Below are 57671 nucleotides of genomic sequence, written 5' to 3' on the forward strand. Positions count from 1 at the left end.
GGGATGGTTCTGTCGGTGATGTTCACCGCACCGCCCTGGCGCTGTCGGCCCTGCGCCTGCGGGGATGGTTCGGAGCAGTACGCCTCGGTCATGGGCAGCGCGCCGTCGGCCCCGCGCCTGCGGGGATGGTTCGTCGCCCCCTGGGACGTCCATGGGGACGCGCCGGTCGGCCCCGCGCCTGCGGGGATGGTTCCAGATTGGCCACGCTCTTGCCCGTCCAGCTATCGTCGGCCCCGCGCCTGCGGGGATGGTTCCTGTTCCCCTACCCCGACACCACCCCGGAGACCGTCGGCCCCGCGCCTGCGGGGATGGTTCCCTGCCGCGTCGCGTGGCGGCCCGGAACTGGCGGTCGGCCCCGCGCCTGCGGGGATGGTTCCTGGTAGGCGACGCCGTCCTTCTCCCCTTGCGAGTCGGCCCCGCGCCTGCGGGGATGGTTCCCGTTCGTCTTGGCCGCCGGCGGCCCACCATGTGTCGGCCCCGCGCCTGCGGGGATGGTTCCGTGCTGCGGGTCTGCGTCGACACCAAGACCGGGTCGGCCCCGCGCCTGCGGGGATGGTTCTGGCGTCCAGGAGCCGCCGCATGTACCGGCCCCGTCGGCCCCGCGCCTGCGGAGATGGTTCATCACCACCGCATCGCAAGCAGGAGACGGTCTCAGTCGGCCCCGCGCCTGCGGGGATGGTTCCCCATCGGGGCGGGGGCTCTAGCCGGCCCCCGCGTCGGCCCCGCGCCTGCGGGGATGGTTCTTCGACGTCAACGGCGGCGCGCAGATGTGGGAAGTCGGCCCCGCGCCTGCGGGGATGGTTCCGGAACGGGGTCACTCATCGTGAGGCCGCGGGCGTCGGCCCCGCGCCTGCGGGGATGGTTCCCGCAAGGAGCTGTACGGCCCGAAGGCGTCGATGTCGGCCCCGCGCCTGCGGGGATGGTTCTCGATCAGCGACGCCCACCCCTGGCAAGACCAGGTCGGCCCCGCGCCTGCGGGGATGGTTCGGCCGGCGCGTCATTGGCGCTTGCAGTCGAGGGGTCGGCCCCGCGCCTGCGGGGATGGTTCGAGGAGGGCACGACGTGGCGAGCGGTAACGGGCGTCGGCCCCGCGCCTGCGGGGATGGTTCCGTCATCGAGATCCCCGAGTTGGGGTGGTCGATGTCGGCCCCGCGCCTGCGGGAATGGTTCTGGTCGGTGTACTCGAAGACTCCGACTCCTTCTGTCGGCCCCGCGCCTGCGGGGATGGTTCCGGCACCGTCGCGCTGTACGACACCGCCGCGCAGTCGGCCCCGCGCCTGCGGGGGATGGTTCCTGACCGGGCGATGCCCGCGTGGTCCTCCATCTGTCGGCCCCGCGCCTGCGGGGATGGTTCTCTGGGGGCCTGGTGATTCAAGGCCAGGCCTCAGTCGGCCCCGCGCCTGCGGGATGGTTCGCTCTCGACCACCGGCTGGTACGGGACCCGCATGTCGGCCCCGCGCCTGCGGGGGTGGTTCGAGCGCATCCGTGCCCGGGGGATCGGCGCGCGCGTTGGCCCCGCGCCTGCGGGGATGGTTCGGTGGTCCGCTACCTCTACATACAGGTAGGCGGGTCGGCCCCGCGCCTGCGGGGATGGTTCGCTAGTGGCGGCGGTCGCGACGTGGCTGTGGAAGTCGGCCCCGCGCTTGCGGGGATGGTTCGCGCGAGTTCATCGCCCTCGAGGCGGCCGGCCCGTCGGCCACGCGCCTGCGGGGATGGTTCCGGTCCGCGCGCCACCGACTGGTCATGGATCGCATCGGCCCCGCGCCCGCGGGGATGGTTCGCAGAAAGCCCCGGCCGACCGGCCAGGGCTTCGGCCGGCCCCGCGCCTGCGGCGATGGTTCTCTGGCGGGGCTGAGTGCCGGGATTTGGCGGGGGTCGGCCCCGCGCCTGCGGGGATGGTTCCGCGGTGTAGATCTGCGTCGTCGTGACGCTCGCGTCGGCCTCGCGCCTGCGAGGATGGTTCCGCCGGCCGCCGCCGCCCCTCCTCGCCCGGCCGGTCGGCCCCGCGCCTGCGGAGATGGTTCGGTGACCCGCGCCGTGAACGGCATCTCGAAACCATCGGCCCCGCGCCTGCGGGGATAGTTCGGCGCTCGACGGCGACTACGCGCTGCGGTTGCGGTCGGCCTCGCGCCTGCGGGGGATGGTTCCAGGCACCCCAGGGCGTACGCCTCCAGCGCGCCGTCGCCCCCGCGATTGCGGGGACGGTTCTCGGTAGACGCGGGCGCCGTCGCCAGTGACCGAGTCGGCCCCGCGCTTGCGGGGATGGTTCCCAGACGGCGCGGCGCGTGCTGTAGGAGTAGGGGTCGGCCCCGCGCCTGCGGGGATGGTTCCTCGGCAACGTCTTGGGCGCACTCGGTCTGGATGTCGGCCCCACGGCCGCGGGGATGATTCCCGTCGTCGAGCTTTCGCGCGATGGGGCGTCCGGTCGGCCCCACACCTACGGGGGCGGTCCCTGATCAGGTACGTGGCCGCCAGCGCGCTGGCGACCACGTGTCCCGGCCTCCATCAGCCTGAGGTCTGCGAGTGCGGCAGGAGTATCAGTTGCCTGTTGGGATTTGCATGGCGGTGAGGGTGTCGGTGACCAGGTGCAGGTCTGGACGGGAGGTGGAGCTTTCGGCTGCGATCCGGCGTGCGAGGGGAGGGTCGATCATGGCTTGCATGCGGTTCATCATCCTCTCCATGCGCGCCAGCATCGCCTCCTGCGGGTCCGGTTGCTTGGCCTCATAACCCAGCAGCACATTCATCGTGGTTGCCGCGGCTTCGCTTTCCTCAGCCAGCGCCCACACGTAGTGGGTGGTGGAGGTCAGATCGTGGTGGCCCAGCCGAGCCTGGACGTCCGGCAGCGGGACACCGTGCGCCAGCAGGAGCGAGGCGTGGGAGTGGCGCAGCTGGTACGGGGTTATGTCGACGCCGACGGCCCTACGGGCCGGGATCCACATGGTGCTCCACTCACTAGACGCCAGGTAGTCGTTACCGTCCCGGCGGACCCGCTGGCGAGCCACCTTGCCCTTGCGAGCCATCGCCTGCACCCGATACGCCGACCGGTAGTCGCGGAATGCCTGCACGCACGGCCCACACCGGCACCCGTGCTTACGGTAAGTACTAACTTTGGTGTGAGTGACCCGTGCTCCGGTCACGGGCGAGATGAAGCCGGTCTTGGCGGCGGCCTGCATCTCCTCTTCAGTGCAGCGTGGGAGGTTAACCCACGCCGTGTCCGGTTTGAACAGCCGCACCGGAAAGATCAGGTCATCGGTTTTCAGTCCGTGTTCTTGGACGTGGGCGCGGATCTTCTCCACCAGCGGTCTGCCGATTTTGAATCGGCGGTGCTCGCCGTTCTTGGTGTAGGGGCGGGTCACGAACCGACCACCGGTCGGGTGGAACTGCTGCGCCACCTCCACAGTCGACCTGCACACCTTCAGCATGCCGGTGTCGTAGTCCAGATCTCCTTCCTGGAAGGAGATCGCCTCACAGAAGCGAACTCCGCTGGAGATGATGTACTCGGCGAACAGCCGCTGCGTTGGCAACGGCAGCTTGTCGCACAGTTCCCAGAACACCGTCTCGTTGATGACTTTGATGTTCTTGTGCGCGGACTGCTTACCGACGTTCAGTCCCCGGACGGGGTTGTCGCTGCGGTAGCCCAGCCGGATCGAAAGGGCGATCATGGCGGAGAGGACCGTCCGGCAGGACCGCCGCGTGTTCACCGTCTGCCCTGCCTCCGCCAGCCAGGTGAAGTACTGGATGGCGCGGGCCGAGTCGATTGTCGCCACCCGGTCGGCCTTCAGGTACGGACGGACGTGATTGATCCAGGTCCCGAAGTACGTCTGCATCGTGTTCGGCTCGACCCGGTGATGCCGCTGGAAGACCGGCCAGAACTCCTCGAACGTCATGGCGCGCCGCTGCGCCAGCGTCATCTCCCCCAGGACTCCGCTCTCACGTCTGTTCTGCTCCCGGCGAGCCGCTGTCAGCGCCTCCAGTTCGTTGTCGTAGGTGCCGGCCGACCGAGGCGTCTCGGTCCTGTCGTAGTACATCCCCGTGTACCGGGTCGCCCCGGTGCGCTTGCTTACCTTCCTGACTACGTACGGCTGCCGCATCGACTCCTCCTCTCAACCGGAGAACGAGTTAGCGAATCGGCTAGTGGACTGCCTGGCACAGCCCCACACCAGCCACCATCATGCGCGATTAAAAGGTACGTCTACCTGCGATTTTCCTTAAAATCAACAGCTCCGCTGAGTCTGGGAGGGCTCAGGCAACGTGGCGGCGCTGGACGTCCTGCGGGCGATGGCCAAGGAGCCGCAGACCGTCGAGGCGTTCTTCGCCGAGGTCGGCCGGGCCGCCGGAGCCGACCCGCGGCTCGACGCCGCCGTCACCGGGGTCAAGGACTCCCTCCAGGACCTCGCCACCGTCCAGGTCCGCGCCCGCCGCATCGTCGAGCGGATGGCGCTCGTCCTGCAGGGCTCGCTGCTGGTCAGGCACGGTCACCCCGCCATCGCCGACGCCTTCTGCGCCACCCGCCTCGCCGGCGACTGGGGCTCCGCCTTCGGCACCCTCCCGCCCGGCCTGGACCTAGTCCCGATCATCGCCCGCACCACCCCGAAACTCGGCTGAGCCCGCACCAGGATCGACGTACTCGGGTCCACGCACCGGCCCCTGCAATGGTCATCAGCGCTGGACTGGGCGAAGGCCGGTCGAGCGCAACCCCGAGAACGAACGTCGCTCCAACGGACGCGGCGATCAAGTTCATCGCCCGCAGGTACCACGGCTGTGCGAACACATCGGGTTCGTTCTGGGCGGGTGGCACCTTTTGCGCGGCCGCGTCCGGGGTCCAGGTCCGGCACACGAACTGGTGCCGGGCGTCTACGGCGGCCTGGACCGCAGGATCGGCGACCGAGGTGCGGGCCGCCATGAACCCGCCATGCGGATCGCCGTCACCTCCCGCTGCCACTGCTCCACACGTTGACCGGTCAGGGCCGTTCCGTGGGGCCGACCAGGCCGATGAGGTCGGTGAGGATTTCGGAGGCCGTGGCGGGGTCGAGCTCGCCGAAGGTGTGTGCGCCGACGCGGTCGCCGAAACCGGCGGGGCGGTCGTTGAGCCGGACGTCCGTCAGGCGCTGCTCGGGAACGCGGTCCTCCGGGTCGACGGCGATCCCGGGACTGAGTGTGATCATGACGTGCAGGCCGTCGGCCGCGGGGCGGGAGACCCAGACCTGCTCCGGGCTTCCGGACGGGCGATGGCGCTCCCAGCCGCGACGGTCCAGGTCCAGGACCCGGCCGAGGGGGACGGTGCGCCCTTCGAAGCGTTCGAGACGGCCGCCCTTCAGCTCGGCGTCGGTGAGGGTGTGCACGGTCCGCCCGATTTGCGGGAACGGCTGCAGGATCTCGTAGTCGGCGAAGATCTCCGACCAGGTGCCGAGAGGGAGCAGCGCCGGGTGCGGGATGGTGACGCGGGCGGTGGCGGGCAGGGTGAACGCGTCGTCGTGGACGTCGCTGAGCGTGCGGTCCTCGTCCAGGCGGAACGCCTCGCCTTCGCCGGTGGCCCAGACGAGGCGGCGCGCGATGTGCCGGACCAGCGGGTGGCCGGCGAAGAGGGCGTGGAACTCGGCCGCCGTCCATGACCTGCCGGTCACCATGGCCCGCTCCAGGCGGGCGACCTGGCCGGCGGCGATGGCGCGCACGTCCTTCTTGAGCTGCTTGAAGTGCTCGTATGCGGCGTGCGCCGTCTCGGGGTCGTCGGTGGCGGCGGGCTTGGGCAGGGACGCGCGGCGCTTGCCGCCGGGGCCGGTGACGTAGGGTGCGAGCCGCTCGTCGAAGCCGACGGTGAAGCGGCGGGGGCCGTAGTCCAGGACGAGGGCGCCGTCCGCGTCCAGGTCGAGGTCGGGGACGAGGCGGTCGGCGAGCTGCTCGGCGGTGAGGCCGCGTTCGCGCGCGGCCCGGTCCAGCTCTCGTTCCGCCGCCTCCCGCAGGCCTCTGAACCTGGCCTTGCGGGCGAGGTGGTCGAGCTGCCGCAGCGCCGCGTCGGTGCCGATCCCGGTGAACACCCCGAGCGCGAGCCGGGCTTCGCGGTGGCGCTTGCTCTTCGGCCAGTCGCCGACGATCGGGGTGAGGCGCCGCGCCGTGGTGTCGTCGCCGAACCGTGCGAGGGCCGCGCGGACCCACCCCCCGTCCGGTCGGGGCAGCCTGCGGAACTCGTGGGTCTCGAACAGCGCCCAGGCGAACTCGGCCAGCGAGCCCGGATCGCACAGGTCGGCGACGGCCGCGACGCCCGGGTGCCCGTCCGCGAGCATCGCGACGAAGTGGCCGGTGACGTCGGCGGGCAGGGCGTGCTCGCGGCCCTTGAGCAGGATCTGCGGGAGCCGCGTCACGTCGACCCATCCGACCGGTGCCGGCGCCGGCGCCGTCCACGGGACGGGTTTCTCGGGACGCGGCGCCGGCGGTCCGAGCCTCTCGGCCGTCATGCGGTCGGCCTCCGGCAGCGCCGGGACGACCGACCCGACCAGCCGCGGATGCGAGCGCAGGTGACGGCCGAGCAGCTCGGCGACCGCCGGGCGGGTCCCGGCCAGCCGCGCCAGCACGGGCACGGCCCGCACCGGGAACCGCTCGATCGCCCGGACCGCGCGCGCATGGGCGTCCGGATCCCTGGCGTGCGTCAGCAGGATCCGCAACGCCTCGTCGCTGGGGACGCCCGCGAGCGCGTCCATGACCTGCAACGGCGCCGGGGCGCCGGGGATGACGTCGCCCAGGAGCGGCACTGCGCCGGCGCCGAGGCCCTCGATCAGCGTGCTCATGACGGGCAGGACGGCCTCGTCCGGACGGAGCCCGGCGCGTGCTCCGAGCAGGGCGAGGTGCTCCGCCGAACCCACCGAGCACATCAGCAGCCAGTGCACCGTGTCGGCCTGGACGCCGGCGTCCTCGGCGCAGCACTCGGCCACCCAGTCGGTGCGGTCGGGGACCAGGAAGGAGACCAGGGCCCTGCGCAGCGGATCCCGGCGATGCCCGCCGAGTCGCCCGACCGCGGCCCGGTGCTCCCGCTCGGGGGCGGCGGCGAGCAGTTGCCGCAGTTTGCGCGCCGTCCCCTCGTCCACCCAGTGCCGGGGGCTGGCGGGGGTCTCCGTCAGGAACCGGACCCACCGCGGCGGTGCGGCCTTCTCGACCATGACCGCATGCCGCTCGACGAACGCGCATGCCGCGAACGCGAGCCCGTGCTCGCCGACCCAGCCGTCCGCCAGGACGGGACCGTTGCCGCGGTCGGTCAACCTCACCACGATCGCCGCGAGCGCTCCCGCCCCCAGCGGATCGGGCTCGCCGGACAGGTGATGCCGCACCCGCTCCCCGACCTGCTGATCGGTGCCGCCGCTCCGCAGCACCGCCGCGATCAGAGCCTCGTTGCGTTCCACCTCGGCACGGACGGTCGCCGCGGCGGCGGTGTCGATCTCGGGAACCTCACCGGCGGCTCCACCGCGGCGCGGGAAGTATCCGGGACCGGTCGGCGGATCCTCGGGCAGGGGGCGATCATCCATGCCCCCGCACCGTAGCCTGCCGGCCCGACGTTCGCGGGCGGATACCGCGCCGCCGTCCGATCCGGGCACGGGCGCCGGGCTCTGTGGGACTTGGTGCAGATCTTTCTTGTGAACGGCCGGATCAGGCTCGGGCGATGCGGATGGGCATTGAGGCCCAGGAGCGCAGGGTGTTGTTGAGGTGGCGCGCCGGCGTCGCGGTCGGTTCGATGTGGCGGACGCGGCGGGCGAGGGCGGTCAGCAGCGCTTCGGCTTCCAGGCGGGCGACGTGCTGGCCGACGCACTGGTGCAGCCCCATCCCGAAGCCGACGTGCGCGGACGGGTCGCGGGACAGGTCGAAGGCGTCGGGTGAGGTCCAGCGGCGCGGGTCGCGGTTGGCGGCGCCGAGGAACATCAGGATCTTCCTGCCTTCGGGGATCGCGGTGCCGGCGATCTCGACGTCGGTGGTGGCGGTGCGGAAGAAGGTCTGGACGGGTGACTCCCATCGCACCGCCTCGTCGAACGCGACGCGCGCGAGCGCGGGGTCGTGGCGGAGGCGTTGCCACTGGTCGGGGTGGGTGGCGAAGGCGTAGATGATGGCGGCCAGCGCGTGGACGGTGGTGTCGACGCCGGCGGTCAGCAGCGAGCGGACCACCAGCGGGGCCTGCTCGTGGGTGATGTCGCCGTGGTCGGCCGCCGCCCAGATCCGCGCGCCGAACCCGCCGTCGGTGAGGTTGTCGCGGGCGCACTGCGCGTTCACCCGGCCCGACAGTTCGGCGACCCGCGGCGTGCCCTTGGCGACCAGGGCGTTCTGCGGGCCGAAGGCGTTGAAAGCGTGGTCGCCGTAGGGCAGGAGGTGCTCGCGGCCGTCGCGGGGCAGGCCGACCGCGTCGGGGAACACCCGCAGCGGAAACGCCTGGGCCAGCGCCGGTACGGCGTCGAACTCGGTGTCGGTGAGCACCTCGTCGACGAGGGCTTCGGCGTCGGCGTGCCATGCCTCGCGCAGCCGCCGCAGCGCGCGCGGGCCGAGGATCTTGGTCAGGACGGCTCGTGGCGCGTCGTGGCGGGGAGGGTCGGCCTCCAGCAGGAGGCTCGGCGGACGCCATGGCTTCTCGTGGCGGAAGTTGGCGAGTCCGACGCCCGCGCCGGACTGGAAGGACTGCCAGTCGGTCAGTGCGGTGTGGACCTGCTCGTAGCGAGCGAGTCCGTAAACGTCGTACCGGGGCAGATGGACGACGGGGCCGGCGTCGCGCAGTTCGGCCTGGAACGCCAGGGGGTCTTGCAGAATCTCTTCGTCGAAGGGGTCGGCGCTCAGCGACGGTGGAGCGGTGGTGGCGGTCATCGGGTTCTCCTCGCGGGTCACAGGTCCAGGACGAGGCGGGGGCTGTTGGAGCGGGACACGCACACGAACATGCAGTCGCCGGCGGCGCGTTCGGTCTCGTCCAGCAGCGAGTCGCGGTGGTCGGGTACGCCGTCCAGGACGGTCGTCTCGCAGGTCCCGCACAGTCCTTGGCGGCACGACGACAGGACGGGCACGCCCGCGTCGCCGAGCGCCTGCAGGAGCGATTGGTCGCGGGCGACGCTGAGGGTCCGACCCGAGCGTCGCAGTTCCACCTCGAAGGACGTGTCGGCGGAGGTCATGTCCTGATCGGCGGCGACGAAGCGTTCCGTGCGCAGGCAGCCGGGTGGCCAGGCGGCGCATCGCCGTTCCACCGCGTCCAGCAGCGGGCCAGGGCCGCAGCAGTACACCTTCATGCCATCCGGCGTCTCGGGTAGCCACGCGTCGAGTTCGAGGAGGCCGTGCTCATCTTCGGGGCATACCGTGACCTTGTCGCCGTAGGGGGCGAGTTCGTCCAGGAACGCCATCGACGAGCGGGTGCGCCCGCCGTACAGCAGCCGCCACTCGACGCCCAGCATCTCCGCCTGAACGATCATGGGCAGCAGCGGCGTGATCCCGATCCCGCCGGCGACGAACAGGTACCGCTCGGCGGGGGCCAGGCGGAAGTTGTTGCGCGGCCCGCCGAGCCCGGCCAGGTCACCGGTCTCCAGTTCCTCGTGGACGAAGGCCGACCCGCCGCGGCCGGCCGGCTCGCGCAGCACGCCGATCCGGTAGGTGCGGGCGTCCCAGCGGTCGCCGCACAGCGAGTACTGCCGGGTCAGGCCGTTCGGAAGCACGAGGTCGATGTGCGCGCCGGGCGCCCAGTCCGGCAGCCGCCCGCCGTCCGGGCGCGCCAGCGTCAGCGTCACCACGCCGTCGGAGACCGGAGTCTTGGCCGCGACCAGCAGGTCCGTCACGCTGGACGGGTTCGCCGCCGCGGGCCGAGAGGCGGACGGCGCATCCGCCGCAGGCATGTCGATCGCCATGAGGACGTTCCTCGCAATCCAGGGGTGGAGTTCCGAGCATCATCCGAGCGACCTTTGACGACCACGGCTTTCTCATTGGATGAGAGGAAAATCGGCAAGGCCGCCTGGCCCGTCAACACGCCTGCGAGGAGACGCGTTCAGACGGGCGCAGGCCGACGGCGTTGTGGGTGAACCGCTGCCGGTAGGTGGTGGCCGACAGTCCGTAGTGGGCCTTGAAGCGGCGGGCGAAGTAGTTCTGGTCGGCCCAGCCGACGGCCTGGCCGATCTGGGTGATCGACTGGTCGGTGTGCAGCAGCAGCGAGGCGGCGGTCTCGACGCGGTGCTGGGCGAGGTAGGCCATCGGGGGCAGGCCGGTCGTGGTCTTGAAGATCCGCACCAGGTAGCGGGGCGACAGGTGCAGTTCGTCGGCGAGCTCGGTGAGCGTCCACCGGTGCGCCATGCGCGCCTCCAGCAGTCGCATCGCCTGCACCACCGCGGGGTGGGCGGGCCCTGATCCCGGCGCGCGGTGCTCGGCGACGGCCCGGGCGAGGTGGCTCAGGAACAGCGTGAGGCGGCCGATGATGTCGCCGCGGTGGTGGTCGATGCTCTGGCGGCTGAGCCGGTCGAGGGCGTCGAGGTGAACGACCGATGCTTTGAGCGCTTGTGCGTCGAGCCGCGTGGTGAGCATGCCGCGGCGCTGCATGGAGTTGGGCGCGGTCCACAGCAGGTATCCGAGGAGCGGGTCCTCGCGGGTCCAGGCGAGTTCGCGGTGCAGGAGCTCGGTGCTGAAGCAGCAGTTGTACAGGTCCAGGTCCTGGCAGTCCTCGTAGCCGTGCCAGACCCCCGGCCGGAGCAGGACGACCTCCCCGACCTGGAGACTCCTGCGGCCGTCGAGCGACCGGTGCATGCCCCGGCCGCCGGTGACCACGGCGATCTCCATGAAGCTGTGCGTGTGGACCGGGTGGTGCCCCTGGTGGAGGTAGTGGCCGGCGTAGGCAAGGGAGCCGTCGGTGAAGTACAGCAATCCCTTGGCCGTCCCGACGGGCGGTTCTTCCATGGCGTGGATCCTGATCCGTCCGCGTGCCGGCGAGGTGAGGTGAACATCGTGCTACCGCAGGACCATAGCGGGCTATCGGCGGCCATGACTACGGGCGCACCATCCCTCACTAGCCGGTGACGTGGTTCACCCGTCCGAAACGAGATCGTCATCTGTCGTGCGCGATGCGCGTACGGCGCTGGGAGGTGCTGATGTCCGCGCGACACACCGAGGAGGTGACGTCAGGCATGGAAGCCCCCGGGTCGCGCACGACCACCGCGGTCGGTCGGCGTACCGCATCCACCGGGACACGCCCGAGGTGGTCGTCGCACCGGCGGCGGCGGGCACGGACACCTGCGTGGTTCGTGCTTCCCGCGCTCGCGCTCTACGTGTTCGTGGTGCTGGTGCCGAGCGTCAAGGGGGCGGGCTTCGCCTTCACCGACTGGGACGGCCTGAACCCGGCCAAGCATTTCGTGGGGCTCGGCAACTTCCGGCAGATGTGGTCGGATCCGGCGGCGCGCGGCGCGCTCCGGCAGACGCTCATCATCGCGGTGGCGATCACCGTGGTCCAGAACGCGCTGGGGCTGGCGCTGGCGATGGGCGTGCACAGCCTGATCAAGAGCCGGTTCGTGCTGCGGGTGCTGCTGTTCGCGCCGGCGGTGATGACGCCGGTGGTGACCGCGGCGCTGTGGAAGTACATGCTGGCGCCGGACGGGGCGATCAACAGCCTGCTGGACGGGGTCGGGCTGGGATCCTGGCAGCAGAACTGGCTGGGCGAGGGGAATCTGGCCCTGGGCAGCGTGATCGGCGTGATCGTCTGGCAGTTCGCCGGCTATTCGATGGTCATCTTCCTGGCGGGGCTGCAGGGCATCCCGGCCGAGATCTACGAGGCCGCGGCGGTCGACGGAGCGGGCGCCTGGCAGCGGTTCCGCAGCATCGTGCTCCCCCTGCTGGCGCCCGCGACCACCATCAACCTGATGCTGTCGATCATCGGCGGCCTGAAGCTCTTCGACCAGGTCTGGGTGATGACCGGCGGCGGGCCGGGGAATTCGACCGAAACGCTGTCGACGCTCATCTACAAGAACGCCTTCCAGTTCAACGAGTACGGCTACAGCGTCGCGATCGCGATCGTGCTCACGGTCTTCGTCGCGATCATTTCCAGTGGCCAGTACGGGCTGCTGCGGCGGCAGGAGAGGTCGGCCCGGTGAACCGCTACTCGGCGCGCACCCTCCTGCGCGAGATCCTGATGATCGCGGTCACCGTGGTGATGGCGTTCCCGCTGTACATCCTGGTGAACCTCTCATTGCGGGATCCGCACGACGGCTCCTCGGCGGTCATGCCGACGACGTCCCCCACCCTCCGGAATTACGCCGACGCCTGGCGGGACGCCGGACTCGCCGGCGCGATCGTCAACAGCGTCATCGTCACCGCCTTGAGCGTGGCGTTGATCGTGGTGCTGTCGGCCATGGCCGCCTACCCGCTCGCGCGGGTGACCGCCCGCTGGTCGCGGTGGCTGTTCTGGCTGGTCATGCTGGGTCTCCTGCTGCCCTTCCAGCTCGCGCTGCTGCCCCTGTACCAGACGATCCGCGACCTGCACCTGCTGGGGACGCTGTGGTCGCTGGTGCTGTTCTACAGCGGCCTGCAGATCCCTTTCGCGACCTTCCTCTACACGGGGTTCCTGCGGGCGATCCCCCGCGATTACGAAGAGGCCGCGCTCATCGACGGCGCCCAGCCGATGCAGCTCTTCTGGCGCGTCCTGTTCCCTCTGCTCCGCCCCATCACCGGCACGGTCATCATCCTCAACGCCATCTTCGTCTGGAATGACTTCTTGACTCCTTTCCTGTATCTCAGCGGCAGCGACCAGCAGACGATCCCCGTCGCCATCTTCGGGTTCCTCGGCCAGTACGTCTCGCAATGGAACCTGGTGTTCGCGGGGCTGGTCCTGGCGATGCTGCCGATCCTGGCCGTCTATTTCGCCATGCAGCGGCACATCATCAAGGGCTTCGCCGGAGGACTGAAGGGATGACCGTGCCCCCGATCACCGTGCCAGCCGTGCCCCCGATCACCGTGTCGCTGACGCCTTACGGGCTCACCTGCGAGCAACTCGACGAGCCTCTCGGCCTCGACGAACCGACGCCCCGCCTGTCGTGGAAGCTGCGATCGTCGCGGCGAGGCGATGTCCAGGGCGCCTACCGGCTCACGGTCGCGCTCTCAGAGGCTGACCTCCGCGACGGCCGCCTGCTCTGGGACACCGGGCGCGTGACCAGTACCGACACCCTGCTGATCCCCTACGACGGGCCGCCGCTGCAGTCCTCGACCCGCTACCACTGGCGCGTCACCGTCTGGGACGCCGACGGCGCGGAGAGCGGCACGGCGGGCTCGTGGTTCGAGACCGGACTGTTGCACCCGGACGAGTGGAAAGCGGCCTGGATCGCCCGCGACCAGGACGCGGCGCCACCGCAGGACCCGCCCGCCGTCGAGGACCGCACGGAACGCACCCGCCACCTGGCCCCCTGCCCGCATCTGCGGCGCGCCTTCACCGTCGACAAGCCGCTGGTGCGAGCCCGCGCCTACGTCAGCGCACGCGGCCTGTACGAACTGCGTCTCAACGGCCGTCGGGTAAGCGACGCGGAACTCGCCCCGGGATGGACCGAGTACCGGCACCGCGTCCTGTACCAGACCTACGACGTCGGCGACCTGCTGCGCGAGGGCGGCAACGTGATCGGCGCGGTCCTGGCCGACGGCTGGTGGAGCGGCTTCGTCGGCTTCGACTCGCGGCGGCACGCCCAGCACTACGGCGAGGCGCCGCAGCTGATCGTCCAGCTCCTGCTGGACTTCGCCGACGGGTCGCGCCGCTGGGTGCTGTCGGACGGCGACTGGCGCGAGCACCCCGGACCGATCCGGCATGCCGACCTGCTCATGGGCGAGTACGTCGACGCCCGCCGCGAGCCGCCCGGCTGGGACGAGCCCGGCTTCGATGACGGCGGCTGGCGACCCGTCCTGGTCGCGGGCACGGGCACCGGTGTCCTGCGGGCGGCGCCCGACCGTCCGGTCCGGGTGCTGGAGGAGCTGCACGCCCGCTCGGTGGAGCGCCGCGCGGACGGCCGGTTCATCGTCGACCTCGGGCAGAACATGGTCGGCCGCGTCCGGCTGACCGTCCGCGACGCACCGTCCGGGCAGCGCATCCAGCTCCGGCACGCCGAGATCCTCGACGACGGCGAACTGTACGTCGACAACCTCCGCACCGCCGAGGCCACCGACGTCTACGTGGCCGCCGGACGCGACGTCGAGGTGTTCGAACCGCGCTTCACCTTCCACGGCTTCCGCTACGTCGAGGTCAGCGGCCACCCCGGCGACCTGGCCCCAGAAGACGTCACCGGACGCGTCCTGCACAGCGACACCCCATGGACCGGCGAGTTCGCGTGCTCGGACGACACCGTCATGCGGTTGCAGTCCAACATCCGGTGGGGGCAGCGCGGCAACTTCGTGTCCGTCCCGACCGACTGCCCGCAGCGCGACGAGCGGCTCGGCTGGCTGGCCGACGCGCAGGTGTTCCTGCCCACCGCCTGCCGCAACGCCGACGTCGCCGCGTTCTTCGCCCGCTGGATGCGCGACGTGGTCGACGCCCAGCACCCCGACGGCGCGTTCCCCGACGTCGTCCCGGAACTGTGCATGACCCGCGAGGGCGCGCCCGCCTGGGGCGACGGCGGCGTGATCATCCCCTGGCACCTGTACCGCGAGTACGGCGACCGGCGGGTGCTGGAGCACAGCTTCCCCGCCATGAAGGCGTGGGTCGACCACGTCCACCGCGACAACCCCGGCCTTCTGTGGCGGCACCGCGTCGGCAACCACTACGGCGACTGGCTCCAGGTCAACGCCGAGACCCCGCGCGACGTCCTGGCGACCGCCTACTTCGCACGCAGCACCGAACTGGTCGCCAGGACCGCCGAAGTCCTCGGCGCCGAGCACGATGCCAAGCACTACGGCGCTCTCCACACCGCCATCCGGGACGCGTTCATCGACGCCTTCGTCGACGCCGACGAAGGCCGCGTGGCGGGCGACACCCAGACCGGCTACCTGCTCGCCCTGGCCTTCGGCCTGCTTCCCGAACGCGCCGTGCCGGCCGCCGTGGACCGGCTCGCCGCCGACATCGAGGCCCGCGACCACCACCTGACCACCGGCTTCGTCGGCGTCGCGCTGCTGTGCCCGGTCCTCGCCGCGCACGGCCGCCACGACCTGGCCTACGCGCTGCTGCACCAGGACACCTATCCGTCCTGGGCGTACTCCATCCGGCACGGCGCCACCACGATCTGGGAGCGCTGGGACGGCTGGACCGAGGAGCACGGCATCAAGCCGCCCGCGATGAACTCCTTCAACCACTACAGCCTCGGATCGGTCGGCGAATGGCTGTACGGCGGAGTCGCCGGCATCGGCCAGGCCCCGGGCTCGGTCGCCTACCGCGAACTCCACCTCGCCCCCGCCGTCGGCGGACGGCTGACCTGGGCCCGCGCCCGCCAGGAGACCGCCCGCGGAATCGTCGAATGCGGCTGGTCCCTGGAAGCGGGCCGGCTTCTCCTCCAGGTCACCGTCCCGCCCGGCGTCAACGCCACGCTGACCGTGCCGACCGAGGCTCCCGAAGGTGTGACCGAAGGAGGCGCGCCGTTGGCGGCGGTCGAGGGCCTCCGCGTCGTCGAGCGCTCCGGCCATTCCGTGACCGTCCGTCTTCGCGGCGGCCATTACGACTTCAGTGCGACGCCCCCCGCCGCCGGCCCGTCCCCGTCCCTGTCCCCCGTCCTGGCCCAGGACCTGCCCACCCCCTGAGGAAGACCATGTCCAAGATCAATCGCTTGACCGCCGTCTGCGCGGTCTCGGCCGTCGCCCTGTCCGCCGCCGCGTGCAGCAGCGGCACCAACGCGAATTCCGGCGGCTCCAAGAGCCTGCGCGTGTCGGCCGTCGCCACCGACCGCGCCGGCACCGAGGCGGTCATCAAGGCGTTCAAGCAGCACAACCCCGGCGTGGACATCACCGCCTCCTACGCCGACACCGACCAGTACCAGGGCACGCTGCGCACCCAGCTGTCGTCCGGCACCGCCCCCGACGTGTTCTTCGCCTGGCCCGGCAACGGCAACCCCGGCGCGATCGAGGTCCTCGCCCCCACCGGCTACCTCGCCGACCTGTCCGGACGGCCCTGGACGGCCCAGATCCCGTCCGGCATCAAGCCCGTCACCCAGGTCGGCGGCAAGACCTACGTCGTCCCGCTCACCTTCGTCGGCATCGGCGCCCTCTACAACAAGAAGGCCCTGGACGAGGCCGGCGCCAAGATCCCCACCACCTGGACCGAGACGCTGGCGTTCTGCGACACCGCCAAGGCGAAGGGCAAGGTCGCCTTCGCCCTCGGCAACCAGACCGACTGGGTCACCCAGCTCGTCGACTACGCCCTCGTCCCCACCACCGTCTACGCGACCACGCCCGACTTCGACCAGAAGATGAAGGCCGGCTCCGCCACCTTCGCCGGCTCCGGGTGGAAGACCGCGATGGACAAGTACCTGGAGATGGACAAGCGCGGCTGCTTCTCCAAGGACCCGCTCGGCACCTCCTTCGAGAGCTCGGTGTCCCAGCTGGCCAAGGGCAAGGCCGTCGCCGCCATACAGGTCACCTCCACCCTCAACCAGCTCAAGTCCGAAGCGCCGCAGGGCACGCAGTTCGGCATGTTCCCGGTGCCCGCCACCGACAACGCCTCCGACACCCGCATGCCCGGCGCCGCCGGCGGCGCGTTCGCCCTCAACGCCAAGGCCAGGAACAAGGATCTGGCCTCCAAGTTCATCGACTTCCTCGCCACCCCCGAAGCGATGAACCTCTACGCGAGCGCCACCGGCAACCTGCCCAGCATCCCCAACGCCCAGTTCACCGCCGACCCCGCCCTCCAGCCGCTCATCGACTTCCAGAAGGCGGGCAAGACCGTCCCGTTCATGGACCAGCTGTGGCCCAACCCCAAGGTCCAGCAGGCCCACTTCACCGGCGTGCAGGACCTGTTCGCCGGCAAGGCCGACCCGGCCAAGGTCCTCAAGCAGATGGACGAGGCGTACGCGCAGAAGTAGCAGCCGCTCTGGCCCGCCGTGCGGTCCGGTCCCCGGCCGCACCGCACGGCGGAGCACGGGCATGCGCTCCTCGTTCCCCGCGGTCAGCCTCATCCACCCCTGAGGAGTACCGATGCACCCCAGCTCATCCCGCATGCGCAGACCCTCGCGTCCAGGCAAGGCGCCTTTCCGCGCCGTGACGGTCCTGGTGGCCGCCACCGCGCTGGCAGCCGTAGCGGCTCCGACCAGTCCGGCCGCAGCCGCGCAGACCGGACGTCCATCGCTCGCCGAGTGCCCGTGGATGGACGCCGGCAAGACCGCCGGCCAGCGGGCCCGGCTGCTGCTGGACGCCAGCACGCTCGGCCAGAAGATCCGGTGGCTGGACGAGCAGGCCGCCACCCAGCCCGGCCAGACCGCCTTCGACGGCGTCACCTATCCGGCGCAGCTCCCCTGCACCCCCGTCATCACCTACACCGACGGCCCCGACGGCGTCCGCGGGTCCACCGGCGTCACCGCGTTCCCCGCGCCCATCGCACTGGCCTCCACCTGGAACGACCGGCTCGCCCGCACCAAGGCCGCCGCCCAAGCCGAAGAAGCCTTCGACAAGGGCAAGGCCGTCGTCCTGGCCCCCGGAATCTCCGGCGGCCGCACCCCGCTGGCCGGACGCACCTCCGAATACCTCGGCGAGGACCCGCTGCTCAGCGGCAACCTGGCCGCGCAGGGCATCCAGGGCCTGCAGAAGGGCGATCCCGCCAAGCCCACCATGGCGGTGCTGAAGCACTACGTCGGCAACGAGCAGGAGACCGACCGCACCCTCAGCTCCTCCAACATCGACGAGCGCACCCGCAAGCAGATCTACGACCTCCCCTTCGAGATCGCCGTCCGCAACGCCCGGCCCGGCGGCGTCATGTGCTCCTACAACCAGATCAACGGCACCTACGCCTGCGAGAACGACCTGCTCAAAGACGTCCTCAAGAACACCCTGGGGTTCGACGGCTACGTCGTCTCCGACTTCCGGGCCGTGCACTCCACCGCCCCGTCCCTGAACGCCGGCCTGGACCAGGAACTCAACAAGCCGAACTACTACAGTCCCGACAACATCACCACCGCGATCAACGACGGGAAGATCACCGCGGCGCGGGTCGACCAGGCCGCCTTCCGCGTCGTCCGCTCCTATATCCAGGCCGGACTGTTCGACCACCCCGTCCCCACCGACCCGGCCGCCGACGTCTCCACCGCCGCCCACAAGGCCGTCTCCCTCGCCGTGGCGACCAAGGGCTCGGTCCTCCTGAAGAACCAGAACAGCATCCTGCCCTTGGCATCCAAGGCACTCAAGATCGCCGTCATCGGGCCGACGGCGTCCACCACCGCGACCGACGGCGTGAGCGCCGCCACCGCCTGCGCTTCACAGTTCATGGGCGCCCCCTCCGTCGACTGCCCGAAGCCCGTCGCCGCCCTGGACGCCATCACCGCGCGCGCCGCCGCCAACGGCGGCACCGTCACCTTCGACAACGGCAAGGACCCCGCCGCAGCAGCCGCAGCCGCCAAGGCCGCCGACCTCGCCATCGTCCTCGGCTACTACACCGAAGGCGAGTTCGCCGACCGCCCCAACCTCAACCTCGACGGCAACGGCGACGCCCTCATCTCCGCCGTCGCCGACGCCAACCCCGCCACCATCGCCGTCCTGCAGACCGGCGGCCCCGTGCTGATGCCCTGGCGGGACAAGGTCAAGGGCATCCTGGAGACCTGGTACGCCGGCGACCAGCAGGGCACCGCCATCGCACGCCTGCTGTGGGGCGACGACAACCCGTCCGGCAGACTCCCGATGACCTTCCCCAAGTCACAGGCCGACCTGCCTACCCGCACTCCGGCCCAATACCCCGGCACCTTCGCTGACGGCAGTACGACCCGCCCGCCCGACGACCAGACCAGCATCCGCCAGGTCGACTACACAGAAGGCCTCAAGGTCGGCTACCGCTGGTACGACGGCCGGCACATCGCGCCGCTCTACCCCTTCGGATACGGCCTCTCCTACACCTCCTACCGGTACCGGAACCTGCGCGTCACCAAGGCCGGCGCCAACACCTACAACGTCACCTTCACCATCGGCAACACCGGCGCCCGGGCCGGAACCGAGACCGGGCAGGTCTACCTGACACTGCCCGCCAGCGCCGGTGAACCCGGCAAACGGCTGGTCGGCTACGCGCAGGCCGCGCTCAAGCCCGGCCAGACGCGAGTCATGACCGTCCGCCTCAAGGCCGACGGGCCCGCCCACCCGCTGTCGTACTGGAGCGCTTCCGCCCACGCGTGGACGACCCCGCCCGGCACCTACACCGTCCAGGTCGGCGGCTCGTCCCGCGACCTCCCCCTCACCACCACCTTCACCCGCTGACACCGCACTCAACGGACCGCAGACGGCATCCAGGCCGGGACGCAAGGGCCCCGGCCTGGATGTTGCTCTCCGACTTCGTCCCCGTGGTGAGCTCCGTGGCCCTGCGGCGCGAGCGCCTTGCCCAAGCCGCCGAAGACGACGGCCACCACCTTCGAGCAGGCGAGCCCCACCTTCGAAGCCCGCCACATGTGGATGGCGGGCCTGAGCGACGAAGCCGCCTTCGACCAGATGGCCGGCGGCTACGACCTCCGTCCCCTCGTCAGCGAGATGAGCGTTCCCTGGCTGGCGCGGCGCCCGTGCCGACGGGGCGTCCCACCGCGACATCGCTCACGCTTGCCACTCGATGAGGCCATGGCCTCCTCCCTGCTGAAACGCGGTCGCCCGGCCCCCGTGTGCACCCGGCGACGGAGCCGGACGGAAGCGTGAGCACAACGCACTAAAGGGTGCTAAAGGCGTTTAGCTGGAGTAAGGCGCACAAGATTGTTGGCCGGCCGGGCACCATCCTAGGGTTCACGATGGCACGATCATGACCGCTCGGCATGTCGGGGAAACTCGGCAGGCGTGGTTATTCGATTTTGCCGAGAAGTCGACCAAACGGCTTTCGGCGTACCAAATACATATAAAACCGATCGAGAATAATTGAATGCCGCCGCGTGTCCGCATCGCGTCACTTTCATGGCTTGCCTCCGGCGAGAGCGCGCCCTTATGTTTCTGGGGTTCGCGACCGAAGGAAGCCGTTGACCGGAGGACCCCTTTGCGTGTGGTGATCGCGGGATTCGGAAAGGCCGGGCGGCAGCACGCCGAGGCGATCCGGCAGGTACCGGGCGTGACCGTGCACTCCGTCCTGGAATCCGACCGCAGGGTCGCCGTCGAACCGTTCACCAGGGCGTCCGGATGGCCGGCGGTCCTGGCGGACCCGGAGGTCGACGCCATCGCCCTGTGCCTGCCGCCCGGGGGACGCGCCGAACTGGCCGCCGCGGCCGCCGAGGCCGGCAAGGCCGTGCTGCTGGAGAAGCCGCCGTGCATGTCGGTCGCGGAACTCGATCGGCTCCCCGGGTCGATGGGCGTGATGTTGCAGCATCGTTTTCGGCTCCCGCGGGACCTGCTGGACCGGCCTTTCAAGGACGCGACCGGAACGCTGCTGGTAAGCCGCCCGAGAGATGCGGCGATGCACTACACCGGTTGGCGAGGCGATTCCGAGCGGGCGCTCGGCGGAATTGCCGCGCATCTCGGCGTCCACTACCTTGATCTGGCCTGCCAACTGCTGGGAGAAGTCGAATCGGTCGATCTCCGCGACCTTCGGGAATGTGCTCCCGGCATCGATGTGCGGGTCAGCGGGCTCATCCGGTTCACGGCGGGCTCGACGCTGGCGTTCACCATCGCGGCGGACGTCCCGGCACGCGCCGAGCACCTGGTGATCGCCGGGGACGGCCGGTCCCTGGCGATCGCGGACGGTGCGGTGAGCCTGCGCACCGGGGACCGCCTGCAGACGCTGCCCGCCGAGCCGACCGGCGCGATGCGCGCCAGGGTCTACGAGGAGTTCGCGCGCGGGCCCGACCTGTGCTCGCTGGAACGGGCGAGGCCGGTGACGGTCGTCCTGGACGAGATCCGGAAGGCGGGAGCGCGATGAGCGCGCGCCTCGGCCTGTCGTCCGGCTCGGCGCCGGGGCTGGACGCGCCGGAGTTCGCCGCCCTGGTCCGGCGGGCGGGCGGCACGGTCGCCGACCTGCGGGCCGGCAAGGGCCACCGCTGGGAGGAGCAGGGCGTCGCCGGGCTGTGCGGCCTGGCGGTGTCGTTCGTCGGGATATCGGTGACGCTCGGCCGGCCCGAGCGGGACGCCGAAGCCGCCGGGCGGTTCCCGGGTGAGAGCGTGAAGGTCTTCGCCGCGCCGGGGGCGCTCGACGCGGAGGCGACCGCCGGCCAGATGCGTGCGCTGACCGCCGACCGGAAGCCGGAGCAGGTGCTGGTCGAGACCCATCGGGGCGGAGCGGGGCCGGACGAGCTGGTGAAGCTCTGCGAGCGGTACGGCTGCCGCCTGGTGCTGGACAACCTGGGCCTGTACGAGATCGCCGCCGACTTCCGCGGAGCGCTCGGCGATCTCGCGCCGCTGACGGCGGCGGTGCAGGTGAAGGGGTTCGAGCCGGACCGCGCGCACCGTCCGCTGACCGAACGGGACCTGGACTGGCTGGCGGCGTTCGGGACCGCTCGCGTCGACGTCACCGTGGAGTCGCGCGCCGGGACGCCGCACCAGGACCTGCGGGTCCTCCGGACCGCCTGGGAGGCCGCGGGATGCGCCTAGCCGTGATCAACGACGAGGTCGACCAGGACCTCGGCCGGGCCGCCGACGCGGCGGCCGGATGCGGGTTCGCCGGGATCGAGGTCCGCTCGGTCGGCAACGTCCCGCCGCAAGAGCTCACCGACGAGCGGCTCGGGGACGTCGTCCGGGAGCTGGCGGGCAGGGGGCTGGCCGTCGCCGGGTTCTGCCCGCCCGCGCTGAAGGTCCGGCGCCCGCGCACGGACGAGGAGTTCGCCGAAGCCCGCGCCGTGCTCGTCCGGGCCGTCGCGCAGGCGCGCGTGCTCGGCGCGCCGCACGTGCGGATCTTCACTTTCTACCGGGACGGCGACCCCGATCCCGCCGGGGCGGCCGAGGCCGCGAGGCGGGTGCTCGACGGAGTGGACCTGGACGGGGTGAAGCTGCTCGTCGAGACCGGGACGCGGACCAACACCCCGACCATGGAACTCGTCCTCCGGTTCCTGGAAGCGGCGGACGTGCAGGGTCTGGGCGTGCTCTGGGACCCCGGCAACAGCGTGTTCAGCGGCATGCACGCGACGCCGTTCCCGGCCGAGTACGAACTCGGCAAGGACCTGATCGAACACGTGCACGTGAAGGACCCGGCCGGGACGAGCGGGTACGTGCGGCTGGGCGACGGCGACCTGCCGTGGGGCGACATCGTCGACGCGCTGCGCGCCGACGGCTACGCCGGATGGCTCTCGCTGGAGACGCACTGGCGCATCGGCCGCGTCCTGAACCAGCGGCAGCGGGACACCCCGTGGGGCGACGACTTCACCGACGGCGGGTACGGGGCCAGTGTCGAGTGCATGCGCCGGCTCAAGGAGCTGGTGGACCGGTGACCGCATTGCTGCTCCTGGGGGCTCAGCGGTCGGGCACCACCGCGCTGGCCCACGCGCTGAGCCGGGCGTTCGCGGACGCGGGCGGCATCTTCACCGTGAACGGGAAGCTGCCGTACCTGCTGCCGCGCTGGACCACGGCCGCCGACCTGGCGGGACGGCATTTCCGCGCCGACGAGATCGCGTACGCGCTGCGGCGCAGGCCGCCCGCCGGCGAAGGCGCCGACCGCTGGCTGAAGGGCGTCGACGACGTGCTCCGAGAAGCGGCCGCGGCGGTCGCCCGAGGGGCACGCGACCCGCACGGCCTGGACGACGGCCGCGGCACGCCCGCCGATCCGGCCGCGGCGCTCGTCGCGGACATCGTCGCCAGGGCGTACGCGCCGTGGCGGCGCTGGGGCGACAAGTACAACGAGTACCTCCTGGACCTGCCGGCCGTGCTGTCCGCGGTCCCGGACGCGCGGATGGTCCTGCTCGTCCGCAACCCGCTGGAGGCGGCGGCGTCCCAGCTGGAATGGACCGGCGACCGGCCCTGGCGCCCCCGGACGGTCGAGGACGCCTGCGCAAAGTGGGCGGCCTGGCACCGTCCCTGGTTCGAGACCGTTTCCGGCCTGGACCCGGGCCGCCGAATGGTGGTCGGCTACCGGGCGCTCTGCGAGGGGCGCGCGACGGGCCGGCTCTCCGCCTTCTGCGACCTCGATCTCGAACCGTACGTGACGGGACTCCGGGCGACCCGGCCCGATCCCGGCACCGACCATCTGCCCGCCGGCACCGCCCCGATCTGGCGGGCCCTTTGTGAAATGGAGAGCTCAACGACATGACGGACCACGAAGTCTCGGAGCAGGGATACGGACCGGACCACGAGTCGCCGTTCAGCTACGGGCTGCACCACGTGCAGATCGCCATCCCGCCCGACAGCGAGGACGAGTGCCGCACGTTCTACGTGGACGTCCTCGGCATGCTCGAGATCCAGAAGCCGCCGGTACTGGCCGCGCGGGGCGGGCTGTGGGTGCGGGCCGACGCGCTGGAGATCCACCTCGGCGTCGAGCAGGACTTCCGCCCCGCGCGCAAGGCGCATCCCGGTATCCGCGTGGCGGACCTGGACGGGCTGGCCAAGCGGCTGACCGGCAACGGCGTCGAGGTCACCTGGGACGACAACTTCCCCGGCCACCGGCGCTTCTACGCGTTCGACAACCTGGGGAACCGGCTGGAGTTCCTGCAGCGCGACGGCTCCCGACCGGAGTGGTGAACGTGAGCGGGCTGCTGGGCCGCCTGGTCGGCCTTCCCGACATCCCGGCCGTGCGGCGCTGGGCGTGGGTCGCGGTGGCCGACTCCCTCGGCACCGGGCTGATCACGCCGCTGGTCATCATCTACTTCACCCAGCAGATCGGGATGAAGGCCGTCACGGTGGGCCTGGCGATGAGCATCGCCGGGATCGGCAGCGCGGTGCTGGTCCCGTTCGGCGGGGTGTTCGTGGACCGGTTCGGCGCGAAACCGCTGGTGATCACGGCGTTCGCGCTGGCGGGGATCGGCACCACCGGGTACATGTTCGCCCGGAACTTCGGCGTCCTGGTGCTGACGGTGCTGCTGGCCAACATGGCGGACGCGTCGGGACGTCCCGCCAAGCACTCCTTCATGGCCCAGATCGCCGACGGCGAGGCGCGCAACCGGCTGCTGGCGTTCAACCGGTCCGTGCGCAACGCCGGCTATGGGGTGGGCGGCCTGCTGGCCGCCATCGTGCTCGGGCTCGGCTCGCACGTCTGGTACGTGCTGGCGTTCGGTCTGGACGCGCTGTCGTTCTTCGTCGCGATCGCGCTGGTGCTCGGCATCACCCCGCCGCCGCTCGGCGCCACCGCCCGGCAGGACGCGGAGGCCGCGGAGGCCGCGCCGGCGAAGTCGCGCGGCGGCTACGCGGAGGTGCTGTCCGACTGGCGCTACACGCTGCTGTCGGCGCTGAACGTCCTGGTCCTGCTCGAAGCGACGATCTTCACCGTCGGCGTCCCGCTCTGGGTCGTCCAGCACACCGACGCGCCCAAGGCGGTGGTCGGGGTGCTGTTCACCGTCAACACCGTCATGATCGTTCTGCTCCAGGTGCGGGCGACCAAGGGCCTGGAGGGGCCCGCCGACGTCCGCCCGTCCTACCAGCGCGCCGCGCTCGGCATGACGATCGCGGTCGCGGGCTACCTGCTCGCCCAGTACGTCGGGGCGGTCCTGGCGGTCGTCCTGCTGGTGCTGGCGGTGGTGCTGCACTCGGTCGGGGAGCTGTCGGCCTCGGCCAGCGAGTGGACGGTCTCGATCGGCCTGGCCCGCGAACGCCTGCGCGGCCGCTACCTGGCGGTGTTCGCGCTCGGCGACTCCATCGGCAAGGCCGCCGGGCCGGTGGTGGTGACGTTCCTGCTGTCCCGGGCGACCTCGGCGGGCTGGCTGGTGCTGCTCGCCCTGGTCGCCGGGAGTTGCCTGATCAGCGCCGAGCTCGCCGTACGGCATCCACGCAACCGGGCGCCCGAGGGTGCGCTCACGGAGGCGACCGCATGACGACGCGCACCGTATCGATGCCCGCACGAAGGAGGGTGCCCCAGTGACCCGTCTGCTCCCCACCCAGTACCGCTGGACCCGCATGGACTTCGGCGAGTGGCGGCACTTCAACCTCGGCACGCTGTTCACGGTCCCCGCCGGCCTCCCGGACGGGACGCTCACCCGCGCCGTGCGGCGGGTCGTCGACCGCAACCCGGCGCTGCGCACCGCCTACCGCCGCGGCGCCGCGGGCTGGACCGCCGAGGAACTGCCGGCCGGTGCCGAGACCGCGGTGCGGCAGGCCGAGCTGCCCGACTACCGGGGGCGCGCCGACGCGATGGAGGAGGAGATCGCCCGGCTGCAGGGCACGCTACGCCCGGACGAGGGCGAGGTGTTCCGCGTCGTCCACTTCCCGTTCGGCGACGAACCGGGACGGCTGCTGGCCACCGTCCACCACCTCACGCTCGACGGCTTCTCGATGGGGCTCGTCGGAGGCGAGCTGGACCGCGCGCTGCGGGACCGGGAGCCCGGCCCGCTGTGCGCCGCGCCCGCCGACTACGTCGCGGCCGTCGAGAAATGGGTCGCGTCCGACGAGGCCTCGGAGGACGCCGGCCGGTGGCTGGACCGGCCGTGGGACCGCGTCGCCAACCCCCCGCCCGACCTCGACGGGGACGCCACCCTGCCGACGATGCGGATCGACAGCGGCGAACTGGAGGCCGACGTGACGGCGGCGCTGACCGCCACCTGCCGCAAGGCCGGGCTGCGGCCGAGCGACGTGCTGCTGGACGCCGCCGCCCAGGCGGTGATGGCGCGCTGGGACCTGCCCGCGGTGGCCGTCGACGCCTACCACGTCGGACGCCACCTGACGCCCATGGGCATCGACGTCATCGACACGATCGGGTACCTGCAGAACACGTTCCCGATCGTGTTCACGGCGCGCGACCGCTTCGACCCCGCCGATGTCCGCGCCGTTCCCGACCGCATGTTCGGCTTCGACGCCCTGCGGTTCTTCACCGGCCGGTTGGACGACCTCCCCGCCACCACGCTGCGCTACAACTTCCGCGGGCACATGGGCCGGCTCAACAGCAGACCGGGCTCCTACCTCGGCGAGGCGGACGAGCCGATCCGCCGGCGGCGGGCGCAAGGGCAGACCGAGGCCTACACGCTGATGCTGGAGGGCGACGTCATCGACGGCCGGCTCGTGCTGCACATCAAGTACAGCACCGGCCAGTACGAACCGGAAAGCATCGCCGGCCTGCTCGCCGGCGCCCTGGACCGGGTCCGGGCCACCACCCGGGAGCCGGCATGCTGACGATCAGCGATCTGGTGGTGACCGTCGGCGGGCCGGGCGACGAGCTGGTCCTGCTGCGCGGCGCGGACCTGCGGGTCCCGGACGGCGACACGGTCGTGATCCGCGGCGCGCGGGGCGCGGGCAAGTCGACGCTCGCCGCGGTGCTCCGCCGCGAGCTGCGGCCCCGGTTCGGCCGGATCGACGGCCGCGCGCTGGTGATCGACGACGCCGACCGGCTGCCGCCGGAGCGCCTGGCCGAGCTGCTGGACTCCTGCCGGGCCCGCGGCGAGACGCCGGTGCTGCTGGCGGCCGACGAGCACTTCGTCGGGGCTCCGCGTCCGGCCGAGGTCGTCCTGCGGCTGGCCAGGGGCATGCTGATCGCGGAGCCCCGGACGGACCGGACGGACCGGACCGCCCCGGCGCCGGCCGAACTTTGGATGCCGCCGGACGAGCTGAAGCGCAAGGCGGCCGCCGCCCTGCGGGAGGCCGGCTGCCCGGACGAGCCCGCCGCGCTGGTCGCCGACGTGCTCGTCGAGGCGGACGTCCGCGGGCACCACTCGCACGGCATCGGGCTCCTGCCCACCTACCTCACGCGGGTGGCGGCGGGCGGCGTCGACCCCGCCGCCGTGCCGACGCTCACCGAGGGCGGCGCGACCGCCCGCGTGGACGCACAGGGCGGCTTCGGGCAGCCCGCGGCGGCGCTGGCCGCCGAGTGGTGCGCCGCGACGGCGGCGCGGCTCGGAGTGGCCGCCGTCGGCGTGCACAGCAACAACCATGTCGGGATGATGGCCGCCTACCGGTGGCCGTTCCAGCGGCACGGCGTCGTCGGGCTGCTGCTCAACGTCTCCGGGCCGAGCCTGGCGGCGCCGGGCGCGGTCAAGCCGACCCTCGGCAGCAACGCGGTGTGCATGGTGACGCCGACGGAGAAGGACGAGCCGTTCGTCGTCGACTTCGCCACGGGCGTCGTCGCGATCGGGAAGATCCGGGCGGCCGCGCAGCGCGGCGAGCCGATCCCGGCGGGCTGGCTGCAGGACGCGGCGGGGCGCCCCACCCTCGACCCGGGCGACCTGGAGCGCGGCGGCTCGGTGCCGGTGTTCGGCGACTACAAGGGGCTGTGCGTCACGCTGATCGCCGAGGTGCTGGCCGGGATGCTGGGCGGCCAGACGGTCAGCCCGCTGGTGGCCAAGCAGCGCGCCCAGCCCGCACGGCCGATGAACTGCGGGCAGCTGTTCGTCGGGATGTCCCCCGGCGCGTTCGGGCTGGACCAGACCGACAAGCTGCTCGGCGTGCTGCACGACGCGGTGCTGGACGGCTACCCGGACGCCCCGCCCGCACTGCACTTTCCCGACCAGCTGGAGGCCGGCAACAGCGCCGTCGCGCGGGAGAGCGGCGTCCCGGTGCCGGTGTCGGTGGCGTCCGCGCTGGGCTGGGCCTGATGATGATCCTCGACGGTCCGGTCTCCCCGGAGATGCCGCCCGACGTGCGGCAGGCGGCGGCGGGCGCGGCGCCCGGCTGGCCGCTGGTGCTGTACTTCCACCACGTCCACCCCACCCTCGACCACTACACCTCGCTGACGCCCGGCGCGTTCGAGCGCGGCCTGGAGACGGTGCTCGCCGAGTACGGCCCGGCCCTCGACCCGGCCGACGTCCGCGCGGACATCGACCCGCCGGCCGGGCCGAGAGTCCTGATCACCTTCGACGACGGGCACCGCGACACCCTCGAGCACGCGCTGCCGGTGCTGGACCGGCTCGGCGTGCGGGCCCTGTTCTTCGTCATCACCGGACTCGCCGACACCGCCCCCGACCGGTCGATGACCTGGGACGAGGTGGCGGGACTCGTGGCGGACGGGCATCGCGCCGGCTCGCACACCGTGACCCATCGCAAGCTCCCCGGCCTGGGCCCGGAGGAGCAGCGCGCGGAGATCGCCGGCTCGCTGGCGGCGCTCCGCGACCGGCTGGGCGACCCCGCTCCGCCGCTGGCCCACCCCTACGGCCTGCGCCCCGCGGCCGGCGCGGTCCCGGACGGCGTCCTCGCCTTCGGCACCGTGAAGGCGCCGCCGCTTCCCTGGACGGCGGCCCCGCACGACGTCCGACGTACCTATCTGCCCGTCGGCCGCGAGGAGTCGTGGCCGCGGCTGTGTCGCGATTGGAGACGGCAATGGTGGCACCCATCACCGTGATCATTCCGAGCCGGGACCGCTATCGCGATCTGCGCCGCTGCCTGGTCGCGCTGGCCGAGTGCGACCGCGGGCTGCTGCACGAGGTGCTGGTCGTGGACGACGGCTCCCGGCCGCGGATCACCGACGCCGTCGCGGTCGGCGACCTGCCGGTGCGCGTGCTGCGCAACGACCGGCCGATGGGCGCGACGCCGGCGCGCGCGCACGCCGCCGACCACGCGCGATCGGAGATCCTGGCGTTCCTGGACGACGACGCGCTGCCCCGGGCGGACTGGCTGACCGAGATCGCCGCGCAACTGACGCCCGACCGCGGCGCCGTCACCGGGCGGGTGCTGCCGTTCGACGCGGGGCTGCTTTCGGAGGCCCGCCAGTCCCGCTACCTGGAACGCTATAGGGACCTCGAGCCCGGGCAGCGGGTCACGTTCTTCGCCGGCGGCAACAGCGCGGTCTGGCGGGAGCGGTTCCTGGCCGCCCGCGGCACCGCCGTCAACGTCCCCGGCAGCGACAACGACCTGGTGAGCGGGTTGTCCGGGCTCGGCCTCGGGGTGCACTTCGCGCCCTCGATGGTGATCGTCCACCGCAACGGCAAGGGACTGCTTCGCGCGCTGCGGGACGCCTACGGGTCCGGGCACCACGCGCGCCCGCTGCCGGTGCGCCACGCGCTCCGGGACATCGCGCGCCCCGTGCCGGGATCGTCCGCCCAGGTGCGGCTGACCAACCGGATGCTCAACCTCGTCCACCTGGCCGGACGCAGCGTCCCGCGCTCCACCCGGCAGCATCCCTGACCCACCCCCGGTCCCCCGTCCCGCCGCCCCTTCCCGCCGACCCGATCGATCCCGTCCGGCCCGCGGTGGTACCCGCGCGGCCACATCGTTCCGCGAACTAGGCAAGGAGTCCGATATGTCCGTGTCCGAGGTCGACTCGGCGGTGCTGCAGGCCCTCAGCGAGATCTGGGAGGAGGTCCTGGAGGTCGACGGCGTCACCGCCGACGACGACTTCTTCGAACTGGGCGGCGACAGCCTGCTCGGCGTCACCATGATCGGCAAGGCGCGGCACGCCGGCCTGTCCTTCTCCTACCAGGACCTGAAGGACAACCCGGTGCTGGGGCGGCTCGCCGCCGTCGTGGCGGGCTGACCCGTGTCCCGGACCCTGACCGGGCTGTTCGGCCGGCACGCCCGCGCGCACCCCGACCGGCCGGCCGTGCTGGACGGCGGCCGCGCCCTGACCTACGCCGGGCTCGACGCCGCCTCGGACGAGGTCGCCGCCGGGCTGGCCGCGGGCGGCGTCGACCGCGGCGACCGGGTCGCGCTCCGGCTGCCCCGGTCCGCCGACCTCGTCGTCGGGGCCCTGGGCATCCTCAAGAGCGGGGCCGCGTACTCCCCGCTCGACGTGGCGTGGCCCCCCGCGCGCGTCGCCCGGATCGCCGAGCGGCTCGGCGCACCGGTCGAGGTGGACGCCGGCACCCTGCCCCGGCTGCGCGCGGAGGGCCGTGCCGCCGCTCCGGCCCGTCCTGCGGTGCGGGAGGACGACCCGGCGGTGGTGCTGTTCACCTCGGGATCCACCGGCGAGCCCAAGGGGGTGCTGTGCCCGCACCGGGCGATCGGCCGCCTGATCCCGCACGCCGGCCATCTCGATCTGGCCACGCCCGTGGTGATGCCGCTCGCGGCGGCGGTTCCGTGGGACGCGATGTCGCTGGAGCTGTGGAGCACGCTGTGCTCCGGCGGAACCCTGGTCGTCGTCCGGGACCTGTACCTCACGCCCGGCCGGCTCCGCGACCTGGTGACCGCGCACGCCGTCGACTCGCTGGTGCTGGCCACCTCGGTGTTCAACCTGCACGTGGAGGAGGACGCCGGCGCGTTCTGCGGCCTCCGGCAGGTCGCCGTCGGCGGCGAGCAGCTCTCGCCCGCCCATGTCTCCGCCTTCACCGCGCGGCACCCGGACATCGCCCTGGTCAACCTCTACGGACCGGCCGAGAACGGGATCCTGACGACGACGCACCGCTTCACCGCGGCCGACTCCGCCGAGGGGCGGGTGCCGATCGGCGTACCCGTCCCGGGGACGTCCGTGCACCTCGTGGACGGGGAGATCTGCGTCAGCGGCGACGGCCTCGCACTCGGCTACCTCGACGATCCGGACGGGACGTCCGAGCGTTTCACGGAACTGACGATCGACGGCCGCCCCGTCCCCGTCTACCGGACGGGGGACCGCGGGCACCGCACGCCCGACGGCCTCTACCACTACGCCGGGCGCACCGACCGGCAGGTGAAGATCCGCGGCCACCGGATCGAGCCCGCCGAGGTGGAGCACGCCGCCGAACGCCTCGCCGGGGTCACCCGTGCCGCCGTCGTGCCCGTCGACGGGCCGGACGGCCGCGCCACCGCCCTCTCGCTGTTCTTCACGGGCGACCGGGACGGCGCGGACGTGCTCGCCGGCCTGCGGGCCCGGCTCCCCGGCTACCTCGTCCCGGCCGCCGCCGAGCGCGTCGGGCGGTTCCCGCTGACGGGCAACGGCAAGCTGGACCACGCCGCACTGGCCGGGTCCGCGGCCGGGGCCGGCACCGCTCGCGCCGCGGCCCGGCCCGCGGCCGCGCCCGGCGAGGCCAGCGCGGGCACGGACGCGGAACGCGTCGCCGCCGTCTTCGCGGACGTGCTGGGCCTCCCGCACGTGCCGCCGGACGCGGACTTCTTCTCCCTCGGCGGCGACTCGCTCGCCGCCGGGCGCCTCAGCGGCAGGCTCACGGCGGCGCTCGGTGCGCCGGTCCCGCTCTCGGCCGTCTTCGAATCCCCCACGCCCGCCGGCCTCACGGCCCGGATCGCCGGGCGCCCGCGCACCGGTGGCGCCGCGCCCGGCGAGGACGAGCGGCCGGGCGCCTCCGAGCGGCGGGACGGCGCCGTCCCGCTGCTGCCGTCCCAGCTGACCTTCTTCGTCGCGCAGCAGATGGACCCCGACGACCTCACCGCCCTCTGCCCGATCGTCTGGGACCTCGGCGGTGCCCTCGACACGGCGGCGATGCAGCAGGCGCTCGATGACGTGAACGCGCGCCATGAGGCACTGCACAGCCGGTACACGGTGCTGGACGCGCCGGTCGCGGTGCGCCCGGCCGGCCGGCCGCGGCGGGTCGAGCTGATCACCGTGGCACGACCCGCGGACGTCCTCCCCGCGCTCATCGCCCCGCTGGACATCCAGGACGGGCAGTTGTGGCGGGCCGCGCTGGCGCCGGGCCGGTTCGGGATCGTCGTCCACCACATCGCGTTCGACGCGCGGGCGGCGTCCGTGCTGGCCCGCGATCTGTCGGCCGCCTACCGGGCGCGGGCCGAGGGGCGGGTACCGCACTTCGGCGGTCCCGCGCCCGGCCTCGCCGAGCTGGCGTCCGGGTACCGCCCGCCCGCGCCGGACGATCTCGCGGAGCAGCGCGCCTACTGGCGCACCGCGCTCAGCGGGGTGCCCGCGCTGGAGCCGCCGCCCGGGTCGGGACCGTCCGGCCGCCTCGCCGAGACCGTCCGGCGGCTCGACGAGGCGGCCCTCAGGGCGGCGGTCCGGTCCCGCGGGACCACCGCGACGGTCGCGGCGCTCGCCGCCTACGCGCACGCGGTCGCCGGCCTCACCGGCCGGACGGACGTCGTCGTCGGCCTGCCGGTCGCGCGGCGCGGCGACGCGGCGGCGGAGCGCGCGGTCGCCTGCATGATCGAGATGACCTGCGTCCGGCTGCGCGCGCCGGCACTGGACGCGGTGCGCGAGGCGCTCGTCGAGGCGTTGCGCCGTCCGGACGTCCCGGTGCACGAGATAGCGCGCCTGGCCCGGCTGCGGCCCCCCTACGACACGGTCGTATCGGTCCAGGACAACCCCGAGCCGATGCTCGACGTGCCCGGGGCCTGCGCCCGGCACGTGTGGGTCGACACCGACGAGCTCGACACCGGCCTCCTCGTCGAACTCCTGCCCGGCGGGCGACTGCGGGTGAGCCGGCGCCGCGAGGCGGTGTCCGCGGACTACGCCGACGCGCTCGCGGACGCGATGGCCGGTTTCCTTTCCGGGCTCGCCGGCCGGCGTCCCGTCGCCGCGGCGAACGGAACAGCGGACGGCACGGCGAGCCGGGGAGCGAACCGGTGAGCGCCCGGCGCAGACGGCTGTGGGAACAGCGGGTCCTCGACCCGGCCGGTCCCTGGCACGACATCACCTTCACCGTGGACGTCGCGGGCCACGCCGACCGCCTCGCCGCGTTCCTGCGCGACCTCGCGACCGGCCCCGGCACCGAGCCGGCGGGCGGCTTCCGGGACGCGCCGTCGGCCGAGTTGAAGGACGGCGTCGTCACGGCCACCGTCCCCGGGGTCTGGGGCACGCCGGACGACCTCGTCCATGCGCTGGCGACCGGCGCGCCTCCGGGCGACCGTGACGCCACGCCCGCCGACCTGGACCATTGGGCCGAGAAGCTCGCCGACGCCATCGACCCCCGGCTGCCCGAGGACGGCGACGCCGCCGCGGACGCCGACCCCGCCGGGGTGCTCTCCTTCGGCGAGGCGCACATCGCCGGCGCGGGAGACGGCCTGCTGCTCGCCGCGCTCGCGGTCGTCGCCTGGCGCTGGACCAGGCAGACCGACCTGGCCATCGGGGTGCCCGAGGGCCTGGTCCGGCTGGAGGCGGACGCCGGGACCCCGCTCGGCGAGCTGGCCCGGCGGGCGCGCGAGGCCAGGGCCGCGGCCGCACGGCACGCCGGAACGTTCGAACGGGCCATGGAGGAGACCGGGGTCCGGTTCCTGCCGAGCCTGCGGTTGATGGACGCGGCGCGGGACGCCCCCGTCCACGCGGACGGACTGACGCTGACGCCGCACGTCCCCGCGCACGGGCCGGTCGGGTCCACGCTCGCCGTCGGCCCCGCCCATGCCGCCTACGACGCGCGCCGCCTCTCGGCGGGAACCGTTGAACGGATCCTGGCGCAGATGCGCATGGTCATCGGCGCGGCGCCGGACACCCCTCTGGGCGCGCTGCCGCTCATGGAACCCGCCGAACGGACGACCATCCTCACCCGTTTCAGCGCCACCGCCCCGGCCGCGGGCGACGGCCGCGCGCTGCACGAGACCGTCGACGGGCCGCCGGACGCGACCGCGGTGGTCTGCGGCGAGGACCGGCTGACCTACCGGGACCTGGCCCGCCGCTCCGACCGGCTCGCCCGGTACCTGCTGGACGCCGGGGTGCACCGGGAGGAGGTCGTCGGGGTCGACATCGGCCGGTCCGCGGACCTGGTCACCGGCTTCCTCGGCGTGCTCAAGGCGGGCGCCGCCTACCTGCCCCTCGACCCCGGCTACCCGCCCGACCGGCTGGAGTTCATGCGGACGGACGCGAAGGCCCGCACGATGGTCACCGGCGAACTGATCGCGGCGCTCGACGCGGCCGGCGCGCCGGGCCTCGACGGGCCGGTCCCCGTGGACGAGGCGGACCTGGCGTACGTCATCTACACCTCCGGCTCCACCGGCGCGCCGAAGGGCGTCCAGGTGGAGCACCGGCAGATCGTGAACTCCACGGCGGCCCGGTACTCCGTCTTCCCCGGCCCCTACGACTCCTACCTCGCCCTCGCCGGTCCCGCCTTCGACGCCCTGGGCGCCGGGATCTACCTGACGCTCGGCCGCGGCGGGACGCTGGTGCTGCCGACCGACGCCGAGGTGACCGACCCCTGGTCGCTGGCCAAGCTCGCCGACAGGGAACGGGTGACGCACTTCGACGGGGTGCCCGCCCAGTACGCGGCCGTGCTCGACGCCGCGCCCGGCGTCCTCGCCGGGATCCGCTGCGCCGTCGTCGCGGGCGAGGCCTGCCCGCCCGGGCTCCCGGCACGCCACTTCGAGGTCACCGGCGACGCGGTGCTCATCAACGAGTACGGGCCGACCGAGGCCACCGTCTGGGCGCTGTGCCATTCCTGCGAGCGCCCGTCCGGACCGGCCGGGCGGCGGGTGCCGATCGGAAGACCGGTCGCGGGCGCGCTGGCGTTCGTCCTGGACGACGGCCTGAACCCGCTGCCGATCGGCGTCCCGGGCGAACTGTGCGTCGGCGGGGCGGGGGTGGCCGTCCGCGGCTACCTCGGCCGGCCCGAGGCGTCCGCCGAGCGGTTCGTGCCGAACCCGTTCGGCGCCGGCCTGCTGTACCGCACCGGCGACATGGTGCGCTGGCGCCCCGACGGGACCGTCGACTTCCTCGGCCGGATCGACCAGCAGGTGAAGATCCGCGGCTACCGCGTGGAGCCCGGCGAGGTCGAGGCCGCGCTGCAGCGCCATCCGCGCGTCCGGGAGGCGGCGGTCGTGCCCGCCCCGGCGGGCGACCACATGCGGCTGGTCGCCTACGTCGCCGCCGACCCGTCCGTCGGCGACGCGGAGCTGACCGCCTTCGCGGGGAGCCGGCTGCCCGCCCACATGGTCCCGAGTCTGTGGGTCCGCCTCCCCCACCTGCCGCGCACCCGCAACGGGAAGCTGAACCGCGCGGCCCTGCCCCCGCCGGCGCCCCCCGCCCGCGGCGGCGCGTCCGCCGCTCCCCGCACCCCCTTGCAGCACGCCGTGCTCGACCTGCTCGGCTCCCTGCCGGGCGCCGCCCCGGCCGCCGACCTGACGGCCGAGGTCCCCGCGTGGGCGGGCTCCCGGTACGGGCCCGCCCTGGTCACGGCGCTGCTGCGGGACCGCTTCGGCGATCCGGTGCCGCACGTGTCCGCCGGTCACACCGCCCGCAGGATCGCCGCCGAACTGCGACGGCTCGGTATCCACCCCCAGTGACGCAGCGAAGGAGAAAGGCGACGATGGACACACCCGTCTCGTACACGATGTCCCTGGCCGACATCGGCGAGCTCGAAGCCCTGATCGACAAGATCGATTCGCTGGACATCGACCCCGCGGCCCCGCGCTTCTTCGACCAGGCATGGGAACTGACCGCGATGGTTCCGCACGGTGTGCGCCGCTTCCTGGCCGAGTTCTGCCTGCACGAACGGGCGGCCCTCGGCATGGTGCGCGGCTGGCCCGTCAACGACCGGGCGATCGGGCAGACCCCCGCGGACTGGTCGCAGGCCGCCGAGCAGGCGCGCGGACGCCGCGAGGAGTTCGTCCTCGGGCTGTTCGCGATGTGCCTGACCGGCGACACCTTCAGCTGGTCCACGCTCCAGGGCGGCCGGCTCATCCACAACGTCGTCCCGATCCAGGGCGACGAGTCCGAGCAGAGCGGCCACGGCCAGGTGCTCCTGGAGTGGCACACCGAGGACGGCTTCCACCCCTACCGCTGCGACTACCTCCTGCTGTTCGGCATGCGCAACCACGACCGGGTGCCGACCCTGGTCTCCTCGATCCGGGACGTCCGGCTGGACGAGGCGGACATGGAGATCCTCCGCCGGCCGCTGTTCCACATCATGCCGGACAACGAGCACCTGAGGCAGATGGCCGAGGTCCACCCCGGCCACCCGAGCCTGCTGCGCGCCCGCATGATGCGCGAGCAGCCCGAGGCCGTCCCGGTCCTGTTCGGTGCGCAGGACTCGCCGTACCTGCGGATCGACCCGTACTTCATGCGCTGCGCGGACGGCGACCCGGCGGCCGGCGAGGCGCTGCGGCGCCTGATCGACGAGCTGAACCGGGTGCAGCAGCGCGTCGAGATCGAGCCGGGGACGCTGCTGATCGTCGACAACTACCTCGCCGTGCACGGCCGGGCCGCGTTCAGCGCGCGCTTCGACGGGACGGACCGCTGGCTGAAGAAGACGCTGGTCACCCGAGACCTGCGGACGTCGCGCGACATGCGCGAGTCGCCGTCCAGCCGGGTCATCGTGTGACCGCCGTCCGATCGCGGGGACCCGTGGAAGGAGTCTCGCCCATGGACCTGGTCGTCGTGGGTCTCGGCTATGTCGGCCTGCCGCTGGCGCGCGAGGCGTGCCGCGCCGGGCTGAGCGCCGGCGGCCTCGACCGCGACCCCGCCGTCGTCGCCGGCCTGGCGGCGGGCCGTTCCCACGTGGACGACGTGACGGACGCCGACGTCGCCGCGATGCTCGGCGCGGGCTTCACGGCCACCGCCGATCCCGCGGTGCTGGGCGCGGCGCAGACGATCGTCATCTGCGTGCCGACGCCGCTGGCGCCCGAGGGCGGCCCGGACCTGGCGGCGGTGCGCGGCGCGGCACGGCGGGTGTCCGACCACCTCCGCCGCGGGACCCTGGTCGTCCTGGAGTCCACGACCTACCCCGGAACGACCGACGAGGTCGTCCGGCCGATCCTGGAGGAGTCCGGGCTGACCGCGGGAGAGGACTTCCACCTGGCCTTCTCGCCGGAGCGCATCGATCCGGGCAACGGCCGGTACGGCGTCGCCAACACACCCAAGATCGTGGGCGGGTACACGCCCGCGTGCGCCGCCGCGGCCGAGGCCTTCTACGGCAAGTTCGTCGAGACGGTCGTCCTGGCCAAGGGCACGCGCGAGGCCGAGATGGCGAAGCTGCTGGAGAACACCTACCGGCACGTCAACATCGCGCTGGTCAACGAGATGAGCGTGTTCTGCAACGAACTCGGCATCGATCTGTGGGACGCGATTTCCTGCGCCGGGACCAAGCCTTTCGGATTCCAGTCGTTCTTCCCCGGTCCGGGCGTCGGCGGCCACTGCATCCCCATCGATCCCAACTACCTTTCCTACAAGGTCCGGACGCTGGGTTACTCGTTCCGATTCGTGGAGCTGGCGCAGGAGATCAATACCGGGATGCCGCGCTATGTGGTGCACCGTGCGCAGCAATTGCTCAACAACCGGGGCATGGCGTTGCGCGGTGCGCGGGTCCTGCTGCTGGGCGTCACCTACAAGGCCGACGTCGCCGACCAGCGCGAATCCCCCGCGCAGCGGATCGCGGAGCGGCTGGCCCGGCACGGCGCGCACCTGTCCTACCACGACCCGTACGTCGAGACATGGCAGGTCGGCGATCTGCGGCTGTCCCGCGTGGCGGACCTGCCGGACGCGTTGGAGACCGCCGACCTGAGCCTCCTGGTCACCGACCACAGCGTGTACACCGCCTCCCTGCTGAGCGAGCACGCACGCTTCCTCTTCGACACGCGCGGCCGCACCAGCGAGCGGCCGATGGCGAACACGGAGCTGCTGTGAACCCCCCGGACCTCGGAGCCGCCGATCCCGCCGCCTTCCGCGCGCTGTACCTGTGGGCGGACGACCCGGAGCACGACTTCTGGCCCGGTCCGGTCCAGAACGACGTACGCGAGCTGATCGCCGCAGGTCCGGGCCGGCTCGATCCCGGCGGCCTCCACCACGAGGTGACCGAATGGGCCGGCACGCAGACGTCCCGGTTCCGCACACGCACCGGCCTGCCCGCGATCCGCCGGATCGTGCTGAACTGCGCCCCGCTCGCGCTGAAGGCCGGGGCATGGCTGCAATGGCTGGTCGGCGCCGGCAACGCCGACCGGCAGCTGAGCATGCACGTCCTCGCGCTGTACGCCGAGGACATCGGCGTCGGACGGCCGGGCGCGGACCGTGCGGCGCACTTCCGGCGGCTGATGGACGACGCCGGCCTCGCCGGACGGATCGTGCCCGAGGACCGGCTCGCCGACGACCGGCAGATCGCCGACCGCAGCTTTCGCCTCGCCGCACTCCTGCTGGCGGCGAGCCGCTACCCCGCCGTCTTCGCTCCCGAACTCCTCGGAGCCGACCTCTGCCTGCGCTGGGTCGGCGTGCCGCCGCCGCTGCACGCCGTCCGGGACGGCCTGGACCAGCACGCCGCCACGGCGCGGACGTGGACGGCGCTGGACCTCGCCGCGTCGGCCGACCGGTCGCTGGCGGCGGTCCGGACGTACCTGCGGGACAACCCCGGCGACGACCGGCCATGGCGGGCCGTCCGCTGGACGCTCGACGAACTGCGAGCGTGGAGCGACGAGCTGTACGACCTGAGCGGCCGGGCGCTCGATCCCGCGTTCGAAATGGCGGAACTGTTGCGGCACCGCGCACGCGAAGCGCGTGCGTACCACCACGACTACCGGTTGGAAGGCAGGACGCTCGCCGAGTGGTTCGGCACCGGCGCCGATCAGATGCTCGGCGTGCTGGCACGCAGCAGGCTCGTCCGGCCGGGCCGTCCGGATGCCAGCCCGCTGCTGCGCGATCTGATCGGCCCAGGCGGTCCGATGTTCCGGGTCTTCTCCCCCGAAGACCTGGCCGTCATCAGACGCTGGATCGCCTCCCTCGGCGAAACGGCGACACCGGACGCCGCCGCCCCGGCACCCGCCGCGCGGCCCGTCGTCTCCAGCGCGCCGGAGCTCGCGCGGGCGCCCGAGGCCGCTCCCGAAGCCGCCCCCGCGACGGTACGCGAGGCGTACCGAAGGCTGCTCCAGCGCGACGATTCGCCTGCCGTCCGCGGCTACGCGCTCGACTACACACGGGGATGGCTGGAACGTTCGCGGGCGGGCATCGGACGGATGAAGAGCCCGCCCCGGCAATGGGAGCCCGGCACGCTGCGCCGCTGGCTGCGCGACCAGCACGACCGGCACGACGAGCAGTTCCGGGCGGGCGGGAGCCTGGCCGTCCCGCCCCGCGAGAGGGTGATCGACACCTTCGTCCAGCTCGCACCACTCAACCTGATCGACGGCGGCTGGCTCGGCGGCTTCACCGACCACCGGCACGCGGTCCGCGACCTGGGCCGCGTCCTGTTCGCCACGTACTGGGACGAGCTGGGCAACGGCGAACAGCCGCTCAACCACCCGCTCATCTACCGCGACCTCATGCGCGAAATGGGCCTGGACCTGCCGCCGACCGCGTCGCGCGAGTTCGCCGAATGGCCGGGCTTCCGCGACGAGTCGTTCGAGCTCCCCGTCTACTGGCTGGCGCTCAGCCGGTTCCCCCGCACCTTCCTGCCCGAGACGCTCGGACTGAACCTGGCGATGGAGCTGTCAGGGGTCGGCGGGACCTACCGGCGCGACCGGACCGCGCTGCGCACCCACGGGTTCAGCAGCCGGTACGCCGACGTCCACAACACCATCGACAACGTGGCGACCGGCCACTCGGCGTGGGCGGTGGACGCGATCGACTGCCACCTCGCCGCCCTGGCCGAACGGTCGGGGTCCCAGGCGGCCGCGGACGCCTGGCTCCGGATCAGGACCGGCTTCCGATCGCTGCGGCCGCCCGCCCGCCGCGCTCCCGCCCACGCGCGCTGAACCCGGAGGCCGGGGAACGGGACGTGTCCGGCCGGACGTGCGGCCTCCGGGTCAGGCTTGATCGGGCCGCCAGGCGTACTGGTGCTCGGGCCGTCCCGTGCTCCCATAGCGGAGGGTGACCCGCACCTTCCCCGCCTGCGCGAGGGATGCCAGGTAGCGCTGGGCGGTGGTGCGCGAGATCCCGATCTCCGTGCCGATCTCGGCGGCCGACCGCGGGCCCCCCGAGCGTTCCAGCGCCTCCATCACCAGCTGGCCGGTGATCTGCGCGTGGCCCTTCCCCGCGGGTCGCGGGGACCCCGGCCCGCCGTACAGCGTGCACAGCGCCTCGTCGATGTCGGCCTGCCTCAAGTGCCCGGTGACACCGATCTGCTTGCGGAACCGCAGGTATGCGGTGAGCCGCTCGGCCAGGTGGGCTCCGGTGAACGGCTTGATCAGGTAGTGGTAGACGCCGCCCGACAGCGCGGTGCGCACCGACTCGGCGTCGGCCGCCGCGGTGGCCATGATGACATCGGCCTCCAGCTGGCCCAGCAGGTTCAGCCCCGACTCGTCCGGCAGGTAGACGTCCAGCAGCACCAGGTCGGGTCGCAGCTCGGCCGCCATGGCGCGGGCCTCGGCGGCGGACCCGGCCCGCCCGGCCACCCGGAACCCGGGCACGGCCCGGACGAGCTGCGAGTGCACCTCCGCCACGCGGAAGTCGTCGTCCACGACGAGCACCGAAATCTCGGTCGGCCCGCTCATTCGGTCGCCCCCTGTCGGTCGGCACGCTCGTCTCCCGTTCGGCCGGCACCCCGGCCGGCCGCATCGCGGCCGCGGGCTTTCGCGGCCAGGAACGCGCTGGGATACGGCGATGGAGTGCGGGTGCTCGCCATCCTGTGTCGAGGGAGTCTTTCTGCTGCACAGCGCCGGTTTCCGCGTCCACCGGCGACGGCGCCGTGGGGAAAGCACGAATCTCGGCGGTTCGACACCTTGCAGATTAAAAGTTGTATGGGAGCGGTGCATTCGGTGCCAGCCTGTGTCATTCAGTTCGCATCCGGCCCGATCATTGTGCCGCATCATGCCGCCGTGTGCCGATCCCTTTCGGAACCGCCGAGCCGACAATGAGCCGCCGGACGCGCCAGCGGCCTTCCACGTCCGGCGTGATCGACGGGGGACCGTTTCAACGATCAGTGCGAGCGTCTCTGCTGGACCTCCGTTTCGTGGTTCGCCCGGTGCGACGCTCGCCGCGTTTGCGCAGGCCGAACCCGACGAGCGCGGCGCCGGCGAGGGCGAAGCCCGCGTTCACGGTCAGGGCCAGATGGATGCCGCCTGAGGATGCGGACGGGGCGAGCGGAGCCGGCGCGCGCGGCTCGATCAGCCAGCACGACGCCGGTGACTCCCGCGATCATGTTCCTCTCGATGACCGCGTAGACGGCGGCCAGCAGGCCGACCAGGGTGCCGCCGATGAGGGCGCCCACGGTGAAGCCGCCGGAAGCGGCCGGCCGCGGGGTCCCAGAGGGCGGCCTCAGCGGCGAGCTGGCCGCTCGCGCGGGTAGGGGGCAGCCGACACTTCAGGCTGCCATTCAGGGGCACACGCGTTCGGCGCGCGGCCGGCTCCGTACGACATGGCCGTGTCGTACGAAGCCGCCGCGCACCGCTTTACGCTGGGATCGCGACCATCGCCGCCATCTGCCGTTCCACGTTCTTCGGCGAAGAGTGGAACTGCGCACCGAAGGCCGCGGCGAACGGGTCCGGGAAGATGTCCTCCTCGCCCGATTCGACGCCGTCGAGGATCGCCTTCGCGACGTCCCCGGCCGAGGCCTTCTCGAACTGAGTCGGGAGGTCCTTGGTCATGTCGGTGTCGACCGGCCCGGAGTAGACGCCGTGCACCGCCACCGCCCGAGCCGCCAGCAGCGCGCGGGCGGCCTGGGTCAGCGAATGCTGCGCGGCCTTGGAGGCGCTGTACGTCGGCTGGATCGGCACGTTGCTGAGCCCGGCCGCCGAGACCACGTTGACGATGGCGCCGCCGCCCCGCGCCAGCGTGTCCGCGAAGCTCCGCACCATCCGCAGGACCCCGAAGTAGTTGACCTCCATCTCGCGCCGGGCCACATCCACGATCGCCTCGTCGGTCAGATCCGTCGGCTCGAACACGCCCGCGTTGTTGACGAGCAGATCGACGTCCGCGGCCAGGTGTGCCGCCTCGGCGACCTGCTCGGCGTCCGTGACGTCCAACCGCACCGGGACCAGGCGGGAGCCGTGGCGCTCGCGCAGCGTCTCGAGCGTCTTCGGGTCGCGCGCCGCGGCATAGACCTTGGTGGAACCGCGCTCCAGCAGCGCTTCGGTGATCGCGCGGCCGATGCCCCGGTTAGCGCCGGTCACCAGCGCCACCGATCCTTCAATGCGCATGTCCGTCTCCTCAGATTGGCTTGTGCAGGCAGAGGTCCGTTGAGGCGCCGGAATGAATGAACGCCGACCGGGCGGGAGTTCCGTGCGACGCCGTTTTATGCGTCGTGCGGGATCCGGATGATCTGCAGGTATTTCCCATCGGGATCGGCGAACGTACCGAAGCGCCCCAAGAGCCGATCAGCCATGGGAGCGATCTACTCCGCCGCCCGCGACCGGGCCTCGGCGGCGTCGAAGTCGTCGACGTGAAAGTTGATGGTCGCCGGGGCGTCTCCGTTCTCGAAGGGACTTGCATCACGCAAGTAACCCTAGAGTAGGCACTTTCATGACGCAAGTCCCCAGTCGGTAGACTGGGCCGCATGCTGGGGAAGACCTATGACTCGCAGGTGTGCTCGATCGCGCGCGCACTGGAGGTGATCGGCGAGCGCTGGAGCCTTCTGATCGTCCGCGACGCCCTGTTCGGCGGCGCGACCCGCTACAGCGACTTCCAGCGCAGCCTGGGCGTCGCGACCAACATCCTCACCGCCCGCCTCGACGGGTTCGTCGAGGCGGGGATCATGCGGCGCCACAGGTATTCCGAGCAGCCCGAGTTGTACGAGTACCTGCTGACCGACAAGGGCAGGGCACTCGCGCCCGCGCTGGTCGCGCTCACCGAATGGGGCGACGAGTGGGCCACCGACAGTGAACCGCCGATCCTCTACACGCACTCGGTATGCGGCGCCGGAATCACCCAGCACACCGTTTGCGAGCACTGCGGTCGCGTAGAAGACCCGGCCGAGATCCAGGCCACGTTCGGCCCCGGCATGCCCCCCGAACGCATTGCTCGCAAGGCCTGACTGCAGGCCCGATTCACCCGCGGCGCCGGCATTCGTTGCAGCCCGGCAGAGCCGTTCAGCCCATTTAGTGCTCGACCGTTAGGACGATCTTGCCGAACTGGGCGTTGGACTCCAGGTGGCGGTGGGCCGCGACGACGTCGTTCAGGGCGAAGGTGCGGTCGATCACGGGGGCGAGAGAGCCGGCACGCAGCCCAGCACCGATGAAGTGTTTCGCGCGATGCAGCCGGGAGTTGTCGAGGTTGAGTTCGGTGAACGCGTAGGTCCGGATGTTGCGGCCCAGGAAATCGGGTGCGAGGGGCATGGGCGCGGGAGTGGGATCGAGCCAGCCGTAGAACAGCAGGTTGCCGTCCGGTGCGACGGCCTGGACAAGGGTGTTGACCGCCGGCCCCATGATGGCGTCGACGGCCAATCGCACTCCCTGACCGTCGGTCACAGCGTGGACCTCTTGGACGAGGTCCTCCTCTTCGGTGGCGATGACGTGGGCGGCGCCGGCGTCCTGGAGGCGCTGCTTCTTGGCGCTGGTGCGGGTGGTGGCGATGGGAACGGCGCCGATGTGGTTGGCGACCTGGATGGCCGCCAGCCCGGTACTGCTGGACGCCGCGTTGATGAGCACGGTGTCGCCGGGCCGGGCGCCGCCGAACTCCACCAGGAGGCCGTAGGCGGTGGTGTAGGACATCCAGGTGGCGGCGCCGGTCACCGCGTCGACGCCGTCGGGGCGGAGCACCAGGGCGTGCGCGGGAAGGATCGCCGACTCACCGTAGGTGCCGTACTCGGTCATCAGGAAACGGGGCACCGTGCTGACCGCGTCGCCGGGTGCGAAGTCCTGGACGCCTTCACCGACGGCCTCCACGACGCCGGCGGCCTCGTATCCGAGCCCGGATCCGGGAAGGTCGGGCGGGTAGATGTAGGCGCCGGACCGGAAGAGCGCCTCAGCCCGGTTCAGGCCGATCGCGTCGACCCGAACGCGGACCTCACCCTTTCCCGGGTCGCCGAGGTCCGTCTCCTTCAATTGGAGCACCTCCGGCCCACCGAGTTCGTCGAAAAGCACGGCCCTGGTCATCGCGGCTCCCTTATTCGGCGCCCGTGTCGCAGCGGGCGGAGACTTACACATTAGGAAGCCGCGACCGATACGTTCAATAAGTAATCGTCTTCCATAACCTATCGATCGTCTTGGCTTTTAGACTGGCGCCATGGACGTCCTCAGTGACGCGATCACCGCCATGCACACCGGCAGGCCGCACGCCAACCGGCACCGGCTGCGCGCCCCGTGGGGCATGCGCTTCGCCGGCGGCGACGGCTGCGCGTTCCACGTCGTCCTGCAGGGATCGTGCTGGCTGATTCCGCCGGACGACGCGCCGCCCTTCCAACTCGGCGCCGGCGACGTGGCGTTCCTGCGCGGCGCCGGCACGCATGGGCTGGCCGATAGCCCCACCAGTCCGCTGCGCGAGTTCGATGTGCGGAACCCTGAGGCCCCAGTGGACGGCGACGGCGTCGTCACGGTCGTCCTGTGCGGGGCCTATCTGCTGGACGGCAGCAGGGCGCACCCGCTGCTGTCGGAGGTCCCGCCCGTCGCCCATCTGCCCGCTCGGATCGGGCACCATGCCGCCCTGCGCACCGCCGTCGACCTGCTCGGCGCCGAGATGGGACGGCCTCGCCCCGGTGCGGGCGCCATCGTGCCGGCGCTGCTCGACACGCTGCTGCTGTACATCCTGCGGGCCTGGTTCGAGGAGCGCGCCGAGGACCCGGCGGCCACCGGCTGGACGGCCGCGCTGACCGACCCGGCGATCGCGACCGCCCTCACCGCCATCCACGATTCCCCCGACCGGCCATGGACGGTGGCCGAGCTCGGCAGGCGGGCGGGACTGTCCCGCGCGGCCTTCGCCGTCCGGTTCACCACGCTGGTGGGGCAGCCCCCGCTGACCTACCTGACCTGGTGGCGCATGACGATCGCCGCACGGCTGCTGCGCGAGAGCGACACCTCGCTGCTCACGGTGGCCCGGCAGGTCGGCTACTCGTCCGACGTCGCGTTCGCCGCGGCGTTCAAGCGCCAGTACGGCACCACCCCCGGCCGCTACCGCAGCACGCACACTTAGCGATGCCGCGCCGAGGCCGCGTTTGCTGCTGTTCTCAGGGGTTGGGAATCGTCACTTGGGTCAGTTCTTCGGAGGTCTGCCATACGCGTTGGGCTTCCTCGTCGTTGCGCAGGGGGCCGTACAGCTTTTGTTCTGCGGGAGGGCCGCCCAGGTGGCCGGGGCCGCGGGGGCCGTAGAAGCCGGCACGTTCGGCGTGGGGGGACGTGGCGGCGTAGAGGGCCGGGAGTTTCGCGGTCTCGGTGGTTCCGAGGAGGACGCCCCGTTCGGACAGGATGCGGATGATCCTGCGGCCCGCGGCCTCCTTGTCGCGGCCGAGCTCGGGGCGGGCGGCGAGCAGGTTGGTCGGGGCGATCCCCGGGTGGGAGAGATTGCTCGTGATGCCCCAGCCGCCCGCCCGGCTGCGCCGGTCGAGTTCGAGGCCGAAGAGCCCGAGCGCGATCTTGGACTGCCGGTAGGCGCGCATACCGTTGTAGGAGCGTTCCCAGTTCAGGTCGTCCCAGTTGACGGCGCCCCGGTTCGTCGCGACGCTGACCTGCGAGGTCACCCGTGCGCGGCCGGCGCGCAGCAGCGGCAGCAGGGTCCCGGCGAGGGCGAAGTGCCCGAGGTGGTTGGTGCCGAACTGCAGTTCGAACCCGTCGGCGGTCGTCTGCCGGGTGGGCGGGGTCATGACGCCGGCGTTGTTGACGAGGATGTGGATGGGACGGTCCTCGTCCAGCAGGGTCTTGCCCAACGCGGCGATGGAGGCGAGCGAGGAGAGCTCGAGTTCGCGGAGCGACACCGCCGCATCAGAGGTCTGCCGACGGATCGCGGCGATCGCGGCCTCGCCCTTGCGCGGGTTCCGGACGGGCATGATGACCTCGGCGCCGGCGGCGGCGAGCCTGGCGGCGATGCCGAGTCCGATGCCGTCGCTCGCCCCGGTGACGACGGCGCGTTTGCCGGACAGGTCGGGGACGATGATGTCGATCTGCTTTCGTGGCACGGTTTCACTCCCAGAGGTCTTGTCGCCCTCTCCACGGTCACGGAGGCGGCCGCCGCCATCCAGGGACTCTCGATCCGCTGATGACGGGGACGAGGCTCGAGAAGAGGGGGATCGACGATCCGTGGCTGCCTTGACCTGCGGCCGCTAGAAAGGAAGCAGCACCTCGGGAGGACGAGCATGGTGATCGATCGGACGGGACTGGCGGAGTTCCTGCGGCGCCGCCGGGAGGCGCTGCAGCCCGAGGACGTCGGCCTTCCGCGCGGGCAGCGCCGCAGGACCAACGGGTTGCGGCGCGAGGAGGTGGCCTCCCTCTGCCACATGTCGACCGACTACTACGCGCGGCTGGAGCGGGAGCGGGGTCCCCAGCCGTCCGAACAGATGATCGCCTCGATCGCGCAGGGCCTGCACCTCTCCCTCGACGAACGCGACCATCTGTTCCGTCTCGCCGGCCACAACCCGCCCGCCCGGGGCGCCGACAGCGAGCACGTCGGCCCCGGCCTGCTGCGCATCTTCGACCGCCTGCACGACACTCCCGCCGAAATCGTCACCGAGCTCGGCGAGACCCTGCGGCAGACCGCGCTCGGCGTTTCGCTGACCGGCGACACGACCCGGTACACCGGCCCCGCGCGCAGCCTCGGCTACCGCTGGTTCACCGACCCCGGCAGCCGGCGGCTGTACGCGCCCGAAGACCACCGCTTCCTCTCCCGGATGTTCGCCTCCGGCCTGCGCGAGATCGCCACGCTGCGGGGCCCGGGCTCCCGGGCGGCGCACTACGCGGACCTGCTCCTCGCCCGGAGCGAGGAGTTCCGGGACGTGTGGAACGACCACGAGGTCGGCATCCGCCCCAACGAGGTCAAGCGCTTCGTCCACCCCGAGGTCGGCGCGTTGGAGCTGAACTGCCAGACGCTGCTGGACCCGCACCAGTCGCACCACCTGCTCGTCTTCACCGCGGTCCCGGGCAGCGAGAGCCACGAGAAGCTGCAGCTGCTTTCCGTCATCGGCGCGCACCCACTCGGCGCCGTCTGACAGCGGATGCCGTTCCTCATCGCCGGCAGCGACCGGATCGCCCTTCTGCGGGAGCAGCTGGCCCGAAGGATCGCGGACGCCAGTGGCGTGCGCGTCCTCGAATGCCCCTTCGAGGCGGTGCCGCTCGCCGAGGCGTTCTGGTGGCATCCGATGAACCGCAGCGACGTCGCGCATGCGTGGCTGCGCGAGCTGCTGAACGGAGGCTGCCGGTGAGTTGAAGGCCCAGCGGTGACAGCCGCAGGTCACTGAGGAGCAGGCCAGGTTCTGTGTCGCCAGCGGAAGCGCCCGGCAATGGATGGCGTCCCGGAGGGTGTCGAGAACGTGTTCCTTGGCCCGGACGATTTCTGCCTGGTCTCGGCGAGCATCCGCCCTCCCGGGCGAGCGCGGTAGAGCCGGCCACAGCCACACCCCGCAACTGCTCTGGGCCTCCGGCATCCGGCCGGCCGGCGGTCCATCCTGACCAGGGTCGCAGCGCTCTTCGGCGACTTCCTGCCGGGAATGCCCCGCGTGATGCCGGCGGGAAGCTCGCTGCATTACATGGGCACGTTCCGGATGGGTCCCGCCGACGACGGCACCAGCGTCTGCGACTCCTACTCCCGTCCCTGGGGCATGGACGGCCTGGTCCTCGCCGGCAACGGCCTGATCCCGACCGCCAACGCCTGCAACCCCACCCTGACCAGCGTGGCCCTCGCCGCGAGAGGAGCAGGCGCGCTCGCGGCCCGCCTCCGGGCCGCGCAGGCCTGAGGAGCCACGCCGTCAGTGGCCCAGCGCTCCCATGCTCGTGGCGATGACGTGGCCGCGCCAGGCGCTGTTCTTGCCGGCCTGGTGGACGGTGAGGACCAGCAGCGAGAGCGCTCCGACCGCGCCGGTGATGCGCAGGACGCGTTCGGTGGACGAGGTGTCACCGAAGGCCGCCAGGACGCGGCTGTTGAGGAGCTCCCTGTCGGCCTCCGAGGCGGCGGCGTCGAGGGAGGCGAAGTAGCCGATGGCCAGAGCCACCAGGCCGGGCCGCGCGATGGCCTGGTCGTAGAGGGTCTCCAGCACGACGCGGTCGCGCGCCGGGCCGAGCGGGATCTCGGCGACCTGGTCGAGGACCTCCTGCTCCAGCGACTGGATGCGCGCCACGACGGCCGTCCGCAGCGCCTCCTTGCTCGGGAAGTGGTGCAGCAGCCCCGCCTTGGAGAGCCCGACCGAGTCCGCGACGGCCTGCACGGAGGTCTGCGTGTAGCCGTGGCGCGCGAACAGGGCCGCCGCCTTGTCGAGGATGCCGTCGTCGGCCTGCTGCCTGGTCCCGCGGTTCGTCACCTCGGCATATTACCGTCGACCGACCAATACGGTAGGTTTGCCGAACACATCGGTCGGTCGCGGCACATGCGGTCCCCAGCGCGCGTGTCCCGGGGTGCGTGCGCCGTCGCCGGGAACAGGAGCACGGCATGGCCGGGAGCATGGAAGGCAAGGTCGCGTTCGTCACGGGCGCGGCCCGGGGCCAGGGACGCAGCCACGCGGTGCGGCTGGCGGCCGAAGGCGCGGACGTCATCGCGGTGGACATCTGCACGCAGATCGAGTCGGTGCCCTACCCGCTGGCCACCGGCGCCGACCTCGCCGAGACCGCGCGGCTGGTCGAGGAGCGGGGCCGCCGCATCGTCACCCGGGTCGCCGACGTGCGCGAACGCTCGCAGCTCGGCGCGGCGCTCGCCGACGGCGTCGCCGAACTGGGCCGCCCGGACGTGGTCGTCGCCAACGCCGGCATCAGCCCGCTCGGCGCCGCCGCCGAGGCGACCCGCTGGTTCGACGCCGTGGCGGTGGACCTGGTCGGCGTCATCAACACCGTGGAGGCCGCCTACCCGTACCTGACGGCCGGTGCGTCGATCGTCTGCATCGGCTCGATGGCCGCGATGCTGCAGGGCTCGGTGGACGGTTCGGCGGCCGGCCCCGGCGGCGCCGGCTACGCGCACGCCAAACGCGCGGTGGCCCGGTTCGTCCACGACCTGGCCCTCCAGCTCGCGCCGGGCAACATCCGCGTCAACGCCGTGCACCCCGGCAACATCGACACCGACATGCTCCAGAACGACATGATGTACCGGCTGTTCCGCCCCGACATGGAGCACCCGGCCCGCGAGGACGCCGAGCCGCTGTTCCGCTCGGCGCACAAGCTGCCGGTCACCACGATCGACCCGAAGGACGTCTCCGAGGCCGTCCTGTTCCTGGCCTCCGACGCCTCCCGCTACATCACCGGCCAGCAGTTGAAGGTCGAGGCCGGGGCGCTGCTCCCGACGACGACGTCCGGCACCCCCGCCTGACCGGCGCCGCCGCGCCGCGGCCGGCCCGCTCGCCGCAGCTCATGGGGTGCCCGACGCCTTAGGGTGCGAGTGTGCATGCGCCTGCCGATGAGATCGTCCAGTACGCCGCCGGTCTGATCCGGGAGCGGGTCCGGCTGGACACCAGCGAGATCGCGGCCCGGTTCGGGATGTCGCGGACGACGCTCTTCCGGCGGGTGGGCAACCGCGAGAAGCTGATGGGCGAGGCGCTGTGGTGGCTGGCCGACAGGACCCTCCGCCGCGCGGACGACCGCTGGGAGGAGCAGTACGGGTCGGCGGTCCGCGACGAGAAGGGCTGGCTGCGGTGCCTGCGGATCCTGGAGTACTACGGGACCGCGGTGGTGACCGAGCCGGGCTTCGCGTGGCTGCTGGAGAACGAGCAGCCGGTGGCGATGCGCGTGCTGACCGATCCGGACGGCCTGGTGCAGCCGCGGCTGATCGCCGCGCACGTGGCGCTGCTGGCGCGGGACGTCGCCGACGCCGGGCTCACGCCGCTGGTCGACCTGCAGACCCTGGGCTTCGCAGTGGTCCGGCTGGAGGACGCGATCATCTACTCCGACGTCATGGCCGGGCACACCGAGCACTTCCCGAAGGCGCTGACCCTGGTCCAGCAGCTGGTGGAGGGCGTCCTGCAGGTGCCGCGGGAGGTGGACGAGGCGGGGCCGGCCTGATCACCGCCAACGACTGGTCCTGCAAGCCGACCGCCGCGCACCCCTACCCCGTCGTCCTGGTCCGCCAAGACCATGGCCGCCGGGCGACCGGGCCGTCGCCTCTGGGCGCCGATCTCGACCGTCTGCTTGGAGCCGGTGCTCGGTGACGGTTGGGGGGCATCGCTCAGGACAGTTCGTTCAGTACGGTCTCGGTCACCGTCTCGACCAGGGCGACGCCCGAGTCCATGGACGGGTTCCGGTCGGAAAGGACCGCGATCGAGTACTCGTGGTCGCCCTTGATCCGGCCGATGCTGTTGATGACCCATAGCCCGCCGTCGGCGGAGCGGGGCAGCCATCCGTTCTTCAGCGCGACGGCGTCCCCGGCGGCGGCCCCCGCGCTGACGCCCCAGTCCTGCGTGGTGTCCACCCGGCTCATCAGGCTGAGGACGTACCGGCGGCTGCGCCCGCTCAGCGGCCCGTCGCCGGAGACGAGTGCGTTCAGCAGGCGGACCTGGTCGCGGGCACTGGTGCTGGTCAGCCCCCAGCTGACGCTGGTCGCCGTCGTCTCCTGCAGGCCGAGGCGCCGGTTGGCCTTCGTCAGCCCGGCCTCGGTGCCGATGGCGTACCACAGCGCGTTCGCGGCGGCGTTGTCACTGTTCTCGATCATGCGGGTGGCCAGGCTCTTCTCGGACGCCGTGAGCACCCGCCCCTGCTGCTGGGCCTGCAGCAGCAGGGCCGCGAGGATGTCCACCTTGACGATGCTCGCCGTCACGAACCGCCGCGAAGCCCCGTAGGTGTAGGAGGTGCCGTCCGTCAGGTCGCTGACCGACACCGACACCCGCGCGTTGCCCTTGACGGCCTTCTCGATGGCCTTGGCCAGCTTGCGGCGATCGACCTGCCGCGGCGTCGGGGACGCGCTCGCCGTCGGGGACGCGCTCGCTGTGGGGCTCATCCCCAGCCCGACGTTGGCGGCGTCGCTGGGCGCGGCCAACGGCGCGGGCCCGGCCTTCACCGCGACCGGCCCGCCGAGTTGCCACGCCGCCACCCCGATGAGCAGCGCGAGCAGCAGCGCCAGGCCGAGGAGCGTGACGGTGTACCGCCGCGCCCGGCCGTCGGCCCGCCTCATCGTTCCCCGGCCCTCGGCTCGCGCCGGAGGTAGCCGCCGAACGCACGCCCGCCCACCGCGTCAGGGCCCAGGACGGCCGCCTTGGTGTTGCTCATGGGACGACCGTGGCGGCCGTGCCTGAAGGTAACCGGCAGTCAATCTGAGAACTGATTGATAATCGGGCTTGCGCAGCATTAACGCGAGCGAGCGGGGTTCTAGCCGATGCTGGTCATGCGTTCGTCGTAGCCGGTCGCGGGAATGACGACGCGGCCGGCGGCCCACCAGTTCTCGCTCGCGGTCTCGAAGGCGACGAGCATGACGTCCTCTTCGGGGACTCCGGCGGTCCGCTGGAGGTTGGCGACGATCGTCCGGAACAGTTCGGCCTTCTGCCCGGCGGGGCGCTGGTTGAACGACAGCGAGATGAACATGGTGCGCTCGCCGCGCGGCAGGCCGAACACGACCGGCTGGACGACGAGGTCCTCGGGCGCGACCTCGTGGAAGACGTGGAACTGGTCGTCCCGGGGGATCTTCAGGACGTCGACCATGGCGGCGTGGATCGCCTCGGAGACGTCGCGGCGGTATTCGGGGGCGGTCCCCCGGCGCAGGTAGATGTTGATCAGTGGCATGGGTCGTTCCTTCGTGGGGCGTGCCGCGGCGTGGCGGCGTGTTCGTCGGGTCCGCCAGGGCGGTGTGCCGTGCGGGCGTGCCTTCACGCTAGGAGCCCCCGGAGGCATTCCGCCAACGAATGTTCGGCATGCTGGATATGCTGTTTGCTCATGGACTTCACGGTGGCCGGGCTGCGGGTGCTCCGCGAGGTGGCGGAGCGGGGCACGTTCACGGCCGCGGCGGAGGCGCTCGGGTACACGCAGTCGGCCGTCTCGCGCCAAGTGGCCGCCCTGGAGCAGGCGTCCGGCACCCGGCTCTTCGACCGACACCCCGGGGGCGTGCGGCTGACCGGCCCGGGCAGCACCCTGCTGCGGCACGCGGTGGTCGCCCTGGACGCCCTGGAGGCGGCCGGCCGCGACCTGCGCGGGACGCCGGACGCCGGCGGCCGCGTGCGGCTCGGGTTCTTCCCGAGCGCGGGAGCGCCCCTGGTGGCCCAGGCCCTGGCGGCGCTGCGCCGGGAGGAACCCCGGCCCCAGGTGACGACCCGGGAGGGGACGACCCCCTCGCTGGTGCGGGCGCTGCGCGCCGGCGCCGTCGACCTCGCGCTGCTGTCCTCGCGCCCCCCGCACCGGTCGCCCGACACCGACGATCCGCCGCTGCACGTCGAGCCGCTGCTGGAGACGCGGCTGGCCGTGGCGGTGCCGGCCGCGGGCCGGTTCGCGGGACGCGACCGCGTCGGCGCCGAGGAACTCGCCGGGGAGGCGTGGATCGCCTCGCCGGCCGGCGCGGGCGAGCCGCTGCTCGGGGTGTGGCCGGGCCTGCCGGGGCGGCCCAGGGTCGGCCACGTCGCGCGCGACTGGCTGACGAAGTTCCAGCTGGTCGCGGCGGGTGCGGGCATCACGACGGCACCGCCGGTGCTGCTGCCCGCCGCACCTCCCGGCGTGCGGTTCGTGCACGTCGAGGGCGTAGCCGAGGAGGTGCGGCGGGTCAGCCTGGTGCGGATGCCGGGGCCCGTCGCGGCTCCAGTGCGGGCGGTCGTGGACGCACTGCGCCGGCAGGCCGCCGAGATGGCCGAGTAACGCGCGCGCTCAGCGGGTGGCGCCGGGAAGGACCAGGGTGCCGTCGTGGCGGCGAGGGAGGTGCCAGGGGTTGTCGTCGCGGAGGGCCGGCGGGAGGAGCGGCGGCGGGCAGTTCTGGTAGGCGACGGGGCGGAGGAAGCGGTCGATGGCGGCCGTGCCGACCGAGGTCGTGGCGGGGGTGGTCGTGGCCGGGTAGGGGCCGCCGTGCTGCTGCGCCCAGCCGACGGTGACGCCCGTGGGGTAGGCGTCGAAGACGAGACGGCCCGCGCGGTCGCGGGCCAAGGCGGCCAGCCGTCCGGCCAGGTCGGTCTCGTGGGGCTCGCTGTGCAGGGTGACCGTGAGGCTGCCGGGGGCGGCGGCGAGGGCCTCGGCCAGGTCCTCTTCGCCGGCGTACTCCAGGACGACGGTCATCGGCCCGAAGCATTCCTCCAGGAGGAGTTCGGACGAGCCGAGGAGGGAGACGGGGCCTGCCATGAGGCGGGCGGCGACCTGGCGGTCCGCGCCTGTTCGTCCGGTCGCGACGGTGCGCAGGCCCGGGATGGACGAGCGTTCGGCCGCGCCCTCGGTGAAGGCGGAGCGGATCGAGTCGCCGAGCAGCGTCTGCGGGTCGAGGGCCGTGAAGTGCCCGGCCATCGCCTCGGCGAGGCCGGACCCGGCGGGGGCCAGGACGAGGCCGGGCTTGACGCAGAACTGCCCGGCGCCGAGCGTCGCGGCCGCCGCGACGCCGTCCGCGATCTCCTTCAGGCGGGCCTTCGCCGCGCTCGGCGTCACGACGAGCGGGTTGAGGCTGCCCAGCTCGCCGTAGAACGGGATCGGCTCGGGACGGGCCATCGCCAGGTCGTGCAGGAACCGGCCGCCCCGCACCGAGCCGGTGAAGCCGATGGCCTTCACCCTGCCGTCCTGGACGAGGGCGGTGCCCGCCTCGCGCCCGTGCACGAGTTGCACCACGTCCTCGGGGAAGCCCGCCGCGACGGCGCCCGCGCGCAATGCGTCGAGCGTCAGGGCGGAGGTCTCCGGGTGCAGCTCGTGGGCCTTGACGACCACGGTGCAGCCCGCCGCGAGGGCGGAGGCGGTGTCGCCGCCGCCGACGCTGAACGCGAACGGGAAGTTCGACGCGGAGAACACCCCGACGACGCCCAGCGGGACGTTCATCCGGCGCAGGTCGGGCGTGGGCGGAGTGGCGGCGGGATCGGCGGAGTCGAGGCGGACGTCCAGGAACGACCCTTCGCGCAGCACCTCGGCGAACAGGCGGAGCTGCCCGCTGGTCCGGGCCACCTCGCCGGTCAGCCGCGCCTCGCCGAGGGCGGTCTCGGCGTCGGCCGCCGCGACCAGGCCGGCCGCGCGGGCGTCGAGCGCCTCGGCCATCGCCTCCAGCAGCGCGGCGCGGCCCCGCGGTCCGGCCTCGTCGAGGACGGGCAGCAGGTCGGCGGCACGGCGGCAGACCGCGCCGACCTCCTGCGGCGTGGCCGTGCCGTGCTCCTTGCGGCGCTCGCCGGAGCGGGCGTCGATGCTCCAGACGGGCATGGGTGTCCTCCAGGTCAGGTCGGCGGGGGTGCGGGCGGCGGGCGGCAGCGGCGGCCCGGCCTCCTCCAGCAGCAGCCGGGCGACCTCGATGGCGCCCGCCGCGGTGAAGTGGGTGTCGTCGGCGCTGCCGCGCGGATAGTTGGGGTGCGGGCCGAGCCACAGGAACAGGTCCTTCGTGGCGGCGGCGCCGAGCTCGCGCCAGCGCCGCGCACTGGCGGCCTGCAGGTCGATCAGCGGGACCCGCGCGGCGGCGGCGAGCGCCCTCATCGCCGCCGGGTACTCGCCGTGCGTGGACGACCCGTCGTGGACGCGGCGCTCGACGGACGTCACCAGCACCGGCCGCGCTCCCCGGGACCGGGCGTCCTCGACGTACCGGCGCAGCCCGGCGGTGTAGGCGTCGTAGGGAGCGCCGAACCTGCCCTGGTCGTGCCTGCCGTCGTTGTGGCCGAAGCCGATCAGCAGCACGTCGTCCGCGCCGATCTCGGACATGATCCGGTCGTGCATGCCGAGCCGCTCGATCGAGCTGCGCACGCTGGCGCCGGGATAGGCCGCGTTGACGACCGGGGCGTCCAGGAACGCGGCGAGCGCCTGGCCCCAGCCGGCCTGCGGCGCCTGTCCGGACGGGTAGTCGGCGGCCGTCGAGTCGCCCGCGATGAAGATCCTCATGCCGTCCCTTCGACGAGGTCACGGGCCCGGCCGGGCGCGAGCCGCCCGTCGGCGACCACGACGGTGACCGCGCGTTCGAGCCGGCCGGGGACGGTCAGCGGCTCGTCCCATGCCAGCGCGGGCCCGACGCCCGGATACTCGGCGACCCGCACGAACCACGGGTCGAGCCCGGCGGTCTGGACGAACAGCAGGCTCCACGCGTCCGAGGTCAGCGCCAGCCAGGGGGTGACGCTGCCGTGGACGGCCTCCTCGCCGGACGCCTCACCGGTGAAGACGGCCAGCCCGGTGGCGTCCTTCGGCGCGCGCCAGAAGAAGCCGCCGTAGCCCGCGCCGGTCCGGCCCTTGCACGCCGAGCTCTGCAGGACGAGCGGGCGCCCCGTCCGTCCGGTCAGCGCGAACGCGAAGTCCAGCGCCCAGCCGCCGTCCACGGGACGGGCGGTCAGCGTCCGCTCCTCGGCGGCCAGGACGGTGCCGTCCGGGCCGACCCAGTCGAGGCTCTCCGCGTAGCCGCCGTCGACGGGACGGAGCGTGCGCCGCCGCTGCCTCCCGTGGTTGGGCAGCATCTTCGGCCCCTCGTGCCGCATATAGGTCGAGCCGCCCCAGAAGTTGGCCCCGTCCACGTCCGAGATCGCGACGCCCACCCCGAAGTGGTGGACGTGGTCGTCCGGCTGGACCTCGGTGACGACCGTCCCGCCGAGCGTCCGGACGGGATGCAGATGGGGTCGCGGCGCATCGGTGGCCTGGAGGTCGCCGCGCTCGGCGTAGGCGGCGACGTCGTGCCCGTCCACCCGCAGCACCGGCTCGGGCCACGGCTCCGGCCGCGAACCGAGGCTCTCCGGGAAGCCCAGCTCGGAGAGCGTCTTCAGCTCGCGCGCCGCCCGCACGGCCAGGTCCTCGATCCCGGGCAGCACCAGGCGGGACGGTTCGGTCCGGACGAACCGCGGGTCGATCGGCCGCGGTTCGGGGGCGAGCCGGATCGCGTCGAGCAGCCGGGTGAAGCCGCCGGTGCGCGCGAGCGGGACCAGGAGGTCCGCGCCGTCCCGCACGTGCGCGATGAGGTTGGCGAGCAGGTCGGCCCGGCCGTAGCCGGTCCGGACCCCGCCGACCTCGATCTCGTCGAGGGTGTAGAAGAGCCTGGCCGAACTCCGCTCGCCGTGCAGGTGCAGGTAGGGCTCGGTGCGCCGGCTTTCGGAGCACAGCGAGACGGTGATCGCGATGACCGTCCCGCCGGCGAGCCGGAGCCGGGCGCTGGAGGTGTCGTCGGACTCGATGGCGTTGGCGCGGTGCAGCTCCAGCTCGATCCCGGCGATCGAGTCGGCCGTGTCCGCGCCGGCCACGGCCAGGGCTGTCGCCACCGCATGGGCGAAGGGGTTGGTGAGGGCGCCGTCCATCACGTCGACGCCGTCCAGCCGGCGGTGCCCCGCCCACACCGAGCGGGTGTAGTAGCCGAACGGGCGCGTCCACGCCCCGGCCACGCCGATGCCGCGGATCGGCTCGCCGAGCATTTCGCGGGCGGCCGGGATCGCGTCCGAGCCGAGCGACTGGAAGCCGACCTGGCAGGCCCGCCCCGTCCCGGCCACGGCGGCGGCGATCGCGGCGAACTCCTCGACCGACGGCGCGGGCGGCTTCTCCAGCAGTACGTGCGCCCCGGCCTCGAGCGCGGCCACGGCCAGCGGGGCATGGGTGTGGATCGGGGTCGCGATGACCGCGATCTCCGCGCCGGTCTCCCGGATCAGCGCGGGAAGGTCGGCCGAGACGGGCACGCCGAGCCCGGCCGGCGGCCGGACGTCGCACACCCCGGCCAGCTCGGCCCGGCCCAGCGCGGCCAGCCGTCCGACGTTGTCCAGATGGTTGCGCCCGTAGCCGTTGACCCCGGCGACGACGATCCGCACCGGCTTCATGCCGCCTCCCCCGCCGACCATCGTGTCGGTGCGCCCGTCGCCCGCAGCTCCGCGCCGGCGATCTCCACCGGGGACGGGTCGGCGAGCAGCCCGAGGTCGGCGAGCGACGCGTCCTCCACCTGCTCGACCATCGCGGGATGGTGCAGGGCGAGCGCCAGCTGCCCCGACAGCTCGGTGAGCAGGTGCGGATAGACCGGCACGTCGAAGACCTGGGCGAGGCCGGCGATGCGCAGGAACGGGGTGATGCCGCCGACCCGCACGACGTTCGGCTGGACCACGTCGCAGGCGCCGGCGGTCAGCAGGTCGCGGAAGCCGTGCACGGTGGCGACGTTCTCGCCGACCGCGATCGGCGTGCCGATGCTCCGGCGCAGCTCCACGTGGGCGGCGAGGTCGTCGGCGGGCAGCGGCTCCTCGATCCAGGACAGGTCGAAGCGCTCCAGCGCGCGGAGCGCGGTCCGGGCCCGGTGCAGGTCCCAGCGCTGGTTCGCGTCGATCATCAGGGCGGTGTCCGGGCCGATGACCTCGCGGACGGCGGCGACCCGCGCGACGTCCTCGGCGAGCGACGGCCGGCCGACCTTGATCTTGACCGCCGGGTATCCGGCGGCGGCCCAGCGCGCGGCCTGCGCGGTCAGCTCGTCCAGTGTGTAGTGCAGGTTCACCCCGCTGCCGTAGACGGGGACGCTCTCGCGGCGCGGCCCGAGGACGTCCACGAGCGAGCGTTCGCCGCACTCCAGGTCCCACAGGGCGAGATCGACGCCGGCCATAGCGATCGGGACGATCCCGCCCCGCCCCGCCTCGGAGAGATGGGCCGACAGCCTGTCCCACACCACGCCGGGATGCGCAGGGAGCCCGATCACCGCGTCGCGGACGTCGTGCTCCAGCAGCGCCTTGACCGCATGGGCCCCGATCTGCGGGGTCCAGGAGATC

General features: G+C 72.6%; 45 protein-coding genes, 1 pseudogene and 1 CRISPR repeat array (2 of these 47 running past the window's edge). Of the genes and pseudogenes, 31 read left to right on the top strand and 15 right to left on the bottom strand.

Annotated elements, in window-relative coordinates; genetic code table 11:
* Positions 1 to 1355: direct repeats of the CRISPR family, unit length 28 nt; unit sequence GTCGGCCCCGCGCCTGCGGGGATGGTTC (it extends 506 nt beyond the left edge of the window).
* A 1182-nt stretch (positions 1356 to 2537) separates the two neighbouring features.
* Positions 2538 to 4091, bottom strand: coding sequence for a tyrosine-type recombinase/integrase (locus ABD296_RS08475; protein ID WP_344263326.1), 1554 nt, complete (start codon positions 4089 to 4091; stop codon positions 2538 to 2540).
* A gap of 160 nt (positions 4092 to 4251) precedes the next feature.
* On the opposite strand from ABD296_RS08475, the gene ABD296_RS08480 reads away from it, so the two are divergent.
* On the top strand, positions 4252 to 4605 hold the full coding sequence (locus ABD296_RS08480) for a hypothetical protein (protein WP_344263327.1): 354 nt from the start codon (positions 4252 to 4254) through the stop codon (positions 4603 to 4605).
* A gap of 356 nt (positions 4606 to 4961) precedes the next feature.
* Here ABD296_RS08480 and ABD296_RS08485 read toward each other — a convergent pair whose 3' ends face one another.
* The 4 genes from ABD296_RS08485 to ABD296_RS08500 all read right to left on the bottom strand — a co-directional run bounded on the left by ABD296_RS08485 (position 4962) and on the right by ABD296_RS08500 (position 10890).
* Entirely contained in the window at positions 4962 to 7514 is a 2553-nt protein-coding gene (locus ABD296_RS08485; protein WP_344263328.1) for a DUF4132 domain-containing protein, read from the bottom strand.
* Positions 7515 to 7635: 121 nt separating this feature from the next.
* Positions 7636 to 8832: a cytochrome P450 gene (locus ABD296_RS08490; RefSeq protein WP_344263329.1), complete on the bottom strand. Its 1197-nt coding sequence runs from the start codon at positions 8830 to 8832 to the stop codon at positions 7636 to 7638.
* 17 nt (positions 8833 to 8849) lie between these two features.
* Positions 8850 to 9854, bottom strand: coding sequence for a PDR/VanB family oxidoreductase (locus ABD296_RS08495; RefSeq protein ID WP_344263331.1), 1005 nt, complete (start codon positions 9852 to 9854; stop codon positions 8850 to 8852).
* Positions 9855 to 9966: 112 nt separating this feature from the next.
* Positions 9967 to 10890, bottom strand: coding sequence for an AraC family transcriptional regulator (locus tag ABD296_RS08500; protein ID WP_344263333.1), 924 nt, complete (start codon positions 10888 to 10890; stop codon positions 9967 to 9969).
* A 344-nt stretch (positions 10891 to 11234) separates the two neighbouring features.
* Between ABD296_RS08500 and ABD296_RS08505 the strand changes: the two genes are divergently transcribed.
* The 22 genes and pseudogenes from ABD296_RS08505 (at position 11235) to ABD296_RS08605 (ending at position 39582) form a co-directional block, all read left to right on the top strand.
* The gene (locus ABD296_RS08505; protein ID WP_344263335.1) at positions 11235 to 12077 is read left to right on the top strand and encodes a carbohydrate ABC transporter permease; all 843 of its coding nucleotides are present in this window, start codon (positions 11235 to 11237) and stop codon (positions 12075 to 12077) included.
* Positions 12074 to 12895: a carbohydrate ABC transporter permease gene (locus ABD296_RS08510; RefSeq protein WP_344263337.1), complete on the top strand. Its 822-nt coding sequence runs from the start codon at positions 12074 to 12076 to the stop codon at positions 12893 to 12895. Before ABD296_RS08505 ends, ABD296_RS08510 begins: the two co-directional genes overlap by 4 nt.
* Before the next feature lie 26 nt (positions 12896 to 12921).
* Positions 12922 to 15690, top strand: a complete 2769-nt coding sequence (locus tag ABD296_RS08515; RefSeq protein WP_344263339.1) for an alpha-L-rhamnosidase — start codon at positions 12922 to 12924, stop codon at positions 15688 to 15690.
* Between the two features lie 8 nt (positions 15691 to 15698).
* Complete coding sequence (locus ABD296_RS08520; RefSeq protein ID WP_344263341.1) at positions 15699 to 16967, top strand: ABC transporter substrate-binding protein; 1269 nt, start codon at positions 15699 to 15701, stop codon at positions 16965 to 16967.
* Between the two features lie 175 nt (positions 16968 to 17142).
* Positions 17143 to 19338 (top strand): beta-glucosidase family protein, encoded by a 2196-nt coding sequence (locus ABD296_RS08525; protein WP_344263343.1) that lies wholly within the window; start codon positions 17143 to 17145, stop codon positions 19336 to 19338.
* A gap of 760 nt (positions 19339 to 20098) precedes the next feature.
* Positions 20099 to 20968 carry a Gfo/Idh/MocA family protein gene (locus tag ABD296_RS08530; protein WP_344263345.1) on the top strand — a complete coding sequence of 290 codons (870 nt, stop codon included), beginning with the start codon at positions 20099 to 20101 and terminating at the stop codon, positions 20966 to 20968.
* Positions 20965 to 21636 (top strand): hypothetical protein, encoded by a 672-nt coding sequence (locus ABD296_RS08535; protein WP_344263347.1) that lies wholly within the window; start codon positions 20965 to 20967, stop codon positions 21634 to 21636. The genes ABD296_RS08530 and ABD296_RS08535 overlap by 4 nt, the downstream gene beginning before the upstream one ends.
* The gene (locus ABD296_RS08540) at positions 21627 to 22469 is read left to right on the top strand and encodes a sugar phosphate isomerase/epimerase family protein (protein ID WP_344263349.1); all 843 of its coding nucleotides are present in this window, start codon (positions 21627 to 21629) and stop codon (positions 22467 to 22469) included. The genes ABD296_RS08535 and ABD296_RS08540 overlap by 10 nt, the downstream gene beginning before the upstream one ends.
* Complete coding sequence (locus tag ABD296_RS08545) at positions 22466 to 23284, top strand: sulfotransferase (protein WP_344263351.1); 819 nt, start codon at positions 22466 to 22468, stop codon at positions 23282 to 23284. The genes ABD296_RS08540 and ABD296_RS08545 overlap by 4 nt, the downstream gene beginning before the upstream one ends.
* Positions 23281 to 23712, top strand: coding sequence for a VOC family protein (locus ABD296_RS08550; protein WP_344263353.1), 432 nt, complete (start codon positions 23281 to 23283; stop codon positions 23710 to 23712). The genes ABD296_RS08545 and ABD296_RS08550 overlap by 4 nt, the downstream gene beginning before the upstream one ends.
* 2 nt (positions 23713 to 23714) lie before the next feature.
* Positions 23715 to 24998 carry an MFS transporter gene (locus tag ABD296_RS08555; protein ID WP_344263355.1) on the top strand — a complete coding sequence of 428 codons (1284 nt, stop codon included), beginning with the start codon at positions 23715 to 23717 and terminating at the stop codon, positions 24996 to 24998.
* Positions 24999 to 25041: 43 nt separating this feature from the next.
* The gene (locus ABD296_RS08560) at positions 25042 to 26289 is read left to right on the top strand and encodes a condensation domain-containing protein (RefSeq protein ID WP_344263357.1); all 1248 of its coding nucleotides are present in this window, start codon (positions 25042 to 25044) and stop codon (positions 26287 to 26289) included.
* Entirely contained in the window at positions 26283 to 27704 is a 1422-nt protein-coding gene (locus ABD296_RS08565; RefSeq protein WP_344263359.1) for an Ldh family oxidoreductase, read from the top strand. The genes ABD296_RS08560 and ABD296_RS08565 overlap by 7 nt, the downstream gene beginning before the upstream one ends.
* On the top strand, positions 27704 to 28447 hold the full coding sequence (locus ABD296_RS08570) for a polysaccharide deacetylase family protein (protein ID WP_344263361.1): 744 nt from the start codon (positions 27704 to 27706) through the stop codon (positions 28445 to 28447). The genes ABD296_RS08565 and ABD296_RS08570 overlap by 1 nt, the downstream gene beginning before the upstream one ends.
* Positions 28426 to 29229, top strand: coding sequence for a glycosyltransferase family 2 protein (locus tag ABD296_RS08575; protein ID WP_344263363.1), 804 nt, complete (start codon positions 28426 to 28428; stop codon positions 29227 to 29229). The genes ABD296_RS08570 and ABD296_RS08575 overlap by 22 nt, the downstream gene beginning before the upstream one ends.
* Positions 29230 to 29344: 115 nt before the next feature.
* Entirely contained in the window at positions 29345 to 29578 is a 234-nt protein-coding gene (locus tag ABD296_RS08580; protein ID WP_344263365.1) for a phosphopantetheine-binding protein, read from the top strand.
* A 3-nt stretch (positions 29579 to 29581) separates the two neighbouring features.
* A complete protein-coding gene (locus ABD296_RS08585) occupies positions 29582 to 32551 on the top strand; it encodes an AMP-binding protein (protein WP_344263367.1) in 2970 nt (989 codons plus the stop codon).
* 881 nt (positions 32552 to 33432) lie between these two features.
* Positions 33433 to 34668, top strand: a pseudogene (locus tag ABD296_RS50530) (amino acid adenylation domain-containing protein); the annotation flags it as partial.
* The gene (locus tag ABD296_RS50535) at positions 34666 to 35193 is read left to right on the top strand and encodes an AMP-binding enzyme (protein WP_407061452.1); all 528 of its coding nucleotides are present in this window, start codon (positions 34666 to 34668) and stop codon (positions 35191 to 35193) included. The pseudogene ABD296_RS50530 and the gene ABD296_RS50535, both read left to right, overlap by 3 nt.
* 23 nt (positions 35194 to 35216) lie before the next feature.
* Positions 35217 to 36230 (top strand): guanitoxin biosynthesis L-enduracididine beta-hydroxylase GntD, encoded by a 1014-nt coding sequence (gene gntD, locus ABD296_RS08595; protein WP_344263371.1) that lies wholly within the window; start codon positions 35217 to 35219, stop codon positions 36228 to 36230.
* A gap of 41 nt (positions 36231 to 36271) precedes the next feature.
* Complete coding sequence (locus tag ABD296_RS08600) at positions 36272 to 37531, top strand: nucleotide sugar dehydrogenase (protein WP_344263373.1); 1260 nt, start codon at positions 36272 to 36274, stop codon at positions 37529 to 37531.
* Entirely contained in the window at positions 37528 to 39582 is a 2055-nt protein-coding gene (locus tag ABD296_RS08605; protein WP_344263375.1) for an iron-containing redox enzyme family protein, read from the top strand. The genes ABD296_RS08600 and ABD296_RS08605 overlap by 4 nt, the downstream gene beginning before the upstream one ends.
* A 51-nt stretch (positions 39583 to 39633) precedes the next feature.
* Here ABD296_RS08605 and ABD296_RS08610 read toward each other — a convergent pair whose 3' ends face one another.
* Positions 39634 to 40320 carry a response regulator gene (locus tag ABD296_RS08610; RefSeq protein ID WP_344263378.1) on the bottom strand — a complete coding sequence of 229 codons (687 nt, stop codon included), beginning with the start codon at positions 40318 to 40320 and terminating at the stop codon, positions 39634 to 39636.
* An 897-nt stretch (positions 40321 to 41217) separates the two neighbouring features.
* The gene (locus ABD296_RS08615) at positions 41218 to 41964 is read right to left on the bottom strand and encodes an SDR family oxidoreductase (protein ID WP_344263380.1); all 747 of its coding nucleotides are present in this window, start codon (positions 41962 to 41964) and stop codon (positions 41218 to 41220) included.
* Between the two features lie 356 nt (positions 41965 to 42320).
* Here ABD296_RS08615 and ABD296_RS08620 point away from each other — a divergent pair, with 356 nt between their 5' ends.
* Complete coding sequence (locus ABD296_RS08620; RefSeq protein WP_344263382.1) at positions 42321 to 42797, top strand: winged helix-turn-helix transcriptional regulator; 477 nt, start codon at positions 42321 to 42323, stop codon at positions 42795 to 42797.
* Between the two features lie 64 nt (positions 42798 to 42861).
* On the opposite strand, the gene ABD296_RS08625 is transcribed toward ABD296_RS08620, so the two are convergent.
* Entirely contained in the window at positions 42862 to 43857 is a 996-nt protein-coding gene (locus tag ABD296_RS08625) for a zinc-dependent alcohol dehydrogenase family protein (RefSeq protein WP_344263384.1), read from the bottom strand.
* A 130-nt stretch (positions 43858 to 43987) separates the two neighbouring features.
* Here ABD296_RS08625 and ABD296_RS08630 point away from each other — a divergent pair, with 130 nt between their 5' ends.
* A complete protein-coding gene (locus tag ABD296_RS08630) occupies positions 43988 to 44890 on the top strand; it encodes an AraC family transcriptional regulator (RefSeq protein ID WP_344263387.1) in 903 nt (300 codons plus the stop codon).
* A 34-nt stretch (positions 44891 to 44924) separates the two neighbouring features.
* Here the strand turns inward: ABD296_RS08630 and ABD296_RS08635 are convergent, their stop codons facing one another.
* The gene (locus ABD296_RS08635; protein ID WP_344263390.1) at positions 44925 to 45869 is read right to left on the bottom strand and encodes an SDR family oxidoreductase; all 945 of its coding nucleotides are present in this window, start codon (positions 45867 to 45869) and stop codon (positions 44925 to 44927) included.
* 180 nt (positions 45870 to 46049) lie between these two features.
* On the opposite strand from ABD296_RS08635, the gene ABD296_RS08640 reads away from it, so the two are divergent.
* The 3 genes from ABD296_RS08640 (at position 46050) to ABD296_RS08650 (ending at position 47639) form a co-directional block, all read left to right on the top strand.
* Positions 46050 to 46895 (top strand): helix-turn-helix transcriptional regulator, encoded by an 846-nt coding sequence (locus ABD296_RS08640; protein ID WP_344263456.1) that lies wholly within the window; start codon positions 46050 to 46052, stop codon positions 46893 to 46895.
* A gap of 6 nt (positions 46896 to 46901) precedes the next feature.
* Positions 46902 to 47108 carry a type 2 periplasmic-binding domain-containing protein gene (locus ABD296_RS08645; protein WP_344263392.1) on the top strand — a complete coding sequence of 69 codons (207 nt, stop codon included), beginning with the start codon at positions 46902 to 46904 and terminating at the stop codon, positions 47106 to 47108.
* 285 nt (positions 47109 to 47393) lie between these two features.
* Positions 47394 to 47639, top strand: a complete 246-nt coding sequence (locus tag ABD296_RS08650) for a GMC oxidoreductase (RefSeq protein WP_344263394.1) — start codon at positions 47394 to 47396, stop codon at positions 47637 to 47639.
* A gap of 12 nt (positions 47640 to 47651) precedes the next feature.
* On the opposite strand, the gene ABD296_RS08655 is transcribed toward ABD296_RS08650, so the two are convergent.
* On the bottom strand, positions 47652 to 48200 hold the full coding sequence (locus tag ABD296_RS08655; RefSeq protein WP_344263397.1) for a TetR/AcrR family transcriptional regulator: 549 nt from the start codon (positions 48198 to 48200) through the stop codon (positions 47652 to 47654).
* 128 nt (positions 48201 to 48328) lie between these two features.
* Here ABD296_RS08655 and ABD296_RS08660 point away from each other — a divergent pair, with 128 nt between their 5' ends.
* Together ABD296_RS08660 and ABD296_RS08665 are read left to right on the top strand one after the other, a co-directional pair.
* Entirely contained in the window at positions 48329 to 49195 is an 867-nt protein-coding gene (locus tag ABD296_RS08660; protein ID WP_344263399.1) for a mycofactocin-coupled SDR family oxidoreductase, read from the top strand.
* A gap of 71 nt (positions 49196 to 49266) precedes the next feature.
* Complete coding sequence (locus ABD296_RS08665; RefSeq protein WP_344263401.1) at positions 49267 to 49884, top strand: QsdR family transcriptional regulator; 618 nt, start codon at positions 49267 to 49269, stop codon at positions 49882 to 49884.
* Between the two features lie 163 nt (positions 49885 to 50047).
* Here ABD296_RS08665 and ABD296_RS08670 read toward each other — a convergent pair whose 3' ends face one another.
* A complete protein-coding gene (locus ABD296_RS08670; RefSeq protein WP_344263403.1) occupies positions 50048 to 50989 on the bottom strand; it encodes a serine hydrolase in 942 nt (313 codons plus the stop codon).
* 194 nt (positions 50990 to 51183) lie between these two features.
* Positions 51184 to 51594: a tautomerase family protein gene (locus tag ABD296_RS08675; protein ID WP_344263405.1), complete on the bottom strand. Its 411-nt coding sequence runs from the start codon at positions 51592 to 51594 to the stop codon at positions 51184 to 51186.
* 150 nt (positions 51595 to 51744) lie between these two features.
* Between ABD296_RS08675 and ABD296_RS08680 the strand changes: the two genes are divergently transcribed.
* Positions 51745 to 52653, top strand: a complete 909-nt coding sequence (locus ABD296_RS08680; protein WP_344263407.1) for a LysR family transcriptional regulator — start codon at positions 51745 to 51747, stop codon at positions 52651 to 52653.
* A gap of 9 nt (positions 52654 to 52662) precedes the next feature.
* Here ABD296_RS08680 and ABD296_RS08685 read toward each other — a convergent pair whose 3' ends face one another.
* The 3 genes in view from ABD296_RS08685 to ABD296_RS08695 are tightly spaced (each overlapping or abutting the next) and all read right to left on the bottom strand, a layout consistent with a single transcriptional unit that may run on beyond the window.
* A complete protein-coding gene (locus tag ABD296_RS08685; protein WP_344263409.1) occupies positions 52663 to 54843 on the bottom strand; it encodes an aldehyde dehydrogenase family protein in 2181 nt (726 codons plus the stop codon).
* The gene (locus ABD296_RS08690) at positions 54840 to 56744 is read right to left on the bottom strand and encodes a DUF6807 family protein (protein ID WP_344263411.1); all 1905 of its coding nucleotides are present in this window, start codon (positions 56742 to 56744) and stop codon (positions 54840 to 54842) included. Before ABD296_RS08690 ends, ABD296_RS08685 begins: the two co-directional genes overlap by 4 nt.
* Positions 56741 to 57671, bottom strand: partial view of a mandelate racemase/muconate lactonizing enzyme family protein gene (locus tag ABD296_RS08695; RefSeq protein ID WP_344263413.1) — the 3' portion only. It continues 125 nt past the right edge of the window; 931 of the gene's 1056 nt are visible here — the last part of the coding sequence; its start codon lies beyond the right edge, outside the window; the stop codon is at positions 56741 to 56743. Before ABD296_RS08695 ends, ABD296_RS08690 begins: the two co-directional genes overlap by 4 nt.

The organism is Actinomadura napierensis (genome assembly GCF_039529375.1).
Classification (GTDB): Bacteria; Actinomycetota; Actinomycetes; order Streptosporangiales; family Streptosporangiaceae; genus Spirillospora; species Spirillospora napierensis.

Bases quoted from the DNA above. Each gene is read 5' to 3' on its own strand.
- ABD296_RS08475 (WP_344263326.1), bottom strand. From the start codon at position 4,091: ATGCGGCAGCCGTACGTAGTCAGGAAGGTAAGCAAGCGCACCGGGGCG.
- ABD296_RS08485 (WP_344263328.1), bottom strand. From the start codon at position 7,514: ATGGATGATCGCCCCCTGCCCGAGGATCCGCCGACCGGTCCCGGATAC.
- ABD296_RS08490 (WP_344263329.1), bottom strand. From the start codon at position 8,832: ATGACCGCCACCACCGCTCCACCGTCGCTGAGCGCCGACCCCTTCGAC.
- ABD296_RS08495 (WP_344263331.1), bottom strand. From the start codon at position 9,854: ATGGCGATCGACATGCCTGCGGCGGATGCGCCGTCCGCCTCTCGGCCC.
- ABD296_RS08500 (WP_344263333.1), bottom strand. From the start codon at position 10,890: ATGGAAGAACCGCCCGTCGGGACGGCCAAGGGATTGCTGTACTTCACC.
- ABD296_RS08520 (WP_344263341.1), top strand. From the start codon at position 15,699: ATGTCCAAGATCAATCGCTTGACCGCCGTCTGCGCGGTCTCGGCCGTC.
- ABD296_RS08535 (WP_344263347.1), top strand. From the start codon at position 20,965: ATGAGCGCGCGCCTCGGCCTGTCGTCCGGCTCGGCGCCGGGGCTGGAC.
- ABD296_RS08540 (WP_344263349.1), top strand. From the start codon at position 21,627: ATGCGCCTAGCCGTGATCAACGACGAGGTCGACCAGGACCTCGGCCGG.
- ABD296_RS08550 (WP_344263353.1), top strand. From the start codon at position 23,281: ATGACGGACCACGAAGTCTCGGAGCAGGGATACGGACCGGACCACGAG.
- ABD296_RS08565 (WP_344263359.1), top strand. From the start codon at position 26,283: ATGCTGACGATCAGCGATCTGGTGGTGACCGTCGGCGGGCCGGGCGAC.
- ABD296_RS08570 (WP_344263361.1), top strand. From the start codon at position 27,704: ATGATGATCCTCGACGGTCCGGTCTCCCCGGAGATGCCGCCCGACGTG.
- ABD296_RS08575 (WP_344263363.1), top strand. From the start codon at position 28,426: ATGGTGGCACCCATCACCGTGATCATTCCGAGCCGGGACCGCTATCGC.
- ABD296_RS08580 (WP_344263365.1), top strand. From the start codon at position 29,345: ATGTCCGTGTCCGAGGTCGACTCGGCGGTGCTGCAGGCCCTCAGCGAG.
- gntD (WP_344263371.1), top strand. From the start codon at position 35,217: ATGGACACACCCGTCTCGTACACGATGTCCCTGGCCGACATCGGCGAG.
- ABD296_RS08600 (WP_344263373.1), top strand. From the start codon at position 36,272: ATGGACCTGGTCGTCGTGGGTCTCGGCTATGTCGGCCTGCCGCTGGCG.
- ABD296_RS08610 (WP_344263378.1), bottom strand. From the start codon at position 40,320: ATGAGCGGGCCGACCGAGATTTCGGTGCTCGTCGTGGACGACGACTTC.
- ABD296_RS08615 (WP_344263380.1), bottom strand. From the start codon at position 41,964: ATGCGCATTGAAGGATCGGTGGCGCTGGTGACCGGCGCTAACCGGGGC.
- ABD296_RS08620 (WP_344263382.1), top strand. From the start codon at position 42,321: ATGCTGGGGAAGACCTATGACTCGCAGGTGTGCTCGATCGCGCGCGCA.
- ABD296_RS08625 (WP_344263384.1), bottom strand. From the start codon at position 43,857: ATGACCAGGGCCGTGCTTTTCGACGAACTCGGTGGGCCGGAGGTGCTC.
- ABD296_RS08630 (WP_344263387.1), top strand. From the start codon at position 43,988: ATGGACGTCCTCAGTGACGCGATCACCGCCATGCACACCGGCAGGCCG.
- ABD296_RS08645 (WP_344263392.1), top strand. From the start codon at position 46,902: ATGCCGTTCCTCATCGCCGGCAGCGACCGGATCGCCCTTCTGCGGGAG.
- ABD296_RS08650 (WP_344263394.1), top strand. From the start codon at position 47,394: ATGCCCCGCGTGATGCCGGCGGGAAGCTCGCTGCATTACATGGGCACG.
- ABD296_RS08660 (WP_344263399.1), top strand. From the start codon at position 48,329: ATGGCCGGGAGCATGGAAGGCAAGGTCGCGTTCGTCACGGGCGCGGCC.
- ABD296_RS08670 (WP_344263403.1), bottom strand. From the start codon at position 50,989: ATGAGGCGGGCCGACGGCCGGGCGCGGCGGTACACCGTCACGCTCCTC.
- ABD296_RS08675 (WP_344263405.1), bottom strand. From the start codon at position 51,594: ATGCCACTGATCAACATCTACCTGCGCCGGGGGACCGCCCCCGAATAC.
- ABD296_RS08680 (WP_344263407.1), top strand. From the start codon at position 51,745: ATGGACTTCACGGTGGCCGGGCTGCGGGTGCTCCGCGAGGTGGCGGAG.
- ABD296_RS08685 (WP_344263409.1), bottom strand. From the start codon at position 54,843: ATGAGGATCTTCATCGCGGGCGACTCGACGGCCGCCGACTACCCGTCC.
- ABD296_RS08690 (WP_344263411.1), bottom strand. From the start codon at position 56,744: ATGAAGCCGGTGCGGATCGTCGTCGCCGGGGTCAACGGCTACGGGCGC.